The sequence below is a fragment of the Rhizobium sp. RU20A genome (assembly GCF_900155885.1).
Classification (GTDB): domain Bacteria; phylum Pseudomonadota; class Alphaproteobacteria; order Rhizobiales; family Rhizobiaceae; genus RU20A.
On sequence record NZ_FTMB01000005.1, the window covers coordinates 170,637 to 226,982 of the forward strand.

General features: G+C 64.0%; 53 protein-coding genes (2 of these 53 running past the window's edge). 28 read left to right on the forward strand and 25 right to left on the reverse strand.

Translation table 11 applies throughout. The features are described 5' to 3' along the window. From F3H41_RS14170 to F3H41_RS14190, 5 genes are all read right to left on the reverse strand, one after another. Positions 1-875, reverse strand: partial view of an FAD-dependent oxidoreductase gene (locus F3H41_RS14170; protein ID WP_149739341.1) — the 5' portion only. The gene continues 361 nt to the left of window position 1, outside the view; only the first 875 of its 1,236 coding nucleotides appear in the window; its start codon is at positions 873-875; its stop codon lies off the left edge, out of view. Between the two features lie 87 nt (positions 876-962). Then, positions 963-1,832, reverse strand: a complete 870-nt coding sequence (locus F3H41_RS14175) for a metal ABC transporter permease (RefSeq protein WP_149739342.1) — start codon at positions 1,830-1,832, stop codon at positions 963-965. Continuing rightward, the gene (locus F3H41_RS14180; RefSeq protein ID WP_149739343.1) at positions 1,829-2,695 is read right to left on the reverse strand and encodes a metal ABC transporter permease; all 867 of its coding nucleotides are present in this window, start codon (positions 2,693-2,695) and stop codon (positions 1,829-1,831) included. The genes F3H41_RS14175 and F3H41_RS14180 overlap by 4 nt, the downstream gene beginning before the upstream one ends. After that, positions 2,692-3,597, reverse strand: coding sequence for a manganese/iron ABC transporter ATP-binding protein (locus F3H41_RS14185; RefSeq protein ID WP_280177049.1), 906 nt, complete (start codon positions 3,595-3,597; stop codon positions 2,692-2,694). The genes F3H41_RS14180 and F3H41_RS14185 overlap by 4 nt, the downstream gene beginning before the upstream one ends. Continuing rightward, complete coding sequence (locus F3H41_RS14190; RefSeq protein WP_149739344.1) at positions 3,597-4,481, reverse strand: metal ABC transporter substrate-binding protein; 885 nt, start codon at positions 4,479-4,481, stop codon at positions 3,597-3,599. Before F3H41_RS14190 ends, F3H41_RS14185 begins: the two co-directional genes overlap by 1 nt. 281 nt (positions 4,482-4,762) lie before the next feature. Between F3H41_RS14190 and F3H41_RS21560 the strand changes: the two genes are divergently transcribed. Then, entirely contained in the window at positions 4,763-6,496 is a 1,734-nt protein-coding gene (locus F3H41_RS21560; protein ID WP_244616197.1) for a hypothetical protein, read from the forward strand. A gap of 180 nt (positions 6,497-6,676) precedes the next feature. On the opposite strand, the gene lysS is transcribed toward F3H41_RS21560, so the two are convergent. The 5 genes from lysS to F3H41_RS14220 form a co-directional block, all read right to left on the reverse strand. Beyond that, entirely contained in the window at positions 6,677-8,173 is a 1,497-nt protein-coding gene (gene lysS / locus F3H41_RS14200) for a lysine--tRNA ligase (RefSeq protein ID WP_149739345.1), read from the reverse strand. A gap of 213 nt (positions 8,174-8,386) precedes the next feature. Beyond that, positions 8,387-9,850, reverse strand: coding sequence for a glutamate--tRNA ligase (gene gltX / locus F3H41_RS14205; RefSeq protein ID WP_149739346.1), 1,464 nt, complete (start codon positions 9,848-9,850; stop codon positions 8,387-8,389). 178 nt (positions 9,851-10,028) lie between these two features. After that, complete coding sequence (locus F3H41_RS14210) at positions 10,029-11,798, reverse strand: SLC13 family permease (protein ID WP_149739347.1); 1,770 nt, start codon at positions 11,796-11,798, stop codon at positions 10,029-10,031. 114 nt (positions 11,799-11,912) lie between these two features. Continuing rightward, complete coding sequence (locus F3H41_RS14215) at positions 11,913-12,668, reverse strand: TerC family protein (protein ID WP_149739348.1); 756 nt, start codon at positions 12,666-12,668, stop codon at positions 11,913-11,915. A gap of 113 nt (positions 12,669-12,781) precedes the next feature. Beyond that, complete coding sequence (locus F3H41_RS14220; RefSeq protein WP_149739349.1) at positions 12,782-13,480, reverse strand: TetR/AcrR family transcriptional regulator; 699 nt, start codon at positions 13,478-13,480, stop codon at positions 12,782-12,784. 153 nt (positions 13,481-13,633) lie between these two features. Between F3H41_RS14220 and F3H41_RS14225 the strand changes: the two genes are divergently transcribed. The 7 genes from F3H41_RS14225 to F3H41_RS14255 all read left to right on the forward strand — a co-directional run bounded on the left by F3H41_RS14225 (position 13,634) and on the right by F3H41_RS14255 (position 23,201). Then, on the forward strand, positions 13,634-14,854 hold the full coding sequence (locus F3H41_RS14225) for an HlyD family secretion protein (protein ID WP_149739350.1): 1,221 nt from the start codon (positions 13,634-13,636) through the stop codon (positions 14,852-14,854). A 129-nt stretch (positions 14,855-14,983) separates the two neighbouring features. Further along, positions 14,984-16,591 (forward strand): DHA2 family efflux MFS transporter permease subunit, encoded by a 1,608-nt coding sequence (locus tag F3H41_RS14230; protein WP_149739351.1) that lies wholly within the window; start codon positions 14,984-14,986, stop codon positions 16,589-16,591. A gap of 149 nt (positions 16,592-16,740) precedes the next feature. Continuing rightward, complete coding sequence (locus tag F3H41_RS14235) at positions 16,741-17,799, forward strand: metallophosphoesterase (protein ID WP_244616206.1); 1,059 nt, start codon at positions 16,741-16,743, stop codon at positions 17,797-17,799. Between the two features lie 118 nt (positions 17,800-17,917). Further along, positions 17,918-18,976 (forward strand): LacI family DNA-binding transcriptional regulator, encoded by a 1,059-nt coding sequence (locus F3H41_RS14240; protein ID WP_149739353.1) that lies wholly within the window; start codon positions 17,918-17,920, stop codon positions 18,974-18,976. Positions 18,977-18,987: 11 nt separating this feature from the next. Continuing rightward, positions 18,988-20,445, forward strand: a complete 1,458-nt coding sequence (xylB, locus tag F3H41_RS14245; protein WP_149739354.1) for a xylulokinase — start codon at positions 18,988-18,990, stop codon at positions 20,443-20,445. 257 nt (positions 20,446-20,702) lie between these two features. Further along, positions 20,703-22,013 (forward strand): xylose isomerase, encoded by a 1,311-nt coding sequence (gene xylA, locus F3H41_RS14250; RefSeq protein WP_149739355.1) that lies wholly within the window; start codon positions 20,703-20,705, stop codon positions 22,011-22,013. 135 nt (positions 22,014-22,148) lie between these two features. Further along, entirely contained in the window at positions 22,149-23,201 is a 1,053-nt protein-coding gene (locus tag F3H41_RS14255; RefSeq protein ID WP_149739356.1) for a sugar phosphate isomerase/epimerase, read from the forward strand. 14 nt (positions 23,202-23,215) lie between these two features. Here F3H41_RS14255 and F3H41_RS14260 read toward each other — a convergent pair whose 3' ends face one another. Continuing rightward, positions 23,216-23,851, reverse strand: a complete 636-nt coding sequence (locus tag F3H41_RS14260; protein ID WP_149739357.1) for a CatB-related O-acetyltransferase — start codon at positions 23,849-23,851, stop codon at positions 23,216-23,218. A 183-nt stretch (positions 23,852-24,034) separates the two neighbouring features. On the opposite strand from F3H41_RS14260, the gene F3H41_RS14265 reads away from it, so the two are divergent. Together F3H41_RS14265 and F3H41_RS14270 are read left to right on the forward strand one after the other, a co-directional pair. After that, positions 24,035-25,219 carry a Gfo/Idh/MocA family oxidoreductase gene (locus F3H41_RS14265; protein ID WP_149739358.1) on the forward strand — a complete coding sequence of 395 codons (1,185 nt, stop codon included), beginning with the start codon at positions 24,035-24,037 and terminating at the stop codon, positions 25,217-25,219. Between the two features lie 183 nt (positions 25,220-25,402). Beyond that, positions 25,403-26,776: a GH1 family beta-glucosidase gene (locus tag F3H41_RS14270; protein WP_149739359.1), complete on the forward strand. Its 1,374-nt coding sequence runs from the start codon at positions 25,403-25,405 to the stop codon at positions 26,774-26,776. A 26-nt stretch (positions 26,777-26,802) separates the two neighbouring features. On the opposite strand, the gene F3H41_RS14275 is transcribed toward F3H41_RS14270, so the two are convergent. Further along, positions 26,803-27,144, reverse strand: coding sequence for a helix-turn-helix domain-containing protein (locus F3H41_RS14275; RefSeq protein WP_149739429.1), 342 nt, complete (start codon positions 27,142-27,144; stop codon positions 26,803-26,805). A gap of 250 nt (positions 27,145-27,394) precedes the next feature. Between F3H41_RS14275 and F3H41_RS14280 the strand changes: the two genes are divergently transcribed. Beyond that, positions 27,395-28,027 (forward strand): NAD(P)H-dependent oxidoreductase, encoded by a 633-nt coding sequence (locus tag F3H41_RS14280; protein WP_149739360.1) that lies wholly within the window; start codon positions 27,395-27,397, stop codon positions 28,025-28,027. A 71-nt stretch (positions 28,028-28,098) separates the two neighbouring features. Here the strand turns inward: F3H41_RS14280 and F3H41_RS14285 are convergent, their stop codons facing one another. From F3H41_RS14285 to F3H41_RS14300, 4 genes are all read right to left on the reverse strand, one after another. After that, a complete protein-coding gene (locus F3H41_RS14285; protein ID WP_149739361.1) occupies positions 28,099-28,464 on the reverse strand; it encodes a hypothetical protein in 366 nt (121 codons plus the stop codon). Then, entirely contained in the window at positions 28,461-28,916 is a 456-nt protein-coding gene (locus tag F3H41_RS14290; protein ID WP_188129472.1) for a Panacea domain-containing protein, read from the reverse strand. The genes F3H41_RS14285 and F3H41_RS14290 overlap by 4 nt, the downstream gene beginning before the upstream one ends. Before the next feature lie 118 nt (positions 28,917-29,034). Next, positions 29,035-29,979: a rhodanese-related sulfurtransferase gene (locus F3H41_RS14295; protein WP_149739363.1), complete on the reverse strand. Its 945-nt coding sequence runs from the start codon at positions 29,977-29,979 to the stop codon at positions 29,035-29,037. Positions 29,980-30,065: 86 nt separating this feature from the next. Further along, positions 30,066-30,566, reverse strand: a complete 501-nt coding sequence (locus F3H41_RS14300) for a CYTH domain-containing protein (protein ID WP_149739364.1) — start codon at positions 30,564-30,566, stop codon at positions 30,066-30,068. Positions 30,567-30,728: 162 nt separating this feature from the next. On the opposite strand from F3H41_RS14300, the gene F3H41_RS14305 reads away from it, so the two are divergent. The 4 genes from F3H41_RS14305 to F3H41_RS14320 all read left to right on the forward strand — a co-directional run bounded on the left by F3H41_RS14305 (position 30,729) and on the right by F3H41_RS14320 (position 33,226). Then, on the forward strand, positions 30,729-31,367 hold the full coding sequence (locus F3H41_RS14305) for a 2-dehydro-3-deoxy-phosphogluconate aldolase (RefSeq protein ID WP_149739365.1): 639 nt from the start codon (positions 30,729-30,731) through the stop codon (positions 31,365-31,367). Positions 31,368-31,507: 140 nt separating this feature from the next. Then, complete coding sequence (locus F3H41_RS14310; RefSeq protein ID WP_149739366.1) at positions 31,508-32,218, forward strand: tellurite resistance TerB family protein; 711 nt, start codon at positions 31,508-31,510, stop codon at positions 32,216-32,218. A gap of 94 nt (positions 32,219-32,312) precedes the next feature. Further along, positions 32,313-32,993, forward strand: coding sequence for a GNAT family protein (locus F3H41_RS14315; protein ID WP_149739367.1), 681 nt, complete (start codon positions 32,313-32,315; stop codon positions 32,991-32,993). A 20-nt stretch (positions 32,994-33,013) separates the two neighbouring features. Beyond that, complete coding sequence (locus F3H41_RS14320) at positions 33,014-33,226, forward strand: hypothetical protein (RefSeq protein WP_149739368.1); 213 nt, start codon at positions 33,014-33,016, stop codon at positions 33,224-33,226. 12 nt (positions 33,227-33,238) lie between these two features. On the opposite strand, the gene F3H41_RS14325 is transcribed toward F3H41_RS14320, so the two are convergent. The 3 genes from F3H41_RS14325 to F3H41_RS14335 all read right to left on the reverse strand — a co-directional run bounded on the left by F3H41_RS14325 (position 33,239) and on the right by F3H41_RS14335 (position 35,938). Continuing rightward, positions 33,239-34,318, reverse strand: coding sequence for a nickel/cobalt transporter (locus F3H41_RS14325; RefSeq protein WP_244616207.1), 1,080 nt, complete (start codon positions 34,316-34,318; stop codon positions 33,239-33,241). Continuing rightward, complete coding sequence (locus F3H41_RS14330) at positions 34,315-34,959, reverse strand: DUF1007 family protein (RefSeq protein WP_149739370.1); 645 nt, start codon at positions 34,957-34,959, stop codon at positions 34,315-34,317. Before F3H41_RS14330 ends, F3H41_RS14325 begins: the two co-directional genes overlap by 4 nt. Positions 34,960-35,044: 85 nt before the next feature. Then, on the reverse strand, positions 35,045-35,938 hold the full coding sequence (locus F3H41_RS14335) for a LysR family transcriptional regulator (RefSeq protein WP_149739371.1): 894 nt from the start codon (positions 35,936-35,938) through the stop codon (positions 35,045-35,047). A 633-nt stretch (positions 35,939-36,571) separates the two neighbouring features. Between F3H41_RS14335 and odc2 the strand changes: the two genes are divergently transcribed. The 6 genes from odc2 to F3H41_RS14365 all read left to right on the forward strand — a co-directional run bounded on the left by odc2 (position 36,572) and on the right by F3H41_RS14365 (position 43,144). Then, complete coding sequence (odc2, locus tag F3H41_RS14340) at positions 36,572-37,705, forward strand: ornithine/lysine decarboxylase (protein ID WP_149739372.1); 1,134 nt, start codon at positions 36,572-36,574, stop codon at positions 37,703-37,705. Between the two features lie 91 nt (positions 37,706-37,796). After that, entirely contained in the window at positions 37,797-38,387 is a 591-nt protein-coding gene (locus F3H41_RS14345) for an N-acetyltransferase (RefSeq protein WP_149739373.1), read from the forward strand. A 194-nt stretch (positions 38,388-38,581) separates the two neighbouring features. Next, the gene (locus tag F3H41_RS14350; protein ID WP_244616198.1) at positions 38,582-39,217 is read left to right on the forward strand and encodes a LysE family translocator; all 636 of its coding nucleotides are present in this window, start codon (positions 38,582-38,584) and stop codon (positions 39,215-39,217) included. Between the two features lie 136 nt (positions 39,218-39,353). Further along, positions 39,354-39,911 (forward strand): biliverdin-producing heme oxygenase, encoded by a 558-nt coding sequence (locus F3H41_RS14355; RefSeq protein WP_149739375.1) that lies wholly within the window; start codon positions 39,354-39,356, stop codon positions 39,909-39,911. Beyond that, positions 39,904-42,465 carry an HWE histidine kinase domain-containing protein gene (locus tag F3H41_RS14360; RefSeq protein WP_149739376.1) on the forward strand — a complete coding sequence of 854 codons (2,562 nt, stop codon included), beginning with the start codon at positions 39,904-39,906 and terminating at the stop codon, positions 42,463-42,465. Before F3H41_RS14355 ends, F3H41_RS14360 begins: the two co-directional genes overlap by 8 nt. 229 nt (positions 42,466-42,694) lie before the next feature. Then, complete coding sequence (locus tag F3H41_RS14365; protein ID WP_149739377.1) at positions 42,695-43,144, forward strand: glyoxalase superfamily protein; 450 nt, start codon at positions 42,695-42,697, stop codon at positions 43,142-43,144. A gap of 44 nt (positions 43,145-43,188) precedes the next feature. Here the strand turns inward: F3H41_RS14365 and F3H41_RS14370 are convergent, their stop codons facing one another. The 3 genes from F3H41_RS14370 to F3H41_RS14380 all read right to left on the reverse strand — a co-directional run bounded on the left by F3H41_RS14370 (position 43,189) and on the right by F3H41_RS14380 (position 46,304). Continuing rightward, positions 43,189-44,178 (reverse strand): WD40 repeat domain-containing protein, encoded by a 990-nt coding sequence (locus F3H41_RS14370; protein WP_149739378.1) that lies wholly within the window; start codon positions 44,176-44,178, stop codon positions 43,189-43,191. 105 nt (positions 44,179-44,283) lie between these two features. Continuing rightward, positions 44,284-45,405 (reverse strand): GTP-binding protein, encoded by a 1,122-nt coding sequence (locus tag F3H41_RS14375; protein ID WP_149739379.1) that lies wholly within the window; start codon positions 45,403-45,405, stop codon positions 44,284-44,286. A gap of 77 nt (positions 45,406-45,482) precedes the next feature. Beyond that, positions 45,483-46,304 (reverse strand): creatininase family protein, encoded by an 822-nt coding sequence (locus F3H41_RS14380; RefSeq protein WP_244616199.1) that lies wholly within the window; start codon positions 46,302-46,304, stop codon positions 45,483-45,485. An 88-nt stretch (positions 46,305-46,392) separates the two neighbouring features. Here F3H41_RS14380 and F3H41_RS14385 point away from each other — a divergent pair, with 88 nt between their 5' ends. From F3H41_RS14385 to F3H41_RS14395, 3 genes are all read left to right on the forward strand, one after another. Beyond that, positions 46,393-46,905 (forward strand): MarR family transcriptional regulator, encoded by a 513-nt coding sequence (locus F3H41_RS14385; RefSeq protein WP_149739381.1) that lies wholly within the window; start codon positions 46,393-46,395, stop codon positions 46,903-46,905. 159 nt (positions 46,906-47,064) lie between these two features. After that, positions 47,065-48,084, forward strand: a complete 1,020-nt coding sequence (locus F3H41_RS14390) for a LacI family DNA-binding transcriptional regulator (protein ID WP_149739382.1) — start codon at positions 47,065-47,067, stop codon at positions 48,082-48,084. 34 nt (positions 48,085-48,118) lie between these two features. After that, positions 48,119-49,090 (forward strand): 2-hydroxyacid dehydrogenase, encoded by a 972-nt coding sequence (locus tag F3H41_RS14395; protein ID WP_149739383.1) that lies wholly within the window; start codon positions 48,119-48,121, stop codon positions 49,088-49,090. Positions 49,091-49,131: 41 nt separating this feature from the next. Here the strand turns inward: F3H41_RS14395 and F3H41_RS14400 are convergent, their stop codons facing one another. Continuing rightward, the gene (locus F3H41_RS14400; RefSeq protein WP_149739384.1) at positions 49,132-49,908 is read right to left on the reverse strand and encodes a gamma-glutamyl-gamma-aminobutyrate hydrolase family protein; all 777 of its coding nucleotides are present in this window, start codon (positions 49,906-49,908) and stop codon (positions 49,132-49,134) included. A 484-nt stretch (positions 49,909-50,392) separates the two neighbouring features. Between F3H41_RS14400 and F3H41_RS14405 the strand changes: the two genes are divergently transcribed. The 3 genes from F3H41_RS14405 (at position 50,393) to F3H41_RS14415 (ending at position 54,035) form a co-directional block, all read left to right on the forward strand. Next, on the forward strand, positions 50,393-52,699 hold the full coding sequence (locus tag F3H41_RS14405; protein ID WP_149739385.1) for an EAL domain-containing protein: 2,307 nt from the start codon (positions 50,393-50,395) through the stop codon (positions 52,697-52,699). 161 nt (positions 52,700-52,860) lie between these two features. Continuing rightward, positions 52,861-53,643, forward strand: a complete 783-nt coding sequence (locus F3H41_RS14410; protein WP_149739386.1) for a hypothetical protein — start codon at positions 52,861-52,863, stop codon at positions 53,641-53,643. A 167-nt stretch (positions 53,644-53,810) separates the two neighbouring features. Further along, positions 53,811-54,035, forward strand: a complete 225-nt coding sequence (locus F3H41_RS14415) for an aa3-type cytochrome c oxidase subunit IV (RefSeq protein ID WP_149739387.1) — start codon at positions 53,811-53,813, stop codon at positions 54,033-54,035. 138 nt (positions 54,036-54,173) lie between these two features. On the opposite strand, the gene F3H41_RS14420 is transcribed toward F3H41_RS14415, so the two are convergent. Then, positions 54,174-55,061 carry a tetratricopeptide repeat protein gene (locus F3H41_RS14420; RefSeq protein ID WP_188129473.1) on the reverse strand — a complete coding sequence of 296 codons (888 nt, stop codon included), beginning with the start codon at positions 55,059-55,061 and terminating at the stop codon, positions 54,174-54,176. A gap of 265 nt (positions 55,062-55,326) precedes the next feature. Beyond that, complete coding sequence (rpsU, locus tag F3H41_RS14425) at positions 55,327-55,539, reverse strand: 30S ribosomal protein S21 (protein ID WP_149739388.1); 213 nt, start codon at positions 55,537-55,539, stop codon at positions 55,327-55,329. A 363-nt stretch (positions 55,540-55,902) separates the two neighbouring features. Between rpsU and F3H41_RS14430 the strand changes: the two genes are divergently transcribed. Beyond that, positions 55,903-56,346, forward strand: partial view of a sarcosine oxidase subunit beta family protein gene (locus F3H41_RS14430; protein ID WP_149739389.1) — the beginning only. It continues 810 nt past the right edge of the window; only the first 444 of its 1,254 coding nucleotides appear in the window; it begins with the start codon at positions 55,903-55,905; the stop codon falls past the right edge of the window.

Below are 56,346 nucleotides of genomic sequence, written 5' to 3' on the forward strand. Positions count from 1 at the left end.
TCGGAGAAGAAGACGGGCATGTCGAAGCCGGAAAGCGGCGCATCATAGGTGGTGTTGTAGCCGCGCTCGGTTTCGAGGCAGACGGTCAGACCCAGCGGGCGCAAAAGATCGCGCGACCAGACGCCGGAGGCGACCAGCACCTTGTCGAAGAGGGTCTCGCTGCCATCCGCCGTCAGGAAGGCGACGCCATTGGCGCGGGGGAGGACGGCCTTGACGGCGCTGGACACGAAGCTGCCGCGGGCGCGGATGAGATCGCGTGCGGCGGCGAGTAGCACGGCGGGATCCTTGAAGGCGCGGTAGCCGCTGGCATAGACGGCGCCGGCAAAGGGGCCTTCCAGCGCGGGCACGCGGGCCCTTGCGGCTGCGGTATCCAGCCACTCGACGTCGAAGCCGAGCAGGCGGCCGGCCTCCCGCTCGCTGGTATAGGCGGCGTCAGTGCGGACCTTGCTGTCGAAGACGTGGATGGCACCGGTGGGGCGCATGTGGCCGGTGAGGCCAACGGCCTCGCCGAGCGCCACATGGGCCGCTTCGGCCTCCAGCATCAGGGAGAGCAGCGCCTTGCGCGAGTTCTCGACGGTGGAGGGGCGGGCGGCAAGGGCGAAGCGGATCAGCCAGGGGGCGAGATTGCCGATGTCCTGCCAGCGCAGCGCCAGCGGACCCAGCGGATCGAGCAGCCATTTCGGCGCCGCCATCAGGGTCGCGACATTGGCGAGCGGGGCTATTTCGGGAACGGCGAGGAGGGCGGCATTGCCAACCGAGGCGGGCTTGCCATCCGGATCGCGCTCGAAGACGGTGACGTCATGGCCGCGGGCGATGAGTTCCACTGCCGCCGCCGAAGCGATGATGCCGCCGCCTGCAATTCCGATCCGTGCCATCTCTTGCGCCCTTTCATCATCGACCGGCATGGGCCGGGCGGGGCGACCCTACAACACTGACCCGGGAAGCGGAATCGATTTTGCGCGTCAGATGGCGGCGGTCTGGTCGGCCTGTTGATCTGCTTGGCGATCAGCCTTGCGGTCGGCGCGCATGCGGTTGAGGAAGGCCGCGACAAAGGCAATGCTCATCAGCAGGACGATGGTGGGGGCGGGGGCACTGTCGAGGAAGAAGCTGATATAGATGCCAAGGAACGAGCATCCGAGCGCGAGCGCGACCGCGGTCGCCAGCATGGCGTCGAAGCGGCGCGTCAGCAGGAACGCGATGGTGCCGGGGGCGATCAGCAGCGCGACGGAGAGGATGATGCCGACCGCCTTCAGCGCGCCGACGACGGTCAGCGACAGCACGATCAGCAGGCCGTAATGCAGCACCCGTACCGGCAGGCCGATGGCGCGCGCGTGCTGCGGATCGAAGGCATGGACGAGCAGATCGCGGCGCCGGCCGAAGACGAAGAGGCCGCTGGCGAGCGCGATGAGGCCCGTTTCCAGGATATCGAGGCGCGAAATGCCGAGCATGTCGCCGAAGAGGATATGGTCGAGATGCACCTCCGGCCGTGCCCAGACGAAGATGACGAGGCCGATACCGAACATGCCGGAGAAGACGATGCCCAGCACCGTGTCTTCCTTGATGCGGGAATTCTCCTTGAGGTAGCCGGACAGGACAGCGCAGGTGAGACCCGCGACGAAGGCCCCGACCGCAAGCGGCAGGCCGACGAGATAGGCTGTGACGATGCCCGGCAGGACGGCATGCGAGACCGCGTCGCCCATCAGCGACCAGCCTTTCAGCACGAGAAAGCAGGAGATGGCCGCCATGGGCACGGCGATCATCAGCGTGACCGTGAAGGCGTGCTGCATGAAGGGGAGGGAGAGCGGCAGGAGGAGATAATCGAGCGTGCTCATTGCGCCGCCTCCGCTCTCTCCAGCGACAGGCGCGCGCGCCGGCGGGCGGCGAAGAGGCCGTGCTTGGGGGCGAGTGCGAAGGCCGCGAGGAAGATCAGCGTCTGGAGCGCGACGATGACGCCGCCCGTCGCGCCGTCGAGGAAGTAGCTGAGATACGCACCGGTGACGCTGGTTCCCGCGCCGATCGCAAAAGCGGTGATCAGCAGGCGGCCGAAGCGGTCGGTGAGGAGATAGGCGGTGGCGCCGGGCGTGACGACCATGGCCACGACGAGGAAGGCGCCGACCGTCTGCAGGGCTGCGACGGTGGAGGCGGCGAGCAGGGTGAAGAAGAGCAGCTTCAGGGCCGTGACGTTGAGGCCGATGGTGCGGGCATGGCTCTCGTCGAAGAATGTGACCATCAGGTCCTTCCATTTGAGGCACAGGAGAACCAGGCTGACGCCGCCGATCAGCACGAGCTGGATCGTATCCTCCGGCGTGATGGCGAGGATGTTGCCGAGCACGATGGTCTGCACATTCACCGATGTCGGTGAGAGCGAAACCATGAAGAGGCCGAGGCCGAAGAAGGCGGAGAAGATCATGCCGATGATGGCGTCTTCCTTCAGCTTGGTGCGCCGGTTGAGGAAGAGCATGGCGCCGGCCGCAAGACCGCCGGAGAGAAAGGCGCCGGCCGAGAAGGGAAGGCCCAGCATATAGGCGCCGGCCACGCCGGGCACGATGGCATGGGAGAGCGCGTCGCCGATCAGTGACCAGCCCTTCAGCATCAGATAGGCCGAGAGGAAGCCGCACACCCCGCCGACGAGGCCGCTGACCCAGATGGCGGTGAACATGTAATCGTATTGGAAGGGTTCCAGAAGGATGCTCATGGGCGGGGCGCATCCAAGATCTGCGCCTCTGCGGCGCGGGCCGGCGCACCCGTTTTGCCGTCGGAATAGGTGACGAAGGGGCGCTCGTCGTCGGAAATGACCGTCAGGCGGCGCGGATCCTCGTCCTCGTGCAGGTCGCTGCCCGACAGCACGAAATGGCGCAGCACGCCGCCGAAGGTCAGCGCCAGGTTTTCATGGGTGAAGGTCTCGGAGGTTGGGCCATGAGCGAGCACGGTGCGGTTGATCAGCACGGTGCGATCGCAGAAATCGGGAATGGAGCCGAGATTGTGGGTGGAGACCAGCATGACGCGGCCTTCGTCGCGCAGCGCCTTGAGAAGCGCGATGATCTGCTCCTCGGTGGTGACGTCGACGCCGGTGAAGGGCTCGTCGAGCAGGATGACCTGACCTTCCTGCGCCAGCGCCCGGGCGAGGAAGACGCGCTTCCTCTGGCCGCCGGAGAGTTCGCCGATCTGGCGTTTGCGATAGTCCAGCATGCCGACGCGGGAAAGCGCGCGTTCAACCATTTCCCTGTCGCGGGCCGAGGCGATGCGCAGCCAGTTCATGTGTCCGTAGCGGCCCATCATCACCACGTCCTCGACCAGAACCGGGAAGTTCCAGTCGACCTCCTCGGCCTGCGGCACATAGGCGACGAGGTTCTTCTTCAGCGCTTCGGCGACGGGCATGCCGAGCACGGTAACGCCGCCGGCTGCGACCGGCACGAAGCCCATGATCGCCTTGAAGAGGGTTGATTTGCCCGAGCCATTGACGCCGACGAGAGCGGTGATCGTGCCGCGCGGAATCTCGAAGCTGGCATTGCGCAGCGCCGTGTGGCCGTTGCGATAGGTGACGGTGACGTTTGATGCGGCAATGCCGCTTCTATCCCGGCCCTTGCCCATCATCATCATTTCGTCAGCCCCTCCACGATCGTGCGCGTCGTCACATCGAGGAGGTCGAGATAGGTCGGCACGGGACCATCCGCCTCGGAGAGGGAATCGACGTAGAGCACGCCGCCATAGGCCGCTCCCGTCTCGGCCGCCACCTGCTCGGCCGGGGCCGGGGAGACGGTGCTTTCGGAAAAGACGACGCCGATGCCGTGTTCGCGCACGGCGTCGATGACGGCCTTGACCTGTTTCGGCGTGCCCTGCTGGTCAGCATTGATCGGCCAGAGGTAAAGCTCCTTGAGGCCGAAATCGCGCGCGAGATAGCTGAACGCGCCCTCGCTCGTCACCAGCCATCGCTTGTCCTGCGGGACGGTCGCCAGCGCAGATTTCACTTTCTCCCGCAGCGCCTTGATGCGTTCGGAATAGGCGGCGGCATTGGCGGCGTAGGTCGCGGCGTTGGCCGGATCGACCTCTGTCAGCGCCTTGCGGATATTCTCGACATAGATCAGCGCGTTGTCGGGGGACATCCAGGCATGCGGGTTCGGCTTGCCTTCATAGGGGCCGGCAGCGATGCCCATCGGCTCGACGCCATCGGTGACGATGACGTTCGGCTTGTCGCCGAGATTGTCGAGGAACTTCTGGAACCAGAGCTCGAGATTGAGGCCGTTCCACAGAACGAGGTCGGCGTCGGCGGCCTTGAAGATGTCCTGCGGGGTCGGCTGGTAATTGTGGATCTCGGCACCGGGCTTGGTGATGGAAACCACCTCGGCGGCGTCGCCGGCGACATTGCGCGCCATGTCCGCAATCACGGTAAAGGTGGTGACGACCTTCGGCTTGGCCAGTGCGGCAGGCGCAAAGGCCAGAAGGGCGAGAAGGCAGACGGTCAGGCGTCGAAGGCCGGTCATCGGGTTTCCATTCGGCGGCCCGGTGCGGCCGCGTTTGCTCGGATTGCGAATGAGTTGCATTCAAAGATAGGAGGAATTTGGCAACTGTCAATGCAATTGCAAATCATTCGCAAGAATGGCGTGCCTGTGGCTCGTCCGCCGGTGCAGCGGCCGGGTGCGCGGTACGGTGATCGCCGGAGCCCTGCGCCGCTTCGGCCCATTATCCTTAAGCATTCGGAAAGGCTGGTCTTCTAGACTGCGGCAACGAGCGTGTGCGTATATGAGTAGGGCAGAGTTTTTCGATGGCCGGCGTGAAGGCGATCCTGGGCAAGTTCAAATTGCGTCGCAAGACGTTGATCTTGCTGTCGGCTGCCCTTCTCCTGTCGGCGACCTCGGGGGCCGCAGCGCTTTATATCAGCACGAAATCGGCCCATGAGGAGGCGGTTCGCAAGGAAACCTCCGGCCTCGAATGCACGGCGCTGCGCACCATCCGGCTCGGCCGCAACGGCCAGCGCTGGATCCGCAAATATGTTCAGGTGACGAAATCGACCGGCGAGGACCGGCTGCGCACGGCGTTGCGCGTTGCCGGACTTCTGTCGAAGGCCGAGAAGGCCGATCTCTATCAGGTGGTGGTGCTCGATGCCAGCGGGCCGACGGAGCGCGCGGCGATCCGCGGCGCGGCCATCGGCGCCGAAGTGCTGTTTGCTCCCGATCCCACCAAGCTGCCGGGCATGGAGCGCCCCTTCGAAGTCGCCTATATCGATGGCGAGGCGAATGCGGCCGGGCTTTACCAGGGCGAGCGCGTCGTCGTTCCCTTCGAGGATATCGGCAAGGTGATGACCGGCATGGTCGATCACACCGACTGTACGGACCCGCCGCCGGATCCGGCCGCCGAAGCTGCGGACGGGCATGGCGAGACCAAGGGCCATGGCGAGAGCAGCGGGCATGGTGAAGCCGCGGCCGACGGGCATGGCGAGGCGAGCGGGCATGGCGAAGCGCCCGCCGAAGGCCATGGTGAGGCGCCGGCCGGAGACCATGGCGCGCCGGCCGACGGCGAGCATGCCGCCGAAGCTGCGCATGGCGAGGGCGACACGAAGGAAAGCGGTGGCCTGTTGGCCTCGTTGACCGGCATGATCTTCGGCAGTTCGGAAGAGGCGACCCCGCATGGTGCGCCGGCCGATGGCCATGGCGACGCGCAGAGCGGTGATGCGCATGGTGCCACGCCGGCCGAGGGCCACGGCACCGATGCCGCCGCGGGGCATGGTGAGGCGCCTGCGGATGCGCATGGTGCGGTGCCGGCCGCATCCGGCCATGACGCGCCGGCTGAGAAGCCTGCCGAAGAAGCGAAAGGCTTCTTCTCACCGGTGACGGATTTCCTGTTTGGCGCCGATGAGGCCAAGCCGGCTGGCGAGACCCACGGTGAGATGCCGGCTGAGGGCCATGCCACCGGCGAAGCGTCAGGCCATGAGACCGCCCCGGAAACGGGTCACGCGGCAGCGCCTGCGTCCGAGGGGCACGGCGCGCATGGGGATGCGCCGGCCGGGACTGCACCGGACGGCCACGCGCCCGACACCCATGCAAGCGAAGGGCATGCCGCCGAAGGCCACATGGCGGGAGCAGCCGACCATGCCGCGGCGCCGGCCGGAACGAAGGATGCGGCGGCGGGCGATCACGCTGCCGCAGCAGAACATAAGGCGCCGCCGGCTGGGGCTCAGGAAGCCGATGCACATGCGGCCCTTGCCGCATCGACCCATGAGACGGCCGCAACAGGTGTCGATGCCGCGGCCCATGGAGCCGAAGGTCACCAGACGACGCCGGCGCCGGCGGCCACGAGCGCCCACGACACGACCGCCGGTGAGGCGTCCCATGGCGGTGCCGCCGCCGATGGCGAAACCGCGCCGGCAGGCTCCCATGAAGCGCCGGCAAAGAAGATCCTGCCGCCGGTCGACGATCACGCAGCTGCCGAGCCGCAGCCGGTGGCGGAGAAGGCGCATGCGCAGCAAGCCGACGCCCACGGGACGACGGCGGCGCACTGAAGCCGTCTGCAATTTTCTAGAAAGTCTTTCAGTCGAGCACTTGGGCTGGCTGATCCCGTATCCCGTGCAAGGTGAGGGAGAAGGGCTGGCTACACCCTGGCCGCCTTTCAACAACCCCTTTGGCGTGCCGTCAGGACAAGTGTCGCGACCTCATGGCGGTCGCGACACCGTTCACAATCCTCAATCCGCCTTGTTGCGGCGGGCCGGGAAGAGGATCACGTCGCGGATCGACGGGGCGTTGGTGAGCAGCATGATCAGGCGATCGACGCCGATGCCGAGGCCGCCGGCGGGCGGCATGCCCTGGTCGATGGCATCGAGGAACTCGTCGTCCAGCTGCTTGTCCTTCTCGCCGCGGGCATGGGCCTGCTCCAGCTGCTCGACCATGCGGGCGCGCTGCTCGACGGGGTCGTTGAGCTCGGAGAAGGCGTTGCCGACTTCCCAGGCGTTGCAATAGGTCTCGAAGCGCTCGACGAGGCGCGGCTCGCCCGGCACTTCCTTGGCGAAGGGCGAGATGTCCTTCGGGAAATGCGTGACGTGGGACGGCTGGATGAGCGTGCCCTCGACCTTTTCCTCGAAGATGAAGGCGAGGCATTCGCCCCAGGTCCAGTCCTTCTCGACCTCAAAGCCGGCGGCCTTTGCAGCGGCGCGGGCTTCCTCGTCGGTCTTGATTGCGAGGAAGTCGATGCCGGTGGCTTCCTTGACGGCATCGGGCATCGGCACGCGGCGGAAGGGGCCGGCAAACGAGATGGTCTTGTCGCCGTAGACGACGTCGGTCGAGCCGTGGATCTTCACCGCGAGATCGGCGAAGAGGCGTTCCACGAGGTCCATGACGTCCTCGTAGTCGGCATAGGCCCAGTAGCACTCCATCATCGTGAATTCCGGATTGTGCCGGGTGGAGACGCCTTCGTTGCGGAAGTTGCGGTTGATCTCGAAGACCTTGTCGGAGAGACCGGAGACCAGCGTGCGCTTCAGGAAGAGTTCCGGCGCGATGCGCAGGTACATGTCCATCTTCAGCGTGTTGTGGAAGGTCTTGAAGGGATCGGCGGTGGCGCCGCCATAGACCGTCTGGAGCATGGGCGTCTCGACCTCCAGGAACCCGTCGGTCTCCATGAAACGGCGCAGCGCGGAGATGATCTTCGAGCGCTGCAGGAAGCGCAGCTTGGATTCCTCGTTGGTCATGATGTCGAGGTGACGCTTGCGGTAGCGGATCTCGACGTCGGAGACGCCATGCCACTTCTCGGGCATCGGCAGCAGCGCCTTGGTGAGCATGGTGATCTCGTGCGCGTTGATCGTCAGCTCGCCGCGCTTGGTGCGGCGCACGGCGCCGGTGACGCCGATGATGTCGCCGAGATCGATCATCGGCAGCAGGGCGCGGGCCGCCTCCGGCGTCGTGTCCTTGTGGGAGAAGATCTGGATCTTTCCGGCGGCGTCATGGATATCCATGAACATGCCGGAATTGCGCGACGAATAGACCCGGCCGGCGACGGTGACGATGTCGCCCGTCTCGGTGTCGGGCTCGAGGCCGGCATATTTCTCGGCCAACTCGCCATTGGTCAGCGTGCGGTGGAAGTGGGCCGGATAGACATCGCCGATCTGCTGGCGCAGCAGGTCGAGCTTCTGGCGGCGGACTTCCGTCACGTCGGAGGAAAGGGCGGTCTCGGTTTTCGTTTCGGTCATGGTGTTCGCCTTTTTGGGCACGTTGTTCTGTTGGCCGGGCGGGAGCCTTTTGAGGCACGCGCACCTTTCCGTCTCCGTCATCCTCGGGCTTGACCCGAGGATCCATTTGTCATGTGCCTGCATGCCCTGTGCGCCCACTGCCTGCGGCATGGATCCTCGGGTCAAGCCCGAGGATGACGGGCGGCGAGAGGCTGCAACAATCGCAGGTCCGTCTTACTTTCCGCTGCCCGCCATGGACGCCACCACCTGACCGGCGACCTTGAGGCGCTGGCGCACGACGGAGCGGCCGAGCACGGCCATGGAGTCGAAGAGCGGCAGCGAGCGCGACGAGCCGGAGACGGCAACGAAAAGCGGCGCGACGACGACCTTCAGCTTCTTGCCGAGGCGGTCGGCGACGGCGCGCAGCTCGGCCTCGATCGAGGCGACGTCCCACTCGACGATCTTTTCGAGGGAGGGCTGCACCTCGTTGAAGATCTCGACCAGTTCTTCCGGCGAGGACTTAACCTTGGCAAAATGGGCGGGTTCCAGGCCGAGGTCGGATTTCAGCAGGAAGCCGGCGAGATCGGGCAGTTCGCCGAGCTTGGAAATGCGCGACTGCGAGAGCTTCAGGCCCTCCGTCAGGCGGCTGTTTTCCATCGCCCACTCGATGACGCGGCGGCGGAAGTCCTCATCCGACAGCTTTTCGCGAATCCAGCGACCGTTCAGCCAGTCGAGCTTCTGGATGTCGAAGATGGCGCCGGCCTTGGAGAGGTTTTCCGGGTCGAACTTGGCGGCCAGCTCGTCCATGGTCAGCAGTTCCTCGCCCTCCGCGATCTGGATGAAGAACAGGCCGAGGAAGTTCATCAGCGCTTCCGGCAGGTAGCCGAGCGCGGAATAGTAGGAGATCGAGGTCGGGTTCTTGCGCTTCGACAGCTTCGACTTGTCGGCATTGCGCATCAGGGAAAGATGCATGAAGACCGGCGGCTCGAGGCCGAGATAGCGATAGATGAGAATGTGCTTCGGCACCGAGGCCAGCCACTCCTCGCCGCGCGCGACGTGGGTGATCTTCATCAGGTGGTCGTCGACCACATTCGCCATGTGGTAGGTCGGCATGCCGTCCGCCTTCAGCAGAACCTGCATGTCCACGGCATCCCACGGGATTTCCACTTCGCCGTAAACGCCGTCCACGAACTTGCAGGCGCCTTCTGTCGGGATCTTCATACGCACGACATGGGGCTCGCCGCTGGCGACGCGGGTGGTGACTTCTTCCGCCGAGAGCGAGAGGCACAGCCCGTCATATTTCGGCGGCTTGCCAGCGGCACGCTGTCCTTCGCGCATCTTTTCGAGGCGCTCGGGCGTGCAGAAGCAGCGGAAGCCGTGGCCGGCCTCAACGATCTTCTCCACATAGGGGCGGTAGATGTCCTTGCGGTCGGACTGGCGGTAGGGGCCGTAGGGGCCGCCGATATCCGGGCCTTCGGACCATTCGAGGCCACACCATTTCAGCGCATCCAGCACCTTGCGCTCGAATTCCGGCGTGGAGCGGGTCGCGTCCGTATCCTCGATGCGCAGGATGAAGGTGCCGTTGTTCTTTTTCGCAAAGAGATAGTTGAAGAGCGCGATATAGGCGGTGCCGACATGGGGTTCGCCGGTCGGCGAAGGGGCGATGCGGACGCGCACGGGGGCGGCGGGGCTGGTCATGGTGTTTTCGGCCTGTTGCGAGGGGAGGGGCGCCCTTCGGAATGACCCGGCGGCTTCCCGCATCCCATGAGTTTGCGGCCGTTTGCGCCTTCAGCGTCCGGCCGTTTCCATGCCGGTGGCAAGACCACATTAGGCCCCTCGCGTCAAGGGAAAGGCCGTGGCGGTCAGCGCTTGCGCCTCACTGTGCCGGCCAGAAGAACAGGATGGTCGGCACGCCGACGAGAATGATGATGGTGGAGAGCGGCAGGCCGAGGCGGGGATAGTCGCTGAAGCGGTAGCCGCCCGGACCCATGACGAGCGTGTTGCACTGGTGGCCGATGGGGGTGAGGAAGTCACAGCCCGCGCCAACCGCAACGGCCATCAGGAAGGGCTCGGGCCGATAGCCAAGGCCGGTGGCGAAACTTGCGGCAATCGGCGCGACGACGAGCACGGTCGCGGCATTGTTGAGGAAGGGGGTGACCGCCATGGCCGTCACGAGAATGAGGGCGACCGCGCCCCAGGCCGGCAGGGCGGAGGCGAAGCTGCCGAGGAAGCCGGCGATGAGGTCGCTGCCGCCGGTGGTGCGCAGCGTGTCGGAGACGGGGATCAGAGCCGCCAGCATGACGAGGATGGGCCCATCCAGCGAGCGGTAGGCGTCATTTGCCGGGATCACCTTGAAGGCGATCATGGCGACGGCAGCGGCAAAGAAGGCGGGGGCGACGGGGGCAAAGCCGGTCGCCGTCGAGCCGATCGCCACGGCGAGAATGAGGAGCGGCACCCAGGCCTTGCGGCGTTCGCCGAGCAGGATGTCGCGCTGGGCGAGCGGCAGACAGCTGACCTCCTGCAGGAACTGCGGAAGGCCCGCGGCATGGCCTTGCAGGACGACGACATCGCCGGCCTGCAGGCGGATGCCGCTCAGCTTTTCCTTCAGCCGTTCGCCGCGCCGCGAGACGGCCAGCAGGTTGACGCCGTGGGTGTGGACCAGCGAGAGGTCCTTGGCCGAGAGACCAACCAGCGGGGAATCGCTGGCGATCACCGCCTCGACGGCCGTCACCTCTCCGGTGTCGCGTGCGCCACGCATCGGTTGGCCTGACAGTTCCAGGTCGCCGGCTTCCACCACCCGGTGCAGGCTTTCGGCCTTGCCCTCGAAAAGAATGACGTCGTTCGCGGCCAGCACCATGTCGGGCAGCGGCGTCATGTGGCGCTCGCCGCGCAGCACGCCGGTGGCGATCACATCGCCCTCGCCGGACTTGAGGAGGTGGGAGAGCGTCTTGCCGATGATGGAAGACCCTTCCGGTACGGTCGCGTCGGAGGAAAAGGCCGAGCCCGCCAAGGCTTCCTCGATGGAGGGCGCCATGTTCTTGCGGTCGGGCACCAGCCAGTAGAACAGGATGAGAAAGCCGATGCCGAGCACCGTCAGCGTCAGGCCGACGGCGGTGAAATCGAACATGGTGAAGCTCTCGCCGCCCATTTCGGCGCGCACGCGCGACACGATGATGTTGGGCGAGGTGCCGATCTGCGTCATCAGCCCGCCAAGCAGCGCGGAAAAAGCCATGGGCATCAGATAGCGCGATGGCGGCACGCCGGCCTTGCGGGCGAACTGGAAGGCGACCGGCATCATGATGGCAAGGGCGCCGATATTCTTGATGAAGGCCGAGAGGAAGGCGACGGTCACGAGCAGCAGCGCCATCTGGGCGCGCATCGCCGTCAGCGTCGGGAAGAAGCGCTGGACCGCCATGTTGACGACGCCCGAGCGGGCAATGCCCGCGCTGACCACGAGGGCGCTGCCGACGATGATGACGATATCGTCTGCAAAGCCCGAAAAGGCCTTTTCCGGCGGCACGATGCCGACCAGCAGCCCAACGATGAGGGCGCCGCAAGCCACGAGATCATACCGGAAGCGGTCGAGAATGAACACCGCCATCATGCCGCCAATGACGCAAAACGAGAGGATCTGATCGGTCGTCATCGAGGGCTCGTTTCGCTTCTTCCGGGTATGGCCGGTTCGCGCGCTGGTCGCGTTCGTTCGGATCGTTTCCGGCAGCGCCGGGCTGCCGGAAACCATGTCTCAAACCCCGTAACGTCAGTGGGGTTTCGTCACCGGCGCCTTTTTCCGTCGGGCATTGCGCGAGAGCATGTTCAAGAGCTCAACGAGGGCGGAGAAGGCCATGGCGGCGTACACATACCCCTTGGGTACATGGAAGCCCATGCCTTCGGCAATCAGCGTGGTGCCGATCATCAGGAGGAAGGCGAGCGCCAGCATGACGATGGTCGGGTTGCGCTCGATGAAATTGGCGAGCGGGGTGGCGGCGACGAGCATGACCGTGACGGCGACGATGACGGCGATCACCATGATCGGCACATGCGGCGTCATGCCGACGGCGGTGATGATGCTGTCAACGGAGAAGACGAGGTCGAGCAGCAGGATCTGGCCGATGGCAGCCGCGAAGCTGGTGGCCACCTTGCCGCCCACGATGTCTTCCTTGTGGTCCTCGGGGTCCACATTGTGGTGGATTTCCTTGGTCGCCTTCCACACGAGGAAGAGGCCGCCCGCAATGAGGATGATGTCTTTCCAGGAGAAGCCATGGCCGAAGGCTTCGAAGAGGGGTGTCGTCAGCTGCACGATCCAGGCGACGGTTCCCAGCAGGGCAAGGCGCATGATGAGCGCAAGGCCGATGCCAATGCGGCGGGCCTTTTCACGCTGGTCCACCGGCAGCTTGTTGGTGAGAATGGAAATGAAGATCAGGTTGTCGATGCCGAGCACCACTTCCATGACGATCAGCGTCACGAGGGCGATCCAGGCTGCCGGGTCCTGAGCAAGCGTCAGTAAGTCCTGCATCGGGGAGGGTCCTTGCCGGTAGGCGTTTGAGAGGAGTCAACGCTCTATCTATATGGACCGTGGCCCTTGGCAAGGCGTCCCTTGATCGATCAGGTCGCCCGAGGGTCGAACACCTATCCCGATTGTGTCTCGACCCTAACCGGATGGATGCACAAAAACGCTGCGACGGCTTTGGTGACGGTGTCGCGGATGACGTCCGGGGTCGGCGGTGTATCCAGCTTGCCGAAGAGGCGCTGCTTGAAAAGGCCGGCGGTGCACAGGGCGAAGAATTCGTGCCCCGCCCACTCCGTGTCGTCGATCTGAAGCCGGCCAGCCTTCACCTGCGCGTCGAGGTAGCTCTGCAGGACCGTCAGCCCATTGTCGGGGGTCGCTTCAAAGAAGGTGCGGGCAAGTTTCGGCATACGGTCAAAGACGCCGATGACGCTGCGCATGGCGCGGATCGTGTATTCCGAGGTAATGCCGGTGACCATGGCGACGCCGTATTCGCACAAGGCCTCATCCAGCGGGCGACATTCTTCGAGCACGCTGCGGCCGAGCTTGAGGATGCGATCGCGCTCCGCGCTGATCAGGGCGGCGAAGAGGTCTTCCTTGTTGGTGAAGTAGACATAAATCGTGCCCTTGGAGACGCCCGCCTCGCGCGTCACCTCGTTCATGCTGGTGGCGTCGAAGCCCTTCTGCATGAAGACGCGCTTGGCGCCCGCCAAGATCTGCTCGCGCTTGGCCGGGTCTTCGCCCGCGGCATGCCGTCCGCCGGAGCCAAGATCCGGCGCTTCCATCGCGCAGGCGCCCATCTTTTCCAGGTCGAGGGTCATTTCAGCTGAAGCCTTCAATTTTTTCTAAGCAATGGAACCGTATGGTTCGATAACACTTGATATGCCTGTTGGACCGCGCTATGTCAAGGCAATCGAACCGTACGGTTCAGTCCGACGCCCCGTTCGCGCCCAGAACGAAATGGAACTTCGACCATGTCTGCATTGCCCCGCACTTCTTCATCCCGTGTTCAAGCGGTACCTGATTCGCGCAATATCCCGGAAGAGGTGGTTGAGCCCGCCGCTCGCGCCGAAGCCCCAGCGGCACCGGCTGCCGTTGCTGCACAGCCCGCAGCCGAGGAGGCGCCTGCCAAGAAAAAGGGTGCCAAGCGCTTCGTGCTCCCCGTGCTGCTGATCGGCCTTCTGGCGGGCGGCGCCTGGTATGGCCACGAGTGGTGGACCAATGGTCGCTTCATGATCTCCACGGACGATGCCTACGTGCAGGGCGAGATCACGGCGATTGCGCCCAAGGTGACCGGTTATGTCTCGCGGGTGATCGTCAAGGCGAACCAGGCGGTCAAGGCGGGCGACCCGCTCGTGCAGCTTGATGATGGCGACTACAGGATTGCGCTCCAGCAGGCGGAAGCGCAGATCGCCACGCAAAACGTTTCCCTGAAGCGCTTCGACGCCCAGATCGATGGTGCAAAGGCGGCGCTCGCCCAGGCGCAGGCGCAGAAGCAGTCGGCTGTCGCTGCCCAGAGCGGCGCCGAGATTGCGGCCTCGCGCGCCGGTGCGCTGGCAGACAAGTCGGTCGGAACGGTCGCTGCACTCGATACGGCCAAGGTCGCGCTCGACCAGGCCAAGGCGGCGGTCGTTGGCGCGGATGCCAACATCGTTGCGGCCGAGGCCAGCATCGCGACGCTTCAGGCGCAGCGCGCGGAAGCGCAGAGCAGCCTGCAGTCGCTCCAACTCGCCCGCGACAAGGCCGTTCGCGACCTCGACTTCACCGTGCTCAAGGCGCCCTATGACGGTGTCGTCGGCAATCTCTCGGTGCAGGAAGGCAATCTCGTCAGTCCCGGCCAGCGGCTTGCCGCGCTGGTGCCGGTGAAGGAGCTGTACGTCGAGGCGAACTTCAAGGAAACCCAGATCGCCGGCCTCGTGCCGGGCGAGAAGGTGAAGGTTCATGTCGACGCCTTCGAGGAAGACGATATCGAAGGCACGGTTGCCTCGATCGCGCCGGCTTCCGGCTCCGTCTTCTCGTTGCTGCCGCCGGAAAATGCGACCGGCAACTTCACCAAGGTCACGCAGCGCATTCCGGTGCGCATCGCGCTGCCAGCCGAAGCGCTTGATAGCGGCAAGCTGCGCGCCGGCCTCAGCGTCGTCGTCGATGTCGATTCCCGCACCGCGCCGAATGCGCAGAGCGCCGCCGCCCAGTAAGGCGCGCAAGCAGGGCCTGCCCGCGGGATCGCGGGCCCGCCTGACCATTGAAAACACCGTTCGAAACGAAACCGGGGAGCATGGCTCCTCGGCGAGATTGGGCCGCCGGCAAGACCGACGGGTATGACCATGGCCGCCTCAGCAACCCTAACATCCCCATCCGCCGCCGCCGCGTCCCCCGCCACAGCCGGGGCCGACGAGAAGATGGATCCGCGCCGCCTCATCGCCTTCTTCGCGATGGTGTTCGGCATGTTCATGTCGATTCTCGACATCCAGATCGTCTCGGCCTCGCTGGCCGAGATCCAGGCCGGCCTCGGCGCCGGCGCGGAAGAGGTCGCCTGGGTGCAGACCTCCTACCTGATCGCCGAGGTCATCATGATCCCGCTGTCGGGTACGCTGGCGCGCATCGTCTCGACCCGCTACCTCTTCGCCTTCTCGGCGGCCGGCTTCACGGCGGCGAGTGCGCTTGCCGCCACGGCCACCAACATCGACCAGATGATCGTCTACCGTGCCATTCAGGGCTTCATCGGCGGTGGCATGATCCCCTCGGTCTTTGCCGCGGCCTTCACCATCTTCCCGCCCTCAAAGCGCGCCATTGTTTCGCCGATCATCGGCCTCGTTGCGACGCTTGCCCCGACCATCGGGCCGACGGTCGGTGGCTATCTCAGCCACGCCTTTTCCTGGCACTGGCTGTTCCTGGTCAACATCATTCCCGGCATCATCGTGACGATCGTCACGTTCAACTTCATCGATTTCGACAAGCCGGAATTCAACCTCATCAAGAAGTTCGACTGGTGGGGGCTGGCCTCCATGGCGCTCTTCCTCGGCTCGCTGGAATATGTGCTGGAGGAGGGCAACAACAAGGACTGGTTCAACGACGAGAAGATCGTCATCGGCACGCTCGCGATCGCCATCGGGGCCTTCGTGTTCTTCTGGCGCGCCTTCAAGGTCGAATTCCCGGTGGTGGATCTGAAAGCCTTCGCGAACCGCAACTTCGCCTTCGGATCGCTCTTCTCCTTCACGATGGGTATCGGGCTTTATGGTCTCACCTATCTTTACCCTCTCTATCTGGCGCGCATTCGCGGTTACGACTCGCTGATGATCGGCGAGACCATGTTCGTGTCGGGCCTTGCCATGTTCCTCACGGCGCCAGTGGCCGGCGCCATGTCGGCGCGCATGGATCCGCGCATCATGATGGCCATGGGCTTCTTCGGTTTCGGTCTCGGCACCTGGCAGATGCACTTCATCACGGCCGACTGGGACTTCTACGAGCTGCTCGTGCCGCAGATCCTGCGCGGCGTGTCGCTGATGATCTGCATGGTGCCGATCAACAATATCGCGCTGGGCACGCTGCCTCCCGCCCGCATCCGCAATGCGTCCGGCCTCTTCAACCTGACGCGAAACCTCGGCGGGGCCGTGGGTCTTGCGATCATCAACACGCTGATCACCCAGCGCACCGACGAGCATTATGCACGGCTGTCCGAACATGTGCAGTGGGGCAATCCGGAAGCGATCTCGCAGATGAACAATATCGCCGCCACCTACAATGCCCACGGCATGGACGGCCAGACGATCGCGATCCAGAAACTGGCTGGCATGGTGCGCCAGCAGGCGTCGGTCATGTCCTTTGCGGATATCTTCCTGCTGCTGACGGGTCTGTTCTTCTCCCTGATCTTCCTGGTCATGCTGATCAAGAAGCCGAGCGCTGTCCCGGCCAGTGCGGGCGGCGGGCACTGACTCCAATGGATTGACGGCGCCGAGACTTTGCCTCAGGGGGCGGGTATGATGCGGGCTCGTATCCGGTTCGCCCCCTGATTCCCATGCGCCGAGGTTTCACGCCCATGCCCGCCCTTCGCCGTCGCCACCTGCTTGCCGGTCTTGCCGCCATGGGCTTCATGCCCGCGGGCCGGCTTCTGGCGGCGGGCAAGCCTGCCGTGGATGCCACTTTCGTTTTCGCCACCGACATGCATGCCTGCCTCATCGATGCCGATCATCTTGGGCCGGACTGCGAGGCCGAGGGAAAGACGGATGCCAATCTGTTGCGTCACGTGCGCGCCCTGAACGGGCTGCACGCCCAGATCTGGCCGGAAACGATCGACGGCAAGCCGAGCGGGCTTTCGAGCGCGGGCCGCAGGATCGGCCATCCGCTCGGCATGGTCTGCGGCGGCGACATGACCGATGATGGCGGCGGGCAGCTGAAGGTGCCGGGGGAGGGCTGGCAGCTGAAGCAGTTCGCCAATCGCTACCAGCAGGGCAGCGGGCCGGATCGCATTCACATGCCGGTCTATGCCGGGCTCGGCAATCACGACCTCGACCAGGACGGCACGCCGCCGCATGTGGACTGGTACCGCCGTGAGCTGCGCGACTATGTCGAGATGAACCACCGTACCGGCGTGTTCTTCAAGCCGCCAGTGCCGGTCGCCAATTACGATGCGCTTTCCGACAGCTATTCCTGGGACTGGGGCGGGCTGCACATGGTGCATCTGCAGCGCTTCGGCGGCGATACGACCAAGGGTGCCGTGAGCGGCCTGCCCTGGCTTGCCGACGACCTGAAGACGGCGGCCAGCGACGGACGTCCGGTGATCGTCATCCAGCATTACGGCTGGGACAAATTCTCCCTGGAGCGCTGGGACCCGAAGGCGGAAACCTTCGACGATCAGGGCTCCGGGCCCGCCCATTGGTGGAGCGATGCCGACCGCGCGGCCCTGCTGGCGGCGCTGAAGGGCTACAATGTGATCGGCCTGTTCCACGGCCACGAGCACGATGCAGCGATGATCTACAACATCGAGGGTCTCGACGTCTTCAAGCCGACGGCCGCGTTCAAGGGCGGCTTTGCGCTGGTGCGGGTGACGGACGGGGCGATGGACGTGGTTCTCGGCAGCGCCGGCGATGCCGAGGATGGCAGCGACGTGACCTTCCTGAAGGGCTTTTCCAAGACGATGTGAGGCGCTTGCGGAAGGTCAGCGGTTACCGCAAACCATCGTTTTCCAATTTTTGATTTACGTACATCAAAAACTGCTCTATGCCTTCCTCCCACAAGGACACTGGCGTCTGGGAGGAGCCGTGCGGCCGACCGTTCACGACATTGCCGAAAGGGCAGGCGTCAGCCTTGCGACCGTTGACCGCGTGTTGAACGGGCGGCCAAACGTGCGGGGCGTGACGCGGGCCCGAGTCGAAGCGGCGATTGCCGATCTCGGCTATGTGCGCGATGTCGCGGCCGCCAATCTCGCCAAGGGGCGGGTCTATTCCTTCGCCTTCATCCTGCCGGCGGGCGACAATCCCTTCATGCGCACGCTCGAAGCGGAGGTGCGCGGCATCGAGCGGCAGGTCTCGGCCGACCGCATCCGGGTCGGAATCAGCGTCGTGCCGCCCTTCGATGCGGGCCGGCTCGCCGATGCCATCGACGCGGCCGTGGCGGCAGGTGTCTCCGGCATCGCTGCCGTCGCGGTCGAGGATGATGCCGTCGTGGCGGCCATCGACCGGGCCAAGGCGGCGGGGATCGCCTTCGTGACGCTCGTTTCCGACATCGCACAATCGGCGCGCGATCATTTCGCCGGGGTGGACAATATGGCGGCGGGGCGCACGGCCGGCAGCCTGATGGCGCGGTTTCTCGGGGACCGTCCCGGTCCCGTCGCGGTGCTGGCGGGCTCCATGCGGCTGCGCGACCACCGGGAACGTCTGGAAGGTTTTGCGGCACGGCTCGGCGCCGGCAGAGTCCTTCTTCCGGTGCTGGAAGGGCAGGACGATCCGGCGCGCGCCCAGGCGCTGGTCGGCGACATCCTCAAGCGGACGCCTGATCTTGCCGGGCTCTACAGCCTTGGCGCCGGCAATGCCGGACTGGTGCGTGCGCTGGCGGAGGCGGGCGGCGAGGCGCTGGTGGTGATCGCGCACGAGCTGACGCCGGAAACGCGGGCGGGACTGTCGTCCGGCCTCATCGCCGCCGTTCTCAATCAGGATGCGGGCCACGAGGTGCGCAGCGCCGTGCGCGTGCTGAAAGCGCGGGCCGACGGCGTGCCGCTGCATGCCGCGCAGGAGCGCATCCGCATCGACATTTTCGTCAACGACAACCTGCCCCCCGAGGCAGGACAGAGCGGTGCGGACGTCTCGTCCGTGCCCGAATAGGGAGAGACCTCATGTATCTCGGCATCGATCTCGGCACATCGAGCGTGAAGGCCATGCTCATCGATGATCGCCAGACCGTCATCGGCTCGGCCTCCAGCAAGGAGGTGGCGACCCATCGCCCACATGCCGGCTGGTCGGAGCAGGACCCGGCCGACTGGATCCGCGCCACGGAAGAGGCGATTGCCGGGCTGAAGGGCGCGCATCCGGAAGCCTTCGCCTCCGTGTCCGGCATCGGCCTTTCGGGCCACATGCACGGCGCGACGCTCATCGATGCCGAGGACAAGGTGCTGAGGCCCTGCATCATGTGGAACGACACGCGCAGCCACCGCGAGGCGGCCGCGCTCGACGCCGATCCGCGCTTCCGGGCGATCACCGGCAATATCGTGTTTCCCGGCTTCACCGCACCGAAGCTTGCCTGGGTCAAGGCGAACGAGCCGGAGATCTTCGGCAGGATTCGCAAGGTGCTGCTGCCGAAAGATTATCTGCGGCTCTGGCTGACGGGCGAGCATTTGTCGGAAATGTCGGATTCGGCCGGCACGTCCTGGCTGGACACGGGCGCGCGCCGCTGGTCGAGCGCGCTTCTTGCGGCGACCGATCTCGATGAGAGCCAGATGCCGGGCCTGGTCGAAGGCACCGCCGAGGCCGGACGCCTGCGCGGCGAGATCGCCGCGCGCTGGGGCCTTCAGGCCGGCATCGTGGTGGCCGGCGGGGCCGGCGACAATGCGGCCTCGGCCTGCGGCATGGGCACTGTGCGGGAAGGGGCGGCCTTCGTCTCGCTCGGCACCTCGGGCGTTCTCTTTGCCGCCAACGGGCGCTACCTGCCCAACCCGGAAAGCGCCGTCCACGCCTTCTGCCACGCGCTGCCGGATACCTGGCACCAGATGGGCGTGATCCTTTCGGCCACCGATGCGCTGAACTGGCATTCGCGTGTGACCGGGGCCAGCGCCGCGAGCCTGACGGGCGAGCTTGGCGATACGCTGAAGGAGCCCTCCGGCGTCACCTTCCTGCCCTACCTCTCCGGTGAGCGCACGCCGCACAATGATGCGGCCATCCGCGGCGTCTTTGCGGGGCTCGCGCATGAGAGCGACCGGGTGGTGCTGACGCAGGCGGTGCTGGAAGGTGTCTCCTTCGCGCTGCGCGACAGTCTGGAGGCGTTGAAGGCGGCGGGCACGGAACTGACCCGCGTGACGGCCATCGGTGGCGGCTCGCGCTCGCGCTACTGGCTGGCCTCGATCGCGACCGCGCTCGACCTTCCCGTGGATCTGCCGGCCGACGGCGACTTCGGCGCGGCCTTTGGTGCGGCGCGGCTGGCGCTGATTGCGGCGACGGGCGCCAACCCCGCCGATGTGCTGACCCCGCCCGCGACGGCAGAGACGATCGAGCCGGTCAAGGCGCACAGCGCGGCTTACGAGGAGGCCTATCAGCGCTACCGGCGGCTTTACCCGGCGGTGAAGGCGGCGATGGGGTGAGGTCGGCGTTGGGGGGCGAGGGGCACCCCCTCTGCCCTGCCGGGCATCTCCCCCACAAGGGGGAGATTGGGTGGGGCGGGCCCAGCACTCCCTCACGTGCGTAGCATCCGCTTTGCCGTCCGTTCTCGCGAAGCTCTCTCCTCCTGACGATCTCCCTCCTTGTGGGGGAGATGGCCGGCAGGCCAGAGGGGGGTGAACCGCAAGCGCCGACAAACAATTTTGCCAAGACAAACGGACACCAACCAAGGAGAACACCCATGTCGACCGGCTTTTTCGGCGATATCCAGAAGATCAAATATGAAGGCCCGGAGAGCAACAATCCGCTCGCCTTCCGCCACTACAACCCCGATGAGATCGTCATGGGCAAGCGGATGGAAGACCATCTGCGCTTTGCGGTCGCCTACTGGCATACGCTGGTCTGGCCGGGCGGCGATCCCTTTGGCGGGCAGACCTTCGAGCGTCCGTGGTTCGAGGACAGCATGAAGGCGGCGAAGCTCAAGGCCGACGTGGCCTTCGAATTCTTCACCCTGCTCGGCGCGCCCTTCTACTGCTTCCACGATGCGGATGTGCGGCCCGAGGGCAAGGATTTCGTCGAGAACACGAAGAACCTCAACGAGATCGTCGACTATTTTGCCGAAAAGCAGGCGGCGACCGGCGTCAAGCTGCTCTGGGGCACGGCAAACCTCTTCTCCAACCGCCGCTACATGGGCGGCGCTGCCACCAATCCGGATCCGGATGTCTTTGCCTTCGCCGCGGCGACCGTGAAGACCTGCATGGATGCGACCCAGCGTCTCGATGGCGCGAACTACGTGCTGTGGGGCGGCCGCGAAGGCTATGAGACGCTGCTCAACACCGACATGAAGCAGGAGCTCGACCAGCTCGGCCGCTTCGTCAACATGGTCGTCGAGTACAAGCACAAGATCGGCTTCAAGGGCACGATCCTGATCGAGCCGAAGCCGCAGGAGCCCACCAAGCACCAGTACGACTATGACGTCGCAACGGTCTACGGCTTCCTGAAGAAATACGGTCTCGAAAACGAGGTGAAGCTCAATATCGAGCAGGGCCACGCGATCCTCGCCGGCCATTCCTTCGAGCATGAGCTGGCGCTGGCGAATGCCCACGGCATTCTCGGCTCCATCGACATGAACCGCAACGATTACCAGTCCGGCTGGGATACCGACCAGTTCCCCAACAACGTGCCGGAAATGGCGCTCGCCTATTATCAGGTGCTGGCCGGCGGCGGTTTCACCACCGGGGGCACCAATTTCGATGCCAAGCTGCGCCGCCAGTCGATCGAGCCGGACGACCTGCTGATCGGCCATATCGGCGGCATGGATTGCTGCGCCCGGGGCCTCAAGGCCGCCGCGAAGATGATTGAGGACAAGGCTCTGTCGCAGCCGCTCGCCGACCGTTACGCCGGCTGGCAGGGTGCCGAAGCGCAGAAGATGCTCTCGGGCGGCATGACGCTCGAAGAGATCGAGCAGCGGGTCCTGGCCGAGGGCATCAATCCGCGTCCGCGCTCGGGCCGGCAGGAGCTTCTCGAAAACATCGTCAACCGTTACGTCTGACAACGACATCCTGCTCCGCCGGCGATCTTACGCATCGCCGGCGGGGTCTAGAAGCCCGGGGAGGGGCTTTGAGAGGCGTTCCGGCGGGTGGGACCGGCGGCAGCGCAGCGCACACACCATACGGAGGAGGAAGACATGAAGACGATCAAGGGGCCGGGCCTGTTCCTGGCGCAGTTTGCCGGCGATGCCGCGCCGTTCAACTCCTGGGATTCGATCACCAAATGGGCCGCCGATTGCGGCTACGCCGGCGTTCAGGTTCCCTCCTGGGACGGACGCCTGTTCGACCTGAAGAAGGCGGCAGAATCCAAGACCTATTGCGACGAATTCGCCGGAAAGGCGCGTGACAACGGCGTGGAGATCACCGAGCTTTCCACCCATCTGCAGGGCCAGCTCGTCGCCGTGCATCCGGCCTATGACGAGGCATTCGACGGCTTTGCGGCGCCGGAAGTGCGGGGCAATCCGAAAGCGCGGCAGCAATGGGCGGTCGAGCAGGTAAAGATGGCGCTGACGGCGTCGCAGCATCTCGGCCTTGATGCCATGGCGTCGTTTTCCGGCGCGCTCGCCTGGCCCTTCGTCTATCCCTGGCCGCAGCGGCCGGCGGGGCTGGTGGAAACGGCCTTCGATGAACTCGCCAGGCGCTGGCGGCCGATCCTCGACCATGCCGAAGATTGCGGCGTCGATATCTGCTACGAGATCCATCCGGGCGAAGACCTGCATGACGGCATCACCTACGAGATGTTCCTGGAGCGCACCGGCAACCATGCCCGCGCCTGCATGCTCTACGATCCCTCGCACTACGTGTTGCAGTGCCTCGACTATCTCGACAATATCGACATCTACAAGGATCGCATCCGCATGTTCCATGTGAAGGATGCGGAGTTCAATTCGACGGGCCGGCAGGGCGTCTATGGCGGCTATCAGGGCTGGGTCAACCGGGCCGGCCGCTTCCGCTCGCTCGGCGACGGGCAGGTGGATTTCGGCGCGGTCTTTTCCAAGATGGCGGCGAACGACTTTGCCGGCTGGGCCGTTGTGGAGTGGGAATGCGCCCTTAAGCACCCCGAGGACGGGGCACGCGAGGGCGCGGAATTCGTCAAGCACCACATCATCCGCGTGACGGAAAAGGCCTTTGACGATTTTGCCGATGGCGGCACGGACGAGGCCGCCAACCGGCGCATGCTGGGGCTTTGAGGGGCATGCGCCCGTCAGCAGGCTTCGAGGGCTGCGAGATCGCCGCCCTCGATGGCCGGCAGGGCCGCCTCGATGCGCTCCAGCGGCCAGTCCCACCAGGCCACCGCCAGAAGCCGCGCGACCATCTCGGGTGCAAAGCGCTGGCGGATCGGCCGGGCGGGATTGCCGCCGACGATCGTGTAGGGCGCGACATCGCGGGTGACCACTGCGCCAGCGGCGACGATGCTGCCTGCCCCGAGCGTGACGCCCGGCATGATCATCGCCCCGGTGCCGATCCAGACATCCGGCCCCACCACCGTGTCCTTCACCGGCAGATCGGCATAGGCATCCATCGTTTCCGGCTTGAAGATGCGAAACGGATAGGTGCTGAGGCCATTCATGGCATGGTTGGCCGAGCTGGTGATGAAACGCACGCCATGGGCGATCTGCACGAAGCGGCCGATGAGAAGCCTTTCGCGGCTGAAGGGATGGAGGTAGGGCGCGATGGTGCCGGCTACATCCGTCAGCGGCGTCACGCTGGAATAGTAGCTGTAATCGCCGCATGTGATGCGTGGATGATCGATGGCGCGGTTGAGATGGACGGTGTTTTCGACAAGCGTGCCGTCGGCAAGGGTAATGGGATGGCGTGCATCCGCAACGAGCAAAGGCATGGGAAATCCTTGATGAAAAGCTGATGTTTGCGAGACGACGCGCGGGCGTCGTTCGATCCTGTGATCGACCTTCGGAAAGGTTCAAACTTAGCTGTTCATTGGCAGGGCCACCTTCTCGTCAAGGATCGCATTTACGCACATGACTATGGAAACAATCAGGCACAGACAGTGAAGGAGGCTGACATGGCCATTGAAGGCAGCAAAAGCGAGACGCGGGACCGGCCGATCCGGCTCGGCATGGTTGGCGGGGGCGTCGGCGCCTTCATTGGCGCGGTGCACCGCATTGCGGCGCGTATCGACGGGGAATTCGAGCTCGTCGCCGGCGCGCTTTCCTCGACGGCGGAAAAGGCGGAGGCCTCCGGCCGGGCGCTGGGTCTCGATCCGTCGCGCGTCTATTCCGACTTTCGCCAGATGGCGATTCGCGAAGCGAGGTTGAAGGACGGCATCGAGGCGGTTGCGATCGTCACGCCCAACCACATGCACTTTGCCCCCGCCAAGGAGTTCCTGACGCGCGGCATCCATGTGATCTGCGACAAGCCGCTGACCGCGACGCTCGCCGACGCGCGCAAGTTGAAGGATATCGCGGAGAAGAGCGATGCGCTCTTCGTGCTCACCCACAACTATACCGGCTATCCCATGGTCCGTCAGGCCCGGGAGATGGTGGCCGAAGGGCTGCTCGGCGATATCCGCCTCGTGCAGATGGAATATCCGCAGGACTGGCTGACGGAAGCGATCGAGCAGGATGGGCAGAAGCAGGCGGCCTGGCGCACGGATCCGACCAAATCCGGCGCCGGCGGCTCCACCGGCGATATCGGCACGCATGCCTACAATCTCGGCGCTTTCGTGTCCGGCCTCGAGCTCGACGAACTTGCCGCCGATCTCGACAGTTTCGTGCCGGGCCGCGCGCTTGACGACAACGCCCATGTGATGATGCGCTTCAAGGAAAAGAACGGCGTGCGGGCCAAGGGCATGCTCTGGTGCAGCCAGGTGGCCCCCGGTCACGAAAACGGCCTGAAGGTCCGCGTCTACGGCACCAGGGGCGGGCTGGAATGGGTGCAGGCCGATCCGAACTACCTCTGGTATACGCCGTTCGGCGAGCCGAAGCGGCTGATCACCCGGGGCGGTGCCGGCAGCGGCGCAGCGGCCGCCCGCGTTACCCGCATTCCCTCCGGCCACCCGGAAGGCTACCTCGAAGGCTTCGCCAATATCTATGCGGAAGCCGCGCGCGCCATCTACGCCAGGCGCAAGGGCGAGACGATCGATGCAGCCGTGACCTATCCGACGCTGGAGGACGGTATCAAGGGCATGCTGTTCGTGGATGCCTGCGTCAAGTCGTCGAAGAAGAACGGGGCCTGGGTGAAGGTCTGAGTCGGCTGCCGCAGATTGACGAGGTAATTGGCGGCGCCGGGGATCGTATCTCCGGCGCCATTTTTTTCGATGTGATCAGCGCTCCATGACAGTCATTGCACGCCCTGTAACGTTACAGTAAGATTTTCCTCTGTGGATTTTGGTCTCGTTTGGGGACCGTCGGATTGGGAGGAAAAGATGGCGATGACGAATACAAGACTGCTCGCGGAGCGCTTCCCCGGCGATTTTCTCTTCGGTGTCGCCACCGCCGCCTTCCAGATCGAAGGGGCGGCGAAGGCGGATGGGCGTAAGCCGTCGATCTGGGACGCGTTTTCGAACATGCCGGGGCGGGTCTTCGAGCGCCATAATGGCGATGTGGCCTGCGATCATTACAATCGACTGGAGCAGGATCTCGATCTCATCGCCTCGCTCGGCGTCGGCGGCTATCGCTTTTCGATCGCGTGGCCGCGAATCGTGCCGGATGGCGTCGGTGCGGTGAACGAGAAGGGGCTGGATTTCTACGAGCGGCTGGTGGACGGCCTCAAGGCCCGCGGTATCAAGGCTTTCGCGACGCTCTATCACTGGGACCTGCCGCTGATGCTGGCCGGCGACGGCGGCTGGACGGCGCGGTCAACCGCGCAGGCCTTTGCCGACTATGCGCGCATTGTCACGGCGCGGCTCGGCGACCGGCTGGATTCGGTAGCGACTTTCAACGAGCCCTGGTGCTCGGTTTGGCTCTCGCATCTCTACGGCATCCATGCACCGGGCGAGCGCAATCTGGATGCGGCGCTGCACGCGCTTCACATCACCAATCTGGCGCACGGTCTGGGCGTACAGGCCGTCAGGGCCGAGCGGGCCGACCTGCCCGTCGGCATCGTGCTCAACGCGTATTCCATCTATCCCGGCAGCGATGCACCGGCGGACAAGGCGGCGGCGGAGCGGGCCAATGCCTTCCATAACGGCGTCTTTTTCAGCCCGATCTTCAAAGGGGCTTATCCGGAGGCCTTCATGGCGGCCCTTGGGCATCGTATGCCTGAGATCGCGGCCGGCGACATGGCAGCGATTTCGCAGCCGCTCGACTGGTGGGGGCTGAACTACTACACGCCGATGCGTGTTGCCGATGATCCGACCCCAGGGGCCGATTTTCCGGCAACGGTCGCGGCTCCGCCCGTCCATCCTGAAAAGACCGACATCGGCTGGGAGATCCATGCGCCCGCCATGGCCGATCTCGTGCGGCGACTGAACAGCGACTATGCGCTGCCGCCCTGCTACATCACCGAGAACGGCGCCTGCTTCAACATGGGCGTTGTGGACGGCGTGGTGGATGACCAGCCGCGGCTCGACTACATCGCCGATCATCTTGCCGTCACGGCCGATCTGATCGGTGAAGGCTATCCCATGCGCGGTTATTTCGCCTGGTCGCTGATGGACAATTTCGAGTGGGCCGAAGGCTACCGCATGCGCTTCGGCATGGTGCATGTGGACTATGAGACGCAGGTCCGCACCATCAAGAAGAGCGGCCATTGGTACCAGTCGCTCTGCGAAGAGTTTCCCAGGGGCAACCATCGCGGCGGCTGACGTCGCCCGTTCTGCCCGGCGCGCTCTCAGTCTTGCTGCGCGTCATAGGCCGCGCGTGCGGCGCGGATGCGGTCATGGTTGCGGAACACCCACCCGCCCATGGCATCGATCGGCTCGAAGAAGGAGAGGCCGAGTTCCGTCAGCGCATATTCCACGCTCGGAGGCACCGTGGGATGCACGGTGCGTTGCACGAGGCCGTCGCGTTCGAGGGCGCGCAGGGTCAGCGTCAACATGCGCTGCGAAATGCCTACCACGGCACGCTTCAACTCGCTGAAGCGAAGTGGGCCGCTGCCGAGCACCATGATGACGAGCACGGTCCATTTGTCGCCAAGGCGCGCCAGCATCTCGCTGACGGTCTGGCATTTCATTGGCTCGAAGCTGTTTGTCCGGCGCTCCAGGCATGGGCTTTTCACGATGGGCTGACGCCCGCCGGCTGTTCCTTCGTCCATGGTTTCCTCCTTTTGACCCGAAAGTGGCGGTATCAAAAATGTGCCTTCTTGCACTCCTGCGCAAGTCACTTATGTAGGCCTGGTTACTTTCAATAACCAGTCGGTCTCGACGCGATGACGGCCTGTCCCGAGGCGAGCGCCAGCCGACACCAGCACAGGAAGACAAGCCGTGATTCTCGAAAAGCTCAACTGGCGTTACGCAACCAAGAAAATGGACCCCACCCGCGCGGTGGACGAAGACAAGGTCGAGCGCATTCTGGAAGCCGCCCGCCTTGCCCCGACCTCCAGCGGCCTGCAGCCCTATGAGATCATCGTGGTGACCAATCCCGAGGTGCGTGCCCGCATTCGGGACGTGGCCTATGGTCAGGCCCAGATCACCGAAGGGTCCCACCTGCTCGTCTTCGCCGCCTGGGACAATTATACGCCCGAGCGCATCAATGCGGCCTTCGATCTCGTCAACGAGGAGCGCGGCTTCGTGAACGAAGGCTGGGAGGCCTATCGCAAGCAGATTCTCGCCATGTACCCGCCGCGAGACGCGCAGGTGAACTTCGAACACGCCGCCCGCCAGGCCTATATCGGCTTCGGCCTTGCCATCACCGCTGCCGCCTTCGAGGGCGTAGACGCGACCCCGATGGAAGGCTTCCAGCCGGAAAAGGTCGACGAGATCCTCGGCCTGAAGGAAAAGGGCCTGAAGTCGGTCACGCTGCTGCCGCTCGGCTACCGCCAGGCCGATGGCGACTGGCTCGCCAACCTCAAGAAGGTCCGCCGCGCCAAGGGCGACTTCATCACTGTAGTGAAGTGAGGCTGTCGGTTTTCGACACTGTCTGCGAAGGGCCGCGCATGGTGTGGCCCTTCTTTCATCCGACCGGCCTTTCAGATCATCCGCTGCAAGGCCAGCCTGATGGCTTCGCGGTCTCGCCTGCTGCCATGGCTGAAAGCGAGTGCATCGATCAACGGCTGGCAGAGCGTGCGAGAAACTCGGCCGATGACCCCACTTTTGCGCAGGGCCTCGCGAACGACATAATCGTCAAGATCGAGGATCGTGCACTCGATGAAACTGTCCCACTTCAAGAACGCATGATGGGGCTCCTTCGCGATCGCGACGCAGGGCTCCCAGTTGTCGTTGGAATTGATGCGGAAGTAAAAGCCGAGAAAGGGTTCGACGCAGACGACCATCTTGGGACCGGGCGGCTTGATCTCCGTATCGGCAATCCAGATGACGTCGAGCGTGTTTGTCAAAGGCGCATGTACCGGCCATTTGCGGAGAGCTGCTCAACGATCCGCATTTTCTGCGGCGTCTCTTCCAGCATGTCCTCGTAGCGCATAAGGCCAAGATTTGCCTTCTGCCAGTCGTCACCGTGGGTTGCTTCCGTACGCTCCGAGAACGTCAGTTGCCTGGAGCGCTCGAACCCGTTCGCCAGATGCTCGATATCGCTCTCCGAGAGGTCGTCGAGATCTGGCTGTGTGTTGCTGGTGCGGCGCAACCGGTAGCCCGTCAGTTCCCATGGGAAACGTTCAAGGCCGAGTTCCGCCTTCCACAACGCTTCACCCTTCATCATCTCGTAGATTTCCACCGGAACAGGCCCAAACTTCATGGCCCTGTAGGTGGCGCCGAAGATCGGTCGCCCGCAGGTGTTCAAATGTGTCCGATCGGCAAAGTAGCAACTCTTCAATGCCGTATGCAGGTCCACATCTTCCCCTTGGCAGACCATCCAATGGATAGCCGCATGGGCTTTCTGCGCAGCAAATTTGAAGCGTATGGTCATGCAGAAAAATATATTCGCTTTCGGTCTAAAGACAACCGGCCCTTCATCCGCCGAGGTGCTCCCGGCCGCGTTTGCGGGCCAGCATGATCTGGTACTGTCGCTGGCGGTAGCGGTCGCGGTCGGCTTCGGTTCTGGTCTCGTAGCAGTTGGAACAGGAGACGCCGTCCTCGTAGTGCGGGGAGGCGAGGTCTTCGGGTGTCAGCGGGTGCCGGCAGGCGTGGCAGAGGCGATGTTCGCCTTCCTTGAGGCCATGGGCAACGGAGACGCGTTCGTCGAAGACGAAGCATTCGCCTTCCCACAGGCTTTCGTCCTCGGGCACCTCTTCCAGATATTTCAGGATGCCGCCCTTGAGGTGGTAGACCTCCTCGAAGCCTTCCTGCTTCATGAATGCGGTCGCTTTTTCGCAGCGGATGCCGCCGGTGCAGTACATGGCGATCTTCGGCTTGTTGTGCAGACCGGCATTCTGGCGCACCCAGTCCGGAAACTCCCGGAAGGTCTTCGTGTTCGGGTCGACTGCGCCCTTGAAGATGCCGATGGCGGTCTCGTAATCGTTGCGAGTGTCGATGACGAGCGTATCGGGGTCGGTGATCAGCGCGTTCCAGTCCTTCGGGTCCACATAGGTGCCGACGATCCTGTTGGGATCGATATCCTCGACGCCCATGGTGACGATCTCCTTTTTCACGCGCACTTTCATGCGCAGGAAGGGCATCTTCGAGGCGCGGCTTTCCTTGTGCTCCAGCTTTTCAAATTCCGGCCGGGAACGCAGGAAGGCAAGGAGCGCGCCGATCGCCGCGTCCGTGCCGGCGACCGTGCCGTTGATGCCCTCGCGTGCGAGCAGAAGCGTGCCGCGAATGCCGTGGGCATCGCAGAGGGCCTGCAGCGGCTCGCGAAAATCCGCGCAGCTTTCAAAAGCGGCAAAATGGTAGAGCGCGGCCACGAGAACGGGGCCGCCGGCGTCGTGGCGGGGGAGGCGGGTGCTGTCGGTCATGTCCTGCCCATACTCCCGCAAGGCCGCCAGCGCAACGGGTTGGCGCTGGCGTGGCGTTTTCTCGCAGGCCGTCTAGCGCAAGGTGATCAGCCGGCGGCGAGGCGCGGGGGCGGCTGGTGGCGGGCGCTGAGGCCATCGGTCGCGAGCGCCTGGTTGGAAAAAGCGCGCAGGCCGGTGACCTCGCGGCCGACCCAGTCCGGCAGCGGCGGATGTTCGCATTCGCTCGAAAGCTCGACCTCCGCGACAACAAGGCCTTGGTGCACGCCGTTGTAGCGATCGACTTCCCAGCGGTATCCTTCGTGTTCAATGACGAAGCGGGTCTTGTCGATGACGACGCCGATGGCGTGGCGGACCATCTCCTCCGCCTCGGCGCAGGAGATGGGAAATTCGAACTCGTCGCGGCACAGAAGCCCGGTGCCGACCTTGATGGTCAGCAACGCGGTCTTGTCATCGCGCAGCCGCACCCGCACGCTTCTGTCATCCATGGATGCTATGTAGGCCTGACGGAAACGGATGCCGGGATGGGAAATCTGGCTTTGCCACGCATCGCTTTCGATCAGAAACTTGCGTTCGATTTCCTTGGCCATGTCGGCTACCTCTGTGGCAAGTGTATCAAAGTTACAGGGGTGACGCGCTAATGTGCAAGCGAAACGATGTTGCAGAGCGAAAGTTCAGGCAGTGCTCGACATTCGCAGCCGCAGGCCCTATTCAAAGACCTGTTTCAATCGATTAGAAGAAGGAACGTCGCCGTGAGCTCCAAGACCGAAGCGCTGTTGTCCATCCTCAAGCTCCAGCCTGTGGTGCCCGTTCTCATCATCGAGGACGCCAAGACGGCCGTTCCGCTGGCGCGTGCGCTCGTCGCGGGCGGGCTGAAGGCGATAGAGATCACGCTGCGCACGCCGGCGGCACTCGAAGCCATCCGCGCCGTGGCTGATGAGGTCGAAGGCGCGGTGGCCGGTGCCGGCACGGTGCTCAACGCCCACCAGTGGGACGAGGCGGTTGCCGCCGGCTCAAAGTTCATCGTCAGCCCCGGCACGACCGAGACGCTCCTCGATGCCGCCGCCGGTTCGCAGGTTCCGCTGCTGCCGGGCGCGGCAACGGCGAGCGAAGTGATGATGCTGCTCGATGCCGGCCAGACGGTCATGAAGTTCTTCCCGGCCGAGCAGGCGGGCGGGGCGGCCTATCTGAAGTCGCTCTCTTCGCCGCTCGCAGGCGCCACCTTCTGCCCCACCGGCGGCATTTCGCTGAAGAATGCCAGGGACTACCTCTCCCTGCCGAACGTGGTGTGCGTCGGCGGTTCCTGGGTTGCGCCGAAGGACCTTGTCGAGGCCGGCGACTGGGCCGGCATCACAAAGCTGGCATCGGAAGCCTTTGCGCTGCGCGGTTGATGACCATTTATCCCGTCAAAAGCCCGCTTCGGCGGGCTTTTTACATTGCGCCCGGAAATGGTGGGCGCGGCGCGAATTTGAATTCATGATCAGGCGTTCCTATTTCCGGAGCACCCATCATTAACGGAGACGACCTGACCATGTTCGACGCAAAGAAGCTCCTTGAGCAGTTCCTCGGTTCGCAAATGCCGATGGGCGGCGGAAGCGTCAAGGATCGGGCAGGACAGGCGGCGCAGCTGGCGCGTGACAATCCCCTCAAGGCGACCGCCCTTGCCGGCCTGCTGCTTGGCACCGGTACGGGCCGCAAGCTTGCCGGCAGCGCGCTGAAGATCGGGGGCCTCGCGGCGATCGCCGGCCTTGGCTATGCGGCCTACCGGAACTACCAGGCCGGCAAGGCCCCGCAGGCGCCGGCCGAGGCTGCGCAGGAGATCCCGAAGCTTCTGCCGCCGCCGTCGGACAGCGGCTTCAGCATCGAGCCGCAGGCCGTGTCGCAGGATTTCGCCCTGATGCTGATCCGCGCCATGATCGCCGCCGCGCGCGCCGACGGCCACATCGATGAAAACGAGCGGGCCCACATCCACGAGCGGCTCGCCTCGTCGGACCTCTCAAGCGACGTGGCGGCCTTCATCGAAAAGGAACTGTCCGATCCGACCGATCTCGACGCCATCATCGGCTCGGCCCGGACGGAGGAGCAGAAAGTGGAGCTTTACACCGCGGTGCGCCTGACGATCGAGCCGGACACCCGCGCCGAACGCGGCTTCCTCGACCTGGTCGCCGGTCGTCTTGGCCTGCCGGATGCGCTTCTCGACCATATCGACTCGACCGTTGCCGGCGCCAAGGTTGCCGTCTAATCCGCTCTGCGGAGACAGATTGTCCCATCACCCGTTTGAATTTGCCTTCCCGTCGATCATGGCCTATCGACGGGAAAACGGGTGAGGGTTGGCGATGCGCGATCTTTCGACATGGACGGGTGCTCCGGCGCCGACGGGCCTCGAGGCCGAAGGCCGCTTCGTATCGCTTGAGATCTACGACCATGACCGGCATCTGGAAGCGCTGTGGACCGCCCTTGGCGGTCCGGCGCTGAACCAGCTGATCCGTTTCTTTCCCGTTTCCGACTTCGAGACCAGCGCCGATTTCGGCCGCTGGCTGGATGGCGCGCAGGGTCCGGGCGGCTACATCACGCAGGTGTTCCGCTCGCGCGAGACCGGAGAGGTCGTGGGCATGGGCAGCTTCATGCGCCCCGACCCGAAGAACGGTGTCATCGAGATCGGCTCCATCGCCCACGGTCCGGCCATGGCGCGTTCGGCCATGGCGACGGAAGCCCATTACCTCCTGGCCCGCCACGTATTCGAGGCGATGGGTTACCGGCGCTACGAGTGGAAGTGCCACAATGACAACGGCCCGAGCAAGGTCGCGGCCGAACGCTACGGTTTCACCTTCGAAGGCGTCTTCCGCCAGCACATGATCTCGCGGGGTGCCAATCGCGATACGGCCTGGTTTTCGATGATCGACAGCGAATGGCCGGCGCTGAAGGCGGCTTTTGAGGCCTGGCTTGATCCTGCCAACTTCGAGGCGGATGGCCGGCAGAGGCGGCGTCTTGAAGAGATCCGGGCGATGGCTGCGTGAAGAACAAGGGTACCGACGACATGACCGAGCCGCAGAAGACCACGTCGCCTGCCATCGCCGCCGCCATCATCCTCCTAGTGTGCGGTGTTGCCTTCTTCTTCCTGCCGAAGCTGATGCTGTGGCTCGGCGCCATCTCGCCCTATCTTGCGGCCGGGGTCGGGGCACTGTTCGTGCTCGCCTTCTTCCTGGTTTTTTGGCTGCGCGCCCGCTATCAGCGCCGGCGGGGGCTCTGAGAGTTCGCGCCTTCAAGCCTGAAGAGCAGCGCCCAGCAGCAGCAATCCCATGATCATCACCAGGGCCGCGCCGGCAATCTCGATGGCCGTGCCAATGCGGCTTGCCGTCGAGGCGGAGGAGGCATAGCGCACGGCAAGGCCCTTGGCCGACACCGCCATGGTAGCGAGCGCCGAGACCGTGATGGCGGTGCCGATGGACATGGCGAGCACCGAGAGAACGCCGCCAAGATAAAGCCCGTTGAGCAGCGCAAAGGACAGGACGATCAGCGCGCCGGAGCAGGGCCGCAGGCCCACGGCAAGAATGGCCGACCAGGCTTCCGACCAGGCGAAACGATCGCCCTTGAGCATGGACGGGTCGGGCGCATGGGCATGGCCGCAGTCGCAGACTTCGCCGGGACCATGGGTATGGTGGACATGGCCGTGATGGTGAAGGCCGCGTGTGCCGTGACCATGTGCATGATCGTTGTTGGACGTGCGGGCATGGCCGCCCATATTGACGGTCATGCCGCCGGCGACGGCCATGGCGGGCACCATCACCGGCGCCCTCGCCGTCCGAAGCTTCATCAGCTTGCGGATCAGCAGCCAGGCGCCGAAGAGGGCGATCAGGGCGAAGCTTGCGATCTCCAGCGCCTGTGTGGCGGCTGTCATGGTGATCGAGGTGCCGCGCAGCAGGAGATAGGTGGCGCCGACCATGAGGACGGCGACAAGGCCCTGCAGCAGCGATGAGAGGAAGGAGAGCAGGACGCCGCGCTTCAATTCCGTCTCGTTGGCGAGCATGTAGGAGGATATGACCGCCTTGCCATGGCCTGGGCCAGCGGCGTGGAACACACCATAGGCGAAGGAGAGCCCGATCAGGGACCAGAGCTGCCAGGGATCGTCGCGCATGGCGCGCAGCGCGCCGGTGAGGGTGCGATAGAAGGCCTGTTGCTCGCCGTTGACCCAGGACAGGAGAGGGCGAAGAGGCCCCGTCGCGGAAAAGCCGGGTTCGGCGGAGCCGATGCCGAGCGGTGATTGGGCATGGGCGGCGCCAAAGGCCGCCAGCGCCGCGACAGAGGCGATGAGGACGAGCTTGGTGTGCCGGGATGCCATCAGCAGGTGACCTCCATGCGTGTCGCGAAGAGCTTGGACATGTCGGTGCCCATGGGATCGTTGAAGAAGGCGTCGGTGAGGGACGCCTTGTTTTCGGCCAGCACCTCGTCCGGGTCGGGACGCACCACCTTGTGCTGACACGCAAGAACCTTGTCGCCGACGAGATGCAGATCCTCGTCGCTCGCAAAATCCATCGCCGTATACATGGTGGGATCGTAGACGCCGAAGGTGAGTCGGCCCTTGAGCGGCATGGGCTCGGACGGCTTGACCACGAAGAACATGAGCAGCTGCCCGTCCTTGTAATCGACGTGAATGATATCCGGCGGGGTCACCTTGATGGTTTTGCCGTTGTCGGTGATCGTCGTGTAGTAGTCGTATTCGCCAAGCGAGTCCTTCACGGTCTTGCCGACTTCGGCCAGTTCGTCCGGGTCGAGCTTGCCGTTGGAATTCTTGTCGAAATCCATGACAACGCTGGCCGAGAACATGTCGTCGAAGCGCCAGACATTGCGCAGTTCCTGGATCTGGTTGCCGACATCGTCCGACACGATCTCAAGGCGCGCCTCTGCAAAGATGTGCGGATGGGCAAGAGCCGTTCCAGTGGCAAAGAGCACCGCGGCGGCGGCGAGCGTGAGGGCCTTCTTCATCGGCACGATCCTGAGTGAGACATGGAGGCGCTGGCTGCGTCGGGTTGGAAATGGCCGCCAAATGGGACGGAATTGGGACTTTTCCTTAGCGGTGGCGGCGGAACCAGGCATGCAGAAAGTCCACGAAGGTGCGTACCTTGGCCGGCAGGTAGCGCCGGTGCGGATAGATGGCATAGATGCCGCGATCCTTCGTCAGGTAGTCGTCAAAGAGGGTGACGAGTTCGCCGCTGGCGATCTTTGAGCGGGCGATGAAATCCGGGCAGATGCTGACGCCAAGCCCCGCCACGGCGGCGCGCAGGCAGGCCAGCGGGCTGTTGACCTCGAGCGGGCCTGATATCGCCACGGAGAAGGTGCTGCCGTCTGTCTCTGCAAAGCGCCAGTTGCCGTGGTTGCGCCCGTTGGTATCGATGATGCAGGGAACGCGCGCCAGCGCCGAGGGATGGTCGAGTGGCCCATGCTTTTCGAGAAAACTCGGGGAAGCGCAGAAGAGAAGCTGGAAATCATCGAGCTTGCGGGCAATCAGCGTCGAATCTTCGAGCTTGGTGATGCGGATCGCGACGTCGAAGCCTTCCTCGACCAGATCCACGAAGCGGTCTTCGGCGACGATGTCGAGCGACAGTTCCGGATGGGCGACGCTGAAGTCCACGAAGGACTGGCCGATCTCGGCATCGATGAAGGTTCGCGGCGCGGTGATGCGCAGGCGCCCGCGCAGGTCCGAATTGTTGGCGCGCACGAGATCGGCGAGGTTGTCGATTTCCTTGAGTATATCGGACGCCGTGCGGTAATAGGTATGCCCGGCTTCCGTCAGGGAAAACTGGCGGGTGGTGCGGTTGAGAAGAAGCGCGCCCAACTCGTCTTCAAGCTCGCGCACATATTTCGACAGCAGCGCCTTGGATCGCCCGACGCGGCGGGCGGCGGCGGAAAAGCCTTCGGCATCGACGACGTCGATAAAGGCGCGAATGCGGGTCAGGGTATCCATGCGGCAGCTTTCGGTTCCGGTCTTGGCGCGGCAGCGAGTGCCTCGTGTCTATCGGCCATGATTTGGATCGCTCTGACAAGGCTGTTTCGCCCCGATGCGGCTCGCAAATACAGGCCGGGAGACCCCGGACAAGCCCTGCCGAAGGGGTCGCAGAAGATGGCCCTAAACTTTTTTGCCCTGACGCAAAAAACCACTTGATTGCGACAGCGAACTTTCTTACCTACGCCCTTGCCCAAAGTCGCACGTGCCTGTGGGTGTCCGCCGTCCCTCGATGTGGTGAGGAAACGGTAAGGTACCTGGAACTAACCGCTCCAGTCGCTATCCCGGCCAACCGGGAAATGCGAGGACACCTTGAAGCAACGACGGTGCGGGCCTTTCTGGTCTCTGCTGGCTTTCCATCAGCCTGCGTTACTGAAGAGGCACACCTTCATTGCCGAAAGTGCGGTCGGGTCACTCCCTCCAATCTAAGGCAGACAAAGCGGAACAGAGCCTAGGCGGGCTTCGTTCCACCGTTCGCGCAGTTGCGCATGTCATGGTTCCGGGGTCTCCACCGGCTGGTACCGTGGCGTCGTCGCATCTGTCCTTTGTCCCTCTGGGTTACTCCCGGAGCAGCTGGATTATGGGGATACCATTATGACGACCGCACGCATCATCGACTTCCTGAACACCCGACGTCCAGAAGGCCCCTGCCTCGTGGTCGACCTCGACGTCGTGCGCGACAATTTCAAGGCTTTCCGCCACGCCCTGCCCGACAGCTCCATCTACTACGCTGTCAAGGCCAACCCGGCTCCGGAAATCCTGCGCCTGCTCGCCGGCATGGGCTCCAACTTCGATTGCGCGTCCGTCGCCGAAATCGAAATGGCGCTGAACGCCGGTGCAACGCCTGCCCGCATTTCCTTCGGCAACACGATCAAGAAGGAGCGCGATGTCGCCCGTGCGCATGCACTCGGCATCAACCTCTTCGCCGTCGACAGCCACGAGGAAGTCGAGAAGATCTCCCGTGCCGCCCCCGGTGCGCGTGTCTTCTGCCGCGTTCTGACCGATGGTGACGGTGCCGAATGGCCGCTGTCGCGCAAGTTCGGCTGCGTTCCGCAGATGGCCGTCGACGTTCTCGTCTACGCTCATCAGCTCGGCCTTGTTTCCTACGGCGTCTCGTTCCATGTCGGTTCGCAGATGACCAAGGTCGATGCCTGGGATGCGGCTCTTGCCGATGCCAAGCGCGTTTTCGTCTCGCTCGCCAAGCAGGGCATCGAGCTGAAGATGGTCAACATGGGCGGCGGCTTCCCGACGAAGTACCTGAAGGACGTGCCGTCGGCGGAAGCCTACGGCAAGGCGATCTTCGGTTCGCTGCGCAAGCACTTCGGCAACAACCTGCCGGAAACGATCATCGAGCCGGGCCGCGGCATGGTGGGCAATGCGGGTGTCATCAAGACGGAAGTCGTGCTGATCTCCAAGAAGTCCGACAATGACGCGCACCGCTGGGTGTTCCTCGACATCGGCAAGTTTGGCGGTCTGGCCGAAACCATGGACGAGGCCATCCGCTACCCGATCCGTACCACGCGCGATCAGGACGCCATGGAGCCGTGCGTGCTCGCCGGTCCGACCTGCGATTCGGCCGACGTGATGTATGAGAAGAACATGTATCCGCTGCCGGTCTCCCTGACCATCGGTGACGAGGTTCTGATCGAAGGCACCGGCGCCTACACGACGACCTATTCGGCCGTCGCCTTCAACGGCTTCGATCCGCTGAAGGCCTACGTCATCTAAGGTCGCATAACGCTCCCGCATGAGGCGGGAGCGCTTTTCACAATCAGTTCTGGATACCGTCTGAAGCGGTTTTGGGTACGGGAGGCCGACGATGGCCACTGTTCTTGACACTGTGCGCGCTTTCTTCGCGCAGAATGCCTATGTGATCGACGCTGAAAATGCCGGGGATGTCGTGGCGCGCGAAACGCTGCTCGACCGCGCCATGGGCCCGGGCCGTACGCGCAAGTCGTCGGAAAAGATCCGCCGCGGCCGCCTGCCGGCCGACGGCCTGGCGCTCGTCGCCCGCGATCCGTCGGGCCATGTGATCGGCACGATCCGCCTGTGGAACATCGAGGCTGGCGTCACCGCCGAAGGCCATGCCGTGTCCGCGCTCCTGCTCGGCCCGCTGGCCGTCGATCCGGACCAGGAAGGCAAGGGCGTGGGCGGCGCGCTGATGCGGGCGGCGATCCAGGAAGCGGCCCGCCGCGAGCATGGCGCGATCCTGCTCGTCGGCGATCCCGAGTACTACGAGCGCTTCGGCTTCTTCGCCGATCGCGTGCAGCATCTCGTCATGCCCGGTCCCTTCGAGCGCCGCCGTTTCCTCGGCCTCGAGCTCAAGGCCGGCTGGCTGGCGGGCGCGGCCGGCATGATCGTGCCGACGGGCCGCAAGCTGTCGTCGCCCTCCTACCTCAAGGCCGCCTGATCGCGTCACCGCGCAGGCGCCGGGCGCCGCTCGCCTTGCCCTGTTCCCGGGCGCGAGCGGCGCCTCGAACTGCCTGCTGCGCCTTCTCCTCTCGTGCGGCACTGTCTCCTTCCATTTTGCTTTTGCTTGCCTGTCACGCCTTTCGCCTGTCAGAATGGCAGATGGTCATCGGACCATCGGGGGAGGGGACGGGTTTGGATGGTTTCACGCCGCTGCCGGCAACGACGCTGCTTTCCTTCCTGGTGGCATCAATAGTGATCGAAATCACGCCGGGGCCGAATATGGCCTATCTCGCCCTCGTGTCGGCCAGCGAAGGGCGGATGAAGGGTTTGGCAACGGTGGCCGGCATTGCGCTCGGCCTCGCGCTCCTCGGCATTGCGAGCGCCTATGGCGTCGCAGAACTCATTCGCGGTTCCGCCTTTCTCTACGAGGTGCTGCGCTGGGGCGGGGCGGCTTTCCTCTTCTACCTCGCCTATGACGGCTGGCGTGACGCAGGCGTGGAGACAGAGCCGACGGGGCGCGGGGCGACGACCTATTTCCTGCGCGGGCTGGCCACCAATCTTCTGAACCCCAAGGCAGCGTTGTTCTTCGTGACCGTCGTGCCCGGCTTCATCGACAGTCAGCTGACGGGCGCGTCTGCCTTCATCCTGCTCGGCGCGGTCTATGTCGGTGTCGCGACCATCATCCATGCTTCGATCGTGGCCCTGGCCGGCGCGCTCCATCCCCTTTTGTCTGACCCCGCCCGCGAACGTCGGTTGCGGAGGATGCTTTCGCTGCTTCTTGCCGGGGTCGCCGTTTGGTTTCTCGCCAGCTCGGCGTCTCGCGTCTGAGATGTGGCTGGTCGTGGTTTCGGCTGGCGGCGCTTTTTCCTTATCAAAAAAGAGCTATGTCGAACGGAACCAAGCGTAGCCTGATGCGTTTCGATCGTGTTTTGTCACATTCCGATTCGCAGGGACGATCGAACGCATGCAGCCTACCAATCGGCGTTTCGATCTTCGCGAGCGCACCCGCAATGCCCATGACACGGTCGATCGCCTCGTCGGGGTGTGGAAGACCCGGGCGGATTACGTGGACTATCTCCGGTCCATCCATCTGTTTCGCAGCCGCTACGAGGCGGCGCTCGATGCGATCGTGCTTCCCGCCTGTTTCAGAGACTGGTCCACGGGCCAGGCTGTACCGGAAGCGACGCGCGATCTCGCCGATCTCGGCGTGCGGCGTCTGCCGCCCGTCGACAAGGCCGTCATCGATACCGATATCTCCAGCCTGCTCGGAACGCTCTATGTGCTCGAGGGGTCCGGGCTTGGTGCGCGCCTGCTGTGTCAGCGCGCTCTGGCTCTCGGCCTGACGGCTGACAGCGGCGCTCGTCATCTTTTCCTTCTCGCTGGCCGGGTGGATGCATGGCGGGCTTTCGGTGCTATCCTCGAGAACGCGCCGATCTATGACGCGGGACGCGCGGTGCGTGCAGCGGAGCGGGCCTTCGGTGATGCCGCTGAGGCCTTTGGCGGGGCGTTTGCAGATGCATGAAACCCGCAGCGTCGATCTCTCCAATTGCGATCGGGAGCCCATCCATATTCCGGGCAGCATCCAGCCGCACGGCTTCCTGCTTGCCTGTGACAACTACGGCCAGACGGTGCTGCGCCATTCGGCCAATGCGCAGGCGATGCTGGGCGTCGGCAGTGCTATCAACGGCCTCGCCTTGCAATCGATCATTGGCGACAGGGCGGCGCATGACGTGCGCAATGCGGTTGCGACCACCCGCAATCCAGAGCGGCCGGCACTGCTCTTCGCGATAGCCGCGGGCGAGGCAGGTCGGCTGTTCGACATCGCCGTACACCGGCACCTCTCCACCGTGATCGTCGAATTCGAGCCGCACGATCCGAAGGTGCGCCAACCGCTCTCGCTTGCGCGCGAGATGATCGGTCGGATCAGCGGCGTCACGGATCTTGCCGTGATGATGCGCGATACGGCGCGGCTCATCCACGGCGCGCTCGGCTATGACCGGGTCATGGTTTACCGGTTCGGCCATGACGGAGCGGGGCAGGTGATCGCCGAGAGCAAACGTTCCGATCTCGAGAGTTTCTACGGCCAGTATTTTCCGGCCACCGACATTCCCGCGCAGGCCCGCGCGCTCTACATGCGAAACACGATCCGGGTGATCTCGGATGCGCATTTCGAGCGTATTGCGATCTGCCCCGTCGTTGATGCCTCCGGTGAGCCGCTGGACCTGTCCTTCTCGCACCTGCGCAGCGTTTCGCCGATCCACTGCGAGTATCTGAAGAACATGGGGGTCTCGGCCTCCATGTCGATCTCGATCATCGTGGACGGGCAACTCTGGGGATTGATCGCCTGTCATCACTATTCGCCGCGCGTACTCTCCATGGCAGAGCGGGTGGCGGCCGAGATGTTCGGCGCCTTCTTCTCGCTGCACCTGCATGCGCTGCAGGAGAAGACGAAGCTGGAGATGGCGAGCCGGGCACGGCGGTCGCTGGATGCTTTCCTTTCGCTCGCCTCGCATCGTGGCGACATCGCGGATCTTCTTGCAGAAAACCTCCCGAAGTTTCGCGAACTGATGCCCTGCGACGGGATCGGCCTGTGGGTGGAGGGGATCTGGACGACATCGGGCAGCGCACCGCCCGCCTCGGCAGTGCCGGCGCTGGCGCGGTTTGCCAGCGGGGTTGCCGACGGCCGGATCTGGGCGACGCATGCGCTCTCCCAGAAGCTCCCCTCGGCGGAGGCCTATTGCCAGGAGGCGGCGGGCGTCCTCATCGTTCCTCTGTCGCAGATCCCGCGGGACTATCTGTTCTTTTTCCGACGCGAGGTGGTGGAGACGCTGGACTGGGCGGGCAACCCCGACAAGGTTTACGAGATCGGACCGCTTGGCGACCGCCTGACACCGCGCAGGAGCTTTGCAATCTGGAAGGAACTGGTGCGCCAGCAGGCCAAGCCCTGGACGGATGCCGACCGCGAGATCGCGGATGCGGTGCGGGCCGCGCTGGTGGAGGTGGTGCTGCGCCACAACGAATTGCTTGCGGAAGAACGCGGCAAGGCGGATGTGCGCCAGCGCATGCTGAACGAGGAACTGAACCATCGCGTCAAGAACATCCTCGCCATCATCAAATCGCTGGTCGCGCATCCCGTGGCCGAGGGGCGTAGCCTCAGGGACTATGTCGGCTCCTTGAAGGGCCGTATCCAGGCGCTCGCCTTTGCCCATGACCAGGTGGTGCGCGGTGATGGCGGCGGCATGCTGGCCGATCTGCTGAATGCGGAGCTAACGCCCTATCGCAGCCAGCAGGCGACGATCTCGCTTTCCGGGCCACAGGTCTGGCTCGATGCACGGGCCTTTTCCGTCATGGCGCTTGTGCTGCACGAGCTTTCCACCAATGCCGCCAAGTACGGTGCGCTTTCGGCCGAAGGCGGTCGCCTGGCCGTGCATTGGGAGGTGACGGAAGGGGAGGACTGCGTGATCGAGTGGCAGGAGCGCGGCGGCCCGGCGCCGGGGCGCATTACCCGGCAGGGCTTCGGCACCGTTCTCATCGATCGCAGCATCCCCTATGATCTCGGCGGACGCAGCGACGTCCGGTTCGCGCCGGAGGGTCTCGTCGCACGCTTCGTGCTGCCGAGCCGCCACGTGTCGCTGGTGGCGGACACGCCGGCTGCCGATCCCGAGGCCGTCGAGGTGCTGGTCGCCACGGACGAGAAATCCCGCCTGAAGGACATTGAGGTTCTGCTTGTCGAGGACCAGATGCTGATCGCACTCGACGTGGAAGCCATGCTTCTGGAATCCGGTATCGGTGACGTCACCACGGCGGCGTCGGCCGCGTCCGCCCTCAGCCGACTCGAACGGATCGCGCCCGACGTTGCGGTGCTCGACGTCAATCTCGGCACCGGGACGTCACTTCCGGTGGCGGAGGAATTGTTCCGCCGCGGCGTGCCATTCGTGTTCGCGACTGGGTACGGCGAGACCGGTATCATTCCACAGGGTTTCGGCCCGGTGCCGATCGTGCGCAAGCCCTATGATCGCGATGCGCTGCTGGCGGCACTGCTACAGGTGATGGCGCCGACCGACGCTGATGCGTGACGCTTTTCTTGGTGAAGGTGGGTGACGGGTGCAGTCAACGCTTTGACCATGGTCGCGCATTGCGCTATAGGGCGAACAACGGGTGAGAGCCCCGGCCGTCCGCAAGCGTGTGCAGCGCTGTGGTGAAGCTCTTCGATATGGTCTCCGGTTTCTCATGTTCAGCATGTCGCCGATGGCAACGCGGACTCCCCTCGCAAAACCGACATGCGATGACAGGAGTACCGATCCGATGTCCGCACCTTTTCGAAAACCGCTTCCATCCCTTGACGGCCTGAAAGATCAGGCCAAACGCCTGCGCGCTGCCATTGGCGCTGAGGGCCAGTCCATCAGCCATTCGCGTGCGCTGGAGCTTGTCGCCGCGCAGCATGGTTACCGTGACTGGAACACCATCCACGCGGCCGCCGGTAACCGGCCGGTCTTCGATCCCATGGTGTTGGGATCGCGGGTGGAGGGCCACTATCTCGGCCAGCCCTTCGTCGCCTCTGTGCTTGGCGTGCAGATGTTGGGCCAAGACCCCGCGCGCTACCGGCTGACCCTGCATTTCGATAGCCCGGTCGATGTCGTAACGTTCGAAAGCTTCTCGGCTTTTCGCCAGCGCGTTCATTGCACGGTGGACGAGACAGGGCGCACATTCGAGAAAACCTCGAACGGCCGGCCGCAGGTGGAACTCAGCTGGTAAAACTGCCGGTCGCCGGGGAGCTCCGCTCTCCGGCCCACTCTCCCTCAGGCGGAGATATCGACCAGGCCGCAATCTCCGGCTTCCGAGCCGAAAACGAGGCGCTTGCCGTCGCGGCTCCAGCTCATGGCAGTGATGGCACCCTTTCCGGGGCGCCTCAGCAGCACTTCCTTGCTGTCGGCCATACGGGCCGCGAGGATCATGCCGTCCTGGTAGCCGATCGCGACGATCTCTTCGGCGGGGTGGCAAGCCACGCAGGTGACCATGATGTTGGCGCGGGTTCCAAGTTCCAGCGGCGCCTTGCCCATCGGTCCGTCCTTGCCCTGGAAGGGCCAGACGATGGCGGCTGGGGCACCTGAAGAGGCCAGCCATTTTCCCTTCACGGACCAGGACAGCGACTTCACCTTGGCCGGGTAGCCGGTCATGCGCATGTGACGGTTATCGCCGCCCGGCTTGCCCTCGAGCTTCCAGCCATGCAGCGCGTTCTCCTGCATGGAGGTGACGACGAAGCGGTTGTCGGGTGAAAAGGTGATGCCGTTATGGGCACCCTTCCATTCGAGATCGACAGGCTGACCGGTGGTCGCGACCCAATGGAGGGACGCGCCATTGTAGCGGGCAAGCCCGATGCGCAGGCCTTTCGGCGCGAAATCGATGCCCTCGATGGTGCGCTCTTCGCTGAACTCCTTCACCGTGCCATCGGCGAGGCGCACATGGGCCGTCTTGCCATAGGCATAGGCGACGGCGCCCTGCGGGCCGGCGGCGACCTTGGCGATCCACTTGCGGGGAACGCAGGCAAGTTCCGTCAGGCTGCCATCGGCGGCCAGGCGCATGACGCGGCCATCCTCGCCGCCCGTCACCAGCGTCTCGCTCGGGATGTCCTTCACCGCCGTCAGCAGGCCGTCATGGGCGGCTTGCGTCTTCTGGCCGTGGTCGAGCCGGTGGATCTCTCCGCTGGCGGAGGCAAAGACGGGTGTCTCTCCCAGAAAGACGGCTGCGACGACATGGCCGTCGAGATCGAGCGGTGCAACGGTGGGCATCAGGCAATTCCGGGATCTGCGGGTCGATCCCCGCGCATGCGGGGGCGGGGCGTTGATGGAGGACGACCGGCGCAGGAGGCCCGCGCCGGCCGTATCGATCGGCGGTCAGTTCGGCTTGACTTCGCAGGCCTTGAAGGTGCGTTCCAGCTTTTCGCGGTCGAGTTCGCGGCCGATGAAGACAAGGCGGCTTTCGCGCTTCTCGCCATCCTTCCACGGGCGCTGGTGATCGCCTTCGATGATCATGTGCACGCCCTGCACGACGTAGCGCTCGGCGTCGCCGGCAAAGGCGATGATGCCCTTGAGGCGCAGGATGTTCGGGCCGTCCGTCTGGGTGATCTTCTGGATCCAGGGGAAGAAGCGGTCCGGGTTCATCTCGCCGCCCCGCAGCGACACCGACTGCACCGTCACGTCATGGATGTCGGAGGGCGCATGGTCATGGTTATGATGGTCGTGATCGTGGCCATGGTGGTGATCATGACCGTGATCGTGATGATGGTGGTCATGGCCGTGGTGGTGATGGTCGTGGTCACAATCCGGGCCGCAAACATGGTCGTGATCGTGGTGATCATGGTCGAGGAAGTGCGGGTCGTTTTCCAGTGCGCGATCGAGGTTGAAGGCGCCCTGGTCGAGAACCTTGGTAAGATCGACGTTGGAGCGCTCGGTGCGGTGGATGCGGGCCGTCGGGTTGATGGCGCGGATGGTCGCTTCGACGCGGGCAAGTTCTTCCGGCGTGACGAGGTCGGTCTTGTTGAGCAGCACGACATCGGCAAAGGCGATCTGGTCTTCGGCCTCGCGGCTGTCCTTCAGGCGCAGCATCAGGTGCTTGGCATCGACGAGGGTGACGACGGCGTCGAGTTCGGTCTTGGCGCGCACGTCGTCGTCCATGAAGAAGGTCTGCGCGACCGGCACGGGGTCGGCAAGGCCGGTGGTTTCGACGATGATGGCATCGAAGCGGCCCGGACGGCGCATCAGGCCTTCCACGACCCGGATCAGGTCGCCGCGCACCGTACAGCAGATGCAGCCATTGTTCATCTCGTAGATTTCTTCATCCGACTCGACGATCAGGTCGTTGTCGATGCCGATCTCGCCAAACTCGTTGACGATGACCGCATATTTGCGGCCATGGTTTTCGGTCAGGATGCGGTTCAGCAGCGTGGTCTTGCCGGCGCCGAGATAGCCGGTGAGAACGGTGACGGGAATGGGCTTTGCAGCCACGGCTTCGGTCATGGGGGAACCTCGCGAAACAGATTGCCGGTCGCGGACGCGCCGACGGCTGCCTCCATATATGCCTTCCGTCCTTGATATCAAAGAGGCTTCGTCAGCGCCTCGACATCGAAAGCATGCACGTCTTCCAGAAGCTCGGTGATGCCCTTCAGCGCGTGGGCGAGGAGGGTTTCGCCGCGTTCGGCGGTGGCGGCGGCGGCATTGCCGGAGGCGCCTTGGGGGTTGAGGTCGCGCATGCGCCAGCCGAAAGCGTGCGGGCCGTAGGCGCGCAGGTGCTTGAATCGGCGAGCAAAGTCAGCCTGGTTCGAGGAGAAAGCCGCCAGCTTTTCGCGATGCACCCTGTCCGGGTGAAGCGCCAGCATGACGGAGGTCTCGATGTCGCCGGCGTGGATATCGATCGCCTTGTCTTCAGGCGCGATCCATCCGTCGGGCTGGCCAAAGCGGGTCCAGCTTGTGGCCACCGCCAGCATGTCGAAGCGGATGCGGGCCTCGGTGGTGACGATGGTCATCAGGGGTGAATTGCCGCCATGGGCATTCAGCATCACGAATTTGCGCACGCCCTGGTCTGCAAGGTCGCCGGCGATGCCGAGCCAGCGGTCGATCGCATCCTGCCAGGTCAGCGTCAGGGTGCCGGCCACGTCCATATGCTCGACGGAGTAGCCGACGGGCTCGACCGGGAGAAAGGTGACGGGCAGATCTGCGGGCAGGGAGGCCGCGAGGCGCGTGACAATGCCCTGTGCGATCAGCGTGTCCGTCTCGAAGGGGAGATGGGGGCCGTGCTGCTCGTGGGCGCCGAGCGGCAGCACGACGATCCAGTCGCGGCGTGCCTCCGGCGGCAGGTCGGCCGCATTGTCATGCCAGAAACGGCGGGGTAGCGGATGTTGGCCGGTCGCTCCGTTCACCCTTCGCCTCGCTCCGTCTTGCGGCTGATAACATAACTGAGTCATATGGGATAAGGCACAGCGGTGCAAATCGTTTGGCGGAGGCAGCATGGGCAAGAAAAACAAGGCCGAGAAGAAGGCCAAGGGCGAGAAGGACAAGAAGCGCAAGCTCGTGGACCTTGACGCCGGCACGCCCGATGTGTGCGCCATGATCGTGCAGGCGGCGCGCTCGATGCGCACCGTCCAGTCGCGCAATCTTCTCGACAGCGGCCTTTATGCCGGGCAGGACGGCGTGATGATGGCGCTGGCGGAGACGGACGGGCTGACGGCCGGCGTGCTGGCCGCAAAGCTGGGCGTCAAGGCGCCGACCATGACGCGCACCATTGGCCGCATGGAAGCGCAAGGCTTTCTCGAACGCCGTGCCGATGAAGAGGATGCGCGCCTGACGAAGGTCTACCTCACGGAAACCGGCCGCGCCCTGTTGCAGCAGATTGCCGACGCCGCCAGCGCCTCGGAAAAGCTTGCCGTGGATGGCCTCAGCGAAAAGCAGGTGAAGACGCTGACCAAGCTTCTGCGCGTCGTCGATCGCAATCTTCAAGGACATGCCGCCGCGGCGGAGTGACCTGGCCACGCTCAACTGCCCCTCAATCCCGTTTTGACCGCAGGCTTCAGTGCGCTTCCCCTGCGGAGGCGCCGAAGCCCTTGACAAAGCGCACATTGCCATTCTTTTTTAAAGTCTTTAAAAGAAATTAAATCAGAAGGCCTGGGGAGGCAGCACTGCATGGCGCAAAAGGTGAAGCTCTCGACGATCGCCGATACGCTCGGCGTGTCGACGGCAACGGTGTCGCTCGCGCTTCGCGACAGTCCGCTGGTGGCGGCGGCGACGCGGGATCGCATCAAGGAGCAGGCCCGAGCCCTCGGCTACATCTACAACCGCCGCGCTGCCAGCCTGCGCACCTCGCGTTCCGGCATCATCGGCGTCGTCGTGCACGACATCATGAATCCCTTTTACGGGGAAATCCTGAAGGCCATCGAGACCGAGCTTGACCGGGATCGGCAGACTTTCATTCTCTCCAACCATTACGACAGCGTCGACAAGCAGCGTGTCTTCATCGAGACACTGCTGCAGCTCGGCGGGGACGGCGTGATCATGTCGCCGGCGATCGGCACGCCGCCAGAGGACATCCAACTGGCCGAGGCCAACGGCATGCCGGCGATTTTGATCGCCCGCTCCATCGACAGCGTGGACGTGCCGATCTTTCGCGGTGATGACTCCTATGGCATTTCGCTCGCCACGAACCATCTGATCGGGCTCGGTCATCGCTGCATCGCCATGGTCGGCGGCACCGACCAGACCTCGACAGGCCGCGACCGCTACCAGGGCTACGTGAACGCGCTTCGCAAGGCCAACATCGAGGTGGACCCGGAACTGCGCATTCCCGGCCCCCGCTCCAAGCAGGGTGGCTTCGAGGCGGCGGTGCATCTGCTGTCGCTGCCACAAAAGCCGACCGCCGTGGTGTGCTGGAACGATCTCGTCGCCATCGGCATGATGAACGGCATCGCGCGCGCCGGGCTGGTGCCGGGTCAGGACGTTTCCGTCACCGGTTACGACGACCTTGAGGAGGCCTCGATCGCAACGCCGGCGCTGACGACCGTGTGGAACGGGCAGGCGGAGGTCGGCCGCAGCGCGGCGCGCGCGCTTCTCGACAAGCTGTCCGGCAGCCACGAGCCGGATGGCATTCATCTCATCAAGCCGGAAATGCGCATCCGCCAGTCCACCGGCCCGCTCCGGCCACGCTGAGCCGCCCATTTTTCGCTTCCCCAAGGTTTCCGTCATGTCTGCATCCACCGATCGTCCCGTCATCGTCGTCCCCGGCAAGATCCATCCGCATGTGATTGCGCGGCTATCGGATCGCTTCGAGGTGGTGACCGGCATTGGCGAGCCGGCCGCGGTAACGGCGGATCTGGCCGAACGCGCCATCGGCATCGCGCTGCAGGGCCGGCTTCAGCCGGAGCTTCTTGGCGCGCTTCCGAAGGTCGAGATCATCGGCAATTTCGGCGTCGGTTATGACGGCGTGGATACGTCGGATGCGGCCGCGCGCGGCGTTGTCGTCACCCACACGCCGGATGTTCTGAACGAGGAAGTGGCCGACACGACGATCGGCCTGCTGCTATCGACGCTGCGGGAATTCTCCTCCGCCGAGCGCTGGCTGCGCGCCGGTCGCTGGGCGGGCGAGGGCGCCTATCCGCTGACACCCCTGACGCTGCGGGGCCGCACAGTCGGTCTCTACGGGATCGGCCGGATCGGCCAGGCCATTGTGCGCCGGCTCGAAGGCTTCGGGGTGAGTATCGCCTATCACAGCCGCTCCGAGCGCAAGGCGCTGCCCTACCGCTGGTATGCGACGCTCCTCGATCTTGCCGCTGCCGTGGACACGCTGGTGGTGATCGTGCCCGGTACGGAGGAGACCCGCCGCACCGTGAATGCCGACGTACTGAGGGCACTCGGCCCGACCGGTGTGCTGATCAATGTCGGACGCGGGACGACCGTTGACGAGCCGGCGCTGATCGAGGCATTGCGGGACAGAACGATCGCTGCGGCGGGCCTTGATGTCTTCGAGGATGAACCGCACGTTCCGCAGGCCCTGATCGACCTGCCGAACGCGGTGCTGCTGCCGCATGTCGGCTCCGCCTCGGTCGCGACGCGCCAGGCCATGGCCGATCTCGTGGCCGACAATATTCTGAGCTGGTTCGACAAGGGCGAGGCCCTGACGCCGGTGCCGGAGACGCCGTTCACGCGAAAGACATAAGGCCGGCGGTTTTCTTCCGGCCTCACAAGTGTGGTTGTTCGTCAGGCCGTGACGCCGGCCTTCAGCCGCTGCTTTTCGGCGGCATAGGCGCGTACCGCCTCACCGAAGGCCTTGAAGAGCGTGTCGGAGGGCGTGTCCGTGCCGACCCAGTATTCCGGATGCCACTGTACGCCGACGGCAAAGGCCTTGGCGCCGATCACGGAGACGGCTTCCACCGTACCGTCGTCGGCAAGCGCTTCGACTGCAAGGCGCGGTGCGATGTCGGAAATCGCCTGGCGGTGCAGGGAGTTCACCTGCACCTCGCCAGCGCCGAGAACGGCGGCGAGGCAACTGCCCTCCTTGATCGAGATCGACTGGCGGATTCCGTAGGCGACGTCCAATTCGGGCACGTCGGGCTTGCGGTGGTCCCACATGCCGGGCTTGTTCTGGATCTCGCTCTCGAGGGTCCCGCCGAGCGCCACGTTCAGTTCCTGAATGCCGCGGCAGATGGCCAGGAGCGGAATGCCGCGTTCCAGCGCACGCCGGATCAGCGACAGGCTGGTCGCGTCGCGGCCGGGATCGAAGGGGCCGTCCTCTTCCCGCGCTTCCCGGCCATAAAGGCTCGGATGCACGTTGCTGCGGGCGCCGCTGACCAGCAGCCCTTCGACCCTGTCGAGAATGCTGTCGGGATCGTTGCCCTGTTCGAGTGCCGGGACGAGCAGTGGCATGACGCCGGCGCCATCAACGGCGGCGCGCACATACTGATGGGCAACGACATGCCAGACATTGCCGTCGAATGCGCGGAAGTCGCAGGGGATGGCAACGGCAGGGGTCATCATAGGAACGGCTCCGAAGGGCTTGCCACGACAGGGCGCGGCCACTGCATGGAAGATGGGATAGGAAGGTCGCGGGCGCAATGTCAACTGGTGTTGATGTCCCCGGCGAATTTAGGCGCCAATTCTCAACCATGAGAGGTTTGATCTTCGCCAATTTCGGAAATGGGGATAAGATGAAATGATCTTTCACCGATCGAATTGCGTTCAATTCAGGGTTTGCAACCATAAATGTAAAGTAGAGGAGCTTTAACTTCGAAACAGCGCATGTTTTCCTGACTGCAGGTTGCACGTGGTCATTTTCCACGTGCGTAATAAGTCTTTCGTTAAATTATGCGCTCCTATGAATGAGCGTCAAATTGCGGTTTTGGAACCCCGAAGAACATGACCGTAATACTCGGTATCCGTTGGCCTCGGCATTTGTGATTCACGAATTGGCGGGAAAGCGCGCGTTCCGTTCCGACAGATCGAGGCTGGAGTTGTAGGACCAATGATTCGTCCACGCCACAAGCCATTGCCGAAAGGCGTCTATCATTCGTTTGTCCGGTCTCTCTACGAGAACAGGGCAACGCTTCTGATCGGCATGATCAGTCATGCGGTGACCTTCCTGCTCGTCTATACCCGGGTCAACGATCCCTTCTTCCTGATTGCCACCTTTGCCGTGATCGCCATCTTCCTGGTGCGCATGGTCGACATGCGCGGCTTCGACCGCATCGACCTCTCCGGCGCCGACGACGTGACCTTGCGGCTGTGGGAGGACCGGTATCTCCTGGGCGGGCTTTGCGTGACGATGACATGCGGGGTGGCCTGCGCCTATGCCGTCGTCGTCACCCACGACGCCTTTGCCGAACTTGCCTGCATTTCGGTGACGGTGGCGTCGATGATCTCGATCGTCGGGCGCAATTACGGCTCGTCTCGGGCCGTCGCGATCCTGACGGCAGGGGCTTGTGGCCCGATCTTCTTCGGTCTGCTCAGCCTCGGTGATTTCTATATGAGCGTGCTCGCCGCTCTGATGATCCCGCTTGTCATCACCACCTGGCAGATGGCGAAAGGCGTTCGCGAATTCCTCTATCGCAACGTCATCGCCGCCACCGAAATCGCCACCATCGCCGACCGTTTCGATACGGCACTGAACAACATGACGCACGGGCTCTTCATGCTCGATGCGCAGGGCCGTGTGCTGGTGGCCAATCGCCGCGCGACGGACCTGCTCAACCTCGACTGGACGGCCGGGCTGAAGGATAGCCATCTGGAGGTCGTTCTCAAATACGGCATGCGTCACAGCTTTCTCGACGGCGACCAGGTCCGCCAGGTGCTTCGACAACTGGCCCCGCTGCTGGAGGGGTTGGAAACGCGAACCCTCGTGCCCTTCCCTGACGATTTCTACCTCGAATTTTCTGCCAGCCGGCGGCCCGATGGCGGTACGGTCCTGATTTTCGAGGATGTGTCCGCGCGTATCCTGGCGGAGCGCAAGATTCTCAACATGGTACGCTATGACGCGCTGACGGGCCTGCCGACCCGAGCCTATTTCAGCGAACTTGTGGAGGCCACGATTGGCCAGGGCGATCCGGACCGTCCCGTCGGCTTCCTCATCATGGACGTCGTCGACTTCAAGCATGTCAACGACATGCGCGGGCACATCGTCGGGGATCAGGTGCTGGTGGTGGTGGCCGAGCGGCTGCGGGCGCTGGCCGGGGAGGGAGCGGCCGTTGGGCGGCTGATGGGCGACGAATTCGTCGTGCTCTTTGCCGACGAGACAGACCGGGCCGCGCTCGACGGCCGCATGCGCAGCCTGCACCAGCAGATGCGCGGAACCTATACGGTCAACGGTTTCACCTTCCTTCTCACCATGAGCGCGGGATCGGTGATGACGGCGGCCGGGACCTTCAGCTTCGAGGATGTGCAGATCAAGGCGGACCTTGCGCTGTTTGAAAGCAAGAACCGCAATCGTGGCGGCTTCACCGCCTTCGAAGAGACGATGGACGAGCAATATGTCGATCGCCAGAAGCTGAAAGCGGATTTCCAGCAGGCGCTGGAGGCGTCAGCGCTCGCGGTTGTCTACCAGCCGATGATGACGCCGGACGGCTTGCGGATCGAGTGCTGCGAGGCGCTGGCACGCTGGACGCATCCCGAGCGCGGGCCCGTTGGCCCCGCCGTTTTTATCCGCGTTGCAGAGGAGATGGGGCTCGTGGGCGACGTGACGGCTTTCGTGCTGCGCCGGGCCTGCACCGACTGCCTGGACTGGCCGGACGAGATGGCTGTGTCTGTCAACCTGTCGGTCGCGGACCTGCGCAATCCCGGCTTTGCCGCGAAGGTGGTGCAGATCCTCGAGGAGACCGGCCTGCCGGCGCGACGCCTTCACCTTGAGGTGACGGAGGGCGGCTTTATCGAGGACCCTGTCAAGGTTGGTACCATGCTGCAGGAACTCAGAGCCCGCGGCGTTTCGATCGCCATCGACGATTTCGGCACCGGCTATTCCAGCCTCAGCTATCTCGACACGCTGCCACTTGACCTCGTCAAGGTTGATCGCTCCTTCGTGCGCAATATCCGCGAGGATGCCCGCCGCTTCAACCTGCTGCGCGGCGTCGTGCAGCTGTCCCGTGAGCTTGGTCTGCGGGTCATTGTCGAGGGTGTCGAGACGGCGGATCAGCTGGATCTTTTGCGTAGCCATCACTGCGCCGATCTCATCCAGGGCTATGTGTTTGCCCGGCCAATGCCTGCCAGCGAAGTCCTCAAGCTCGCTTTTGTGGCGGAGAGCAAGCGCGCGATCGCGGCCCGGAAAAGTGCACCGGCCTGATGGCAGGCTGCGTAAGACGTCACTGACATTTTCTGTGCAAAACGCACTGCGCCGCCAAGGGAAACGATCGTTCCCGTCGCGCACTATCAGATTTAGGCATTGCGGCACCTTAACGCCCCGTTAATGTTAACAAAGGGTTAATATTAACGGGGCTGATGGGGATGGATGCGCTGTCTGGCGTCGCATCGCAGTTTTCGGAAAGATTGCTGACACTGCTCGATCGCGTCGAATATCGACGTGTCGAAACAGGCGAGGACATGGAGGATATCGCGCGGCTGCGCTACAGGGCCTACAAGGCTGTGGATCTCATGCCGCTCACTGGCTCGACACTTATCGATCCACTCGATTTCGACGATCATGCCTTCGTTTTCGGCATATACCTTGACGAGAGGCTGATCAGCACGGTTAGGGTGCATCACGTGACGCCGGAGCACCGGGCAAGCACGGCGGGCGTTATCTTCGGTCAAGAGATCGACAGTCTGCTCGATCGTGGCCTGACGCTGATCGATCCGGGCCGCTTTGCCGCAGATCCCGACATGGATAGCGAGGATATGGTGGCGGTGCCCTATCTGACGCTTCGCGTCGCCTGCATGGCATCGGAATATTTCGACGTCGATGGCTGCCTGACGGCCTGCCGGCCACGTCACGCCGCCTTCTATCGCCGGACCTTCGCTGCAGAGACGCTCGTCGCCTGCCGAAAGAATCTCGGCGTCTACAATGCGGATGGCACGCTGCTGATGGCGCCGGTGCGCGAGATCAGGAGTTGGCTCTACAACCGCTATCCCGTCTTCGATTCGCGGCTCTTCGAACAGCGGCTGATGTTCGAGCCAGACGATCCGGCCACGCCGCGCCCGATCACCATCCGGCCGACGGCGCGACTGGCGCGGGGCCGGCCGACCGGGGTGATCCGGGTGGGACGAACGGGGCAAAGCGCGTTCGGCTAAGGCTGCCCGTTGTCCTCTGCCGCGCCGGATCCGTCGATCCGTTGCGAAGCGGCGCCGCATTGTGTATGGGCAAAGGGGAGGTCTGCTTTTCGCTGGGAGAAGTGGACAATCGTGTTCGGGCCGGGCCAGGCGGGTTTCGGTCCTCTTGCATCTTCGGGAGAGATTGAATGGCGGAACATCATCACGGACCGGCCGAAACGGGCGCGGAAATGGACTATGCCGAGCACGACAAGACCTATGCGCTCTTCGTCAACGGTACCAAGTACGGCACCATTATCTGCGTAGCGCTCATCGTGGCCATGGCTGCCGGCTTCTTCACCAGCGCCGGCTTCTTCTCGGCCCTCGTTCTCTTCATCCTCCTGTCGGTCGGCGGTATCGTCCTGACGCGCTGATCGCTTCGACCACGGCGATTTGCAGCCGGCCGCTCCGCAAGGGGCGGCCGGTTTTGCTTGTGCATCGCTGGAAATGCAAAACGCCGTGGCGAACATATCGTCACGGCGCTTCTGTCGGTGAGGCAACTGGCTTGCTTATCAGGCTGCCGTGCCCTTGACGCGGGCAAGACCCGCACGCGCGGGCTCGTACTTCGCGTCGAGGCGCAGCGCCTGTGAATAGGAGCGCTTGGCCTTTTCGGTTTCGCCGCGACGCTCATAGACGAGCGCCTGGTTTGCCCAGCTTTCGGCCAGCTTGCCATTCAGATTGATGGCGGTGTTGAAGTCGGCGAAAGCGTTGTCGTCGTCGTTCTGTGCGAGGTAGGAGATGCCGCGGCCGTTATAGGGCTCGGGCGAGGAGGGCGAGAGCGAAATCGCCTTCGAGAAATCCTCGATCGCCTGCGCATGCTGGTTGCGGGCCTGATAGATCAGGCCGCGATTGTGATAGGCGCGCGGGTCGGTGGTATCGAGGCTGATCGCCCTGTTGAAATCATTGAAGGCGGCGTCGAGCTGGCCGACCTGGCGGTAGAGGTTGCCGCGGCCGATATAGGCAACGTCATAGTTCGGGTTGATTTGCAGGGCGCTATTGTAGTCGGACAGCGCTTCCTGCTGGTTTCCGAGGTTACGGTTGACCAGCGCACGGTTTGCATAGGCCTGGTAGAAGCGCGGATTGAGCTGGATCGCCTGGTTGAAATCGGCGATGGCGCGGCGGAATTCGCCAGCGCGGCCATAGGCGGAGCCGCGCACGTTATAGCCTTCCGGGTCCTGCGGATTGGCGGCGATCACGCTCGACAGCGAGGCGATATTTTCCTCTGAACCCTGGGCGCGATCCAGCTTGATGACGGCTTCGCTCGTGTCGGCGGTCTGGCAACCGCCAAGCGCCAGCATGGCAACGACGCCAAGGCCGATCGCCCAAGACCGGGTGCGGGTCTTTCCAGCGGCGGGCGTGGCGGCGGCGGACCGGTCCGAAAGAAGTGCGGCAGATGTCAACGTGTTTCCCTCAATGCGACGGTAACCAGAGCCTTGCGGCTGCTTCGGTGCCTTCCGGCAATTTGCCCGCCGGCAGCGGCGGCAGTCGGGCCGGGCCTAACGGGCATCCGGCGTGGCGGAACGCTCCGGCAGACCGGTCGTTCCATGGCGATCGTCGCGGCACACCGAAAAACAGCGGGCCAAAACGGGACGACTCACGAAAAGGGCGGCGGCGAATGACGCCCCCGCCCGGAATTGCATCTGAAAACGTCGAAAAGACGACGGATCAGCGGGTCACGAGACCTTCGCGCTGGGCGCGCTTGCGCGCCAGCTTGCGGACGCGACGAACAGCCTCTGCCTTTTCGCGGGCGCGCTTCTGCGAGGGCTTCTCGTAGTAATCGCGCATCTTCATTTCACGGAAAATGCCTTCGCGCTGCATCTTCTTCTTGAGAGCGCGGAGAGCCTGATCAACGTTATTGTCGCGGACAAGTACCTGCACGTTTAAACCCGTTCCTTCGTTCGTGTTGTCGCCTCAGCCCTATGATCGCGAGGCAATAAAATGGCGATCGCCCAAGCCGACGGCTTTACGATTGGGAGAGCGGATACCAGATCGGTGCGCCAAAGTCCAGCCGCCGCGCGGCGCTCATGACCGTTTTGTTACGCTACGTTCCCATGGACGGCAACGCTTCTCCGTCGCCGGCGGCCTGTTGATGGCGCCGACGAGGCCAATGTCGCATGGCGCACAAGTCGCGTCTATTTGCGTCGCAAAAGAGACGTTGCGTCCGCCCCAGATTTGTCATCTCTAGGCCTCATCGAGACGCTCGACAAAGAGACACCCAAAAACGGGGAGCATGGAAGGCTGATGCGCAAATATTCTGTATTCGCCGTGGCGCGTGAGGCGCTGCGCGGGCACAAGGGCTGGGAGGCCCAGTGGACCTCGCCCGAACCCCGCAAGGAATACGACGTCATCATCGTCGGCGGTGGCGGCCATGGCCTGGGCGCGGCCTATTACCTGGCCAAGGAGCACGGCATCACCAACGTCGCCGTGATCGAAAAGGGCTGGCTCGGCGGCGGCAATACCGGCCGCAACACCACCATCATCCGCTCCAACTATCTCTATGACGAGAGCATGGGGATCTACGAGCACTCCCTGAAGCTGTGGGAAAACCTCAGCCAGGAGCTCAACTACAACGTCATGTATTCGCCGCGCGGCGTGATGATGCTGTCGCACAATGTGCATGACCAGCAGGTGTTCAAGCGCCACATTCATGCCAACCGCCTGCACGGCATCGACAATGAATGGCTG

What these genes read in the sequence shown, in the direction of transcription:
- F3H41_RS14175 (WP_149739342.1), bottom strand. Translation starts at nt 1,832, where the DNA reads ATGAGCACGCTCGATTATCTCCTCCTGCCGCTCTCCCTCCCCTTCATG.
- F3H41_RS14180 (WP_149739343.1), bottom strand. Translation starts at nt 2,695, where the DNA reads ATGAGCATCCTTCTGGAACCCTTCCAATACGATTACATGTTCACCGCC.
- F3H41_RS14185 (WP_280177049.1), bottom strand. Translation starts at nt 3,597, where the DNA reads ATGATGATGGGCAAGGGCCGGGATAGAAGCGGCATTGCCGCATCAAAC.
- F3H41_RS14190 (WP_149739344.1), bottom strand. Translation starts at nt 4,481, where the DNA reads ATGACCGGCCTTCGACGCCTGACCGTCTGCCTTCTCGCCCTTCTGGCC.
- F3H41_RS21560 (WP_244616197.1), top strand. Translation starts at nt 4,763, where the DNA reads ATGGCCGGCGTGAAGGCGATCCTGGGCAAGTTCAAATTGCGTCGCAAG.
- lysS (WP_149739345.1), bottom strand. Translation starts at nt 8,173, where the DNA reads ATGACCGAAACGAAAACCGAGACCGCCCTTTCCTCCGACGTGACGGAA.
- gltX (WP_149739346.1), bottom strand. Translation starts at nt 9,850, where the DNA reads ATGACCAGCCCCGCCGCCCCCGTGCGCGTCCGCATCGCCCCTTCGCCG.
- F3H41_RS14210 (WP_149739347.1), bottom strand. Translation starts at nt 11,798, where the DNA reads ATGACGACCGATCAGATCCTCTCGTTTTGCGTCATTGGCGGCATGATG.
- F3H41_RS14215 (WP_149739348.1), bottom strand. Translation starts at nt 12,668, where the DNA reads ATGCAGGACTTACTGACGCTTGCTCAGGACCCGGCAGCCTGGATCGCC.
- F3H41_RS14220 (WP_149739349.1), bottom strand. Translation starts at nt 13,480, where the DNA reads ATGACCCTCGACCTGGAAAAGATGGGCGCCTGCGCGATGGAAGCGCCG.
- F3H41_RS14225 (WP_149739350.1), top strand. Translation starts at nt 13,634, where the DNA reads ATGTCTGCATTGCCCCGCACTTCTTCATCCCGTGTTCAAGCGGTACCT.
- F3H41_RS14230 (WP_149739351.1), top strand. Translation starts at nt 14,984, where the DNA reads ATGGCCGCCTCAGCAACCCTAACATCCCCATCCGCCGCCGCCGCGTCC.
- F3H41_RS14235 (WP_244616206.1), top strand. Translation starts at nt 16,741, where the DNA reads ATGGGCTTCATGCCCGCGGGCCGGCTTCTGGCGGCGGGCAAGCCTGCC.
- xylB (WP_149739354.1), top strand. Translation starts at nt 18,988, where the DNA reads ATGTATCTCGGCATCGATCTCGGCACATCGAGCGTGAAGGCCATGCTC.
- xylA (WP_149739355.1), top strand. Translation starts at nt 20,703, where the DNA reads ATGTCGACCGGCTTTTTCGGCGATATCCAGAAGATCAAATATGAAGGC.
- F3H41_RS14255 (WP_149739356.1), top strand. Translation starts at nt 22,149, where the DNA reads ATGAAGACGATCAAGGGGCCGGGCCTGTTCCTGGCGCAGTTTGCCGGC.
- F3H41_RS14260 (WP_149739357.1), bottom strand. Translation starts at nt 23,851, where the DNA reads ATGCCTTTGCTCGTTGCGGATGCACGCCATCCCATTACCCTTGCCGAC.
- F3H41_RS14265 (WP_149739358.1), top strand. Translation starts at nt 24,035, where the DNA reads ATGGCCATTGAAGGCAGCAAAAGCGAGACGCGGGACCGGCCGATCCGG.
- F3H41_RS14270 (WP_149739359.1), top strand. Translation starts at nt 25,403, where the DNA reads ATGACGAATACAAGACTGCTCGCGGAGCGCTTCCCCGGCGATTTTCTC.
- F3H41_RS14275 (WP_149739429.1), bottom strand. Translation starts at nt 27,144, where the DNA reads ATGAAATGCCAGACCGTCAGCGAGATGCTGGCGCGCCTTGGCGACAAA.
- F3H41_RS14295 (WP_149739363.1), bottom strand. Translation starts at nt 29,979, where the DNA reads ATGACCGACAGCACCCGCCTCCCCCGCCACGACGCCGGCGGCCCCGTT.
- F3H41_RS14300 (WP_149739364.1), bottom strand. Translation starts at nt 30,566, where the DNA reads ATGGCCAAGGAAATCGAACGCAAGTTTCTGATCGAAAGCGATGCGTGG.
- F3H41_RS14310 (WP_149739366.1), top strand. Translation starts at nt 31,508, where the DNA reads ATGTTCGACGCAAAGAAGCTCCTTGAGCAGTTCCTCGGTTCGCAAATG.
- F3H41_RS14315 (WP_149739367.1), top strand. Translation starts at nt 32,313, where the DNA reads ATGCGCGATCTTTCGACATGGACGGGTGCTCCGGCGCCGACGGGCCTC.
- F3H41_RS14320 (WP_149739368.1), top strand. Translation starts at nt 33,014, where the DNA reads ATGACCGAGCCGCAGAAGACCACGTCGCCTGCCATCGCCGCCGCCATC.
- F3H41_RS14330 (WP_149739370.1), bottom strand. Translation starts at nt 34,959, where the DNA reads ATGAAGAAGGCCCTCACGCTCGCCGCCGCCGCGGTGCTCTTTGCCACT.
- F3H41_RS14335 (WP_149739371.1), bottom strand. Translation starts at nt 35,938, where the DNA reads ATGGATACCCTGACCCGCATTCGCGCCTTTATCGACGTCGTCGATGCC.
- odc2 (WP_149739372.1), top strand. Translation starts at nt 36,572, where the DNA reads ATGACGACCGCACGCATCATCGACTTCCTGAACACCCGACGTCCAGAA.
- F3H41_RS14345 (WP_149739373.1), top strand. Translation starts at nt 37,797, where the DNA reads ATGGCCACTGTTCTTGACACTGTGCGCGCTTTCTTCGCGCAGAATGCC.
- F3H41_RS14355 (WP_149739375.1), top strand. Translation starts at nt 39,354, where the DNA reads ATGCAGCCTACCAATCGGCGTTTCGATCTTCGCGAGCGCACCCGCAAT.
- F3H41_RS14360 (WP_149739376.1), top strand. Translation starts at nt 39,904, where the DNA reads ATGCATGAAACCCGCAGCGTCGATCTCTCCAATTGCGATCGGGAGCCC.
- F3H41_RS14365 (WP_149739377.1), top strand. Translation starts at nt 42,695, where the DNA reads ATGTCCGCACCTTTTCGAAAACCGCTTCCATCCCTTGACGGCCTGAAA.
- F3H41_RS14370 (WP_149739378.1), bottom strand. Translation starts at nt 44,178, where the DNA reads ATGCCCACCGTTGCACCGCTCGATCTCGACGGCCATGTCGTCGCAGCC.
- F3H41_RS14375 (WP_149739379.1), bottom strand. Translation starts at nt 45,405, where the DNA reads ATGACCGAAGCCGTGGCTGCAAAGCCCATTCCCGTCACCGTTCTCACC.
- F3H41_RS14385 (WP_149739381.1), top strand. Translation starts at nt 46,393, where the DNA reads ATGGGCAAGAAAAACAAGGCCGAGAAGAAGGCCAAGGGCGAGAAGGAC.
- F3H41_RS14390 (WP_149739382.1), top strand. Translation starts at nt 47,065, where the DNA reads ATGGCGCAAAAGGTGAAGCTCTCGACGATCGCCGATACGCTCGGCGTG.
- F3H41_RS14395 (WP_149739383.1), top strand. Translation starts at nt 48,119, where the DNA reads ATGTCTGCATCCACCGATCGTCCCGTCATCGTCGTCCCCGGCAAGATC.
- F3H41_RS14400 (WP_149739384.1), bottom strand. Translation starts at nt 49,908, where the DNA reads ATGATGACCCCTGCCGTTGCCATCCCCTGCGACTTCCGCGCATTCGAC.
- F3H41_RS14405 (WP_149739385.1), top strand. Translation starts at nt 50,393, where the DNA reads ATGATTCGTCCACGCCACAAGCCATTGCCGAAAGGCGTCTATCATTCG.
- F3H41_RS14410 (WP_149739386.1), top strand. Translation starts at nt 52,861, where the DNA reads ATGGATGCGCTGTCTGGCGTCGCATCGCAGTTTTCGGAAAGATTGCTG.
- F3H41_RS14415 (WP_149739387.1), top strand. Translation starts at nt 53,811, where the DNA reads ATGGCGGAACATCATCACGGACCGGCCGAAACGGGCGCGGAAATGGAC.